Annotated in this window: 42 protein-coding genes (2 of these 42 cut by a window edge); 17 read left to right on the forward strand and 25 right to left on the reverse strand. The window is 51.4% G+C overall.

The window, feature by feature from the left end:
* From FH603_RS15465 to FH603_RS15550, 18 genes are all read right to left on the reverse strand, one after another.
* Window positions 1-982, reverse strand: the 5' portion of a protein-coding gene (locus FH603_RS15465) for a glycosyltransferase family 4 protein (protein ID WP_186738434.1). It extends 224 nt beyond the left edge of the window; 982 of the gene's 1,206 nt are visible here — the first part of the coding sequence; the start codon lies at window positions 980-982; its stop codon lies off the left edge, out of view.
* A 55-nt stretch (window positions 983-1,037) separates the two neighbouring features.
* The gene (locus FH603_RS15470; protein ID WP_186738435.1) at window positions 1,038-2,735 is read right to left on the reverse strand and encodes a GMC oxidoreductase; all 1,698 of its coding nucleotides are present in this window, start codon (window positions 2,733-2,735) and stop codon (window positions 1,038-1,040) included.
* Complete coding sequence (locus FH603_RS15475; protein ID WP_186738436.1) at window positions 2,732-3,619, reverse strand: aldo/keto reductase; 888 nt, start codon at window positions 3,617-3,619, stop codon at window positions 2,732-2,734. The genes FH603_RS15470 and FH603_RS15475 overlap by 4 nt, the downstream gene beginning before the upstream one ends.
* A gap of 23 nt (window positions 3,620-3,642) precedes the next feature.
* Window positions 3,643-4,932, reverse strand: a complete 1,290-nt coding sequence (locus FH603_RS15480; RefSeq protein ID WP_186738437.1) for a glycosyltransferase family 4 protein — start codon at window positions 4,930-4,932, stop codon at window positions 3,643-3,645.
* Window positions 4,933-4,993: 61 nt separating this feature from the next.
* Window positions 4,994-5,878, reverse strand: coding sequence for a glycosyltransferase family 2 protein (locus tag FH603_RS15485; protein ID WP_186738438.1), 885 nt, complete (start codon window positions 5,876-5,878; stop codon window positions 4,994-4,996).
* Window positions 5,875-7,137 (reverse strand): O-antigen ligase family protein, encoded by a 1,263-nt coding sequence (locus FH603_RS15490; RefSeq protein WP_186738439.1) that lies wholly within the window; start codon window positions 7,135-7,137, stop codon window positions 5,875-5,877. The genes FH603_RS15485 and FH603_RS15490 overlap by 4 nt, the downstream gene beginning before the upstream one ends.
* Before the next feature lie 11 nt (window positions 7,138-7,148).
* Window positions 7,149-8,315: a glycosyltransferase family 4 protein gene (locus tag FH603_RS15495; protein WP_186738440.1), complete on the reverse strand. Its 1,167-nt coding sequence runs from the start codon at window positions 8,313-8,315 to the stop codon at window positions 7,149-7,151.
* Window positions 8,316-8,348: 33 nt separating this feature from the next.
* Window positions 8,349-9,257: a glycosyltransferase family 2 protein gene (locus tag FH603_RS15500; RefSeq protein WP_186738441.1), complete on the reverse strand. Its 909-nt coding sequence runs from the start codon at window positions 9,255-9,257 to the stop codon at window positions 8,349-8,351.
* A gap of 5 nt (window positions 9,258-9,262) precedes the next feature.
* Complete coding sequence (locus FH603_RS15505) at window positions 9,263-10,618, reverse strand: flippase (protein ID WP_186738442.1); 1,356 nt, start codon at window positions 10,616-10,618, stop codon at window positions 9,263-9,265.
* 27 nt (window positions 10,619-10,645) lie between these two features.
* Window positions 10,646-10,993, reverse strand: coding sequence for a cupin domain-containing protein (locus tag FH603_RS15510; protein ID WP_208493142.1), 348 nt, complete (start codon window positions 10,991-10,993; stop codon window positions 10,646-10,648).
* Window positions 10,990-11,973, reverse strand: coding sequence for an NAD-dependent epimerase/dehydratase family protein (locus tag FH603_RS15515; RefSeq protein ID WP_186738443.1), 984 nt, complete (start codon window positions 11,971-11,973; stop codon window positions 10,990-10,992). Before FH603_RS15515 ends, FH603_RS15510 begins: the two co-directional genes overlap by 4 nt.
* A complete protein-coding gene (locus tag FH603_RS15520; protein ID WP_186738444.1) occupies window positions 11,970-12,752 on the reverse strand; it encodes a WecB/TagA/CpsF family glycosyltransferase in 783 nt (260 codons plus the stop codon). The genes FH603_RS15515 and FH603_RS15520 overlap by 4 nt, the downstream gene beginning before the upstream one ends.
* Window positions 12,753-12,784: 32 nt before the next feature.
* Window positions 12,785-13,372, reverse strand: a complete 588-nt coding sequence (locus FH603_RS15525) for a sugar transferase (protein ID WP_317171295.1) — start codon at window positions 13,370-13,372, stop codon at window positions 12,785-12,787.
* A 193-nt stretch (window positions 13,373-13,565) separates the two neighbouring features.
* The gene (locus tag FH603_RS15530) at window positions 13,566-15,866 is read right to left on the reverse strand and encodes a GumC family protein (protein WP_186738446.1); all 2,301 of its coding nucleotides are present in this window, start codon (window positions 15,864-15,866) and stop codon (window positions 13,566-13,568) included.
* 52 nt (window positions 15,867-15,918) lie between these two features.
* A complete protein-coding gene (locus FH603_RS15535; RefSeq protein WP_317171294.1) occupies window positions 15,919-16,617 on the reverse strand; it encodes a polysaccharide biosynthesis/export family protein in 699 nt (232 codons plus the stop codon).
* A gap of 790 nt (window positions 16,618-17,407) precedes the next feature.
* Window positions 17,408-18,865, reverse strand: a complete 1,458-nt coding sequence (locus FH603_RS15540) for a right-handed parallel beta-helix repeat-containing protein (RefSeq protein ID WP_186738448.1) — start codon at window positions 18,863-18,865, stop codon at window positions 17,408-17,410.
* A 15-nt stretch (window positions 18,866-18,880) separates the two neighbouring features.
* Window positions 18,881-19,777, reverse strand: a complete 897-nt coding sequence (locus FH603_RS15545) for a glycosyltransferase family protein (protein ID WP_186738449.1) — start codon at window positions 19,775-19,777, stop codon at window positions 18,881-18,883.
* Window positions 19,778-20,415: 638 nt separating this feature from the next.
* Complete coding sequence (locus FH603_RS15550; RefSeq protein ID WP_186738450.1) at window positions 20,416-20,790, reverse strand: LytR/AlgR family response regulator transcription factor; 375 nt, start codon at window positions 20,788-20,790, stop codon at window positions 20,416-20,418.
* A 275-nt stretch (window positions 20,791-21,065) separates the two neighbouring features.
* On the opposite strand from FH603_RS15550, the gene FH603_RS15555 reads away from it, so the two are divergent.
* The gene (locus tag FH603_RS15555; RefSeq protein ID WP_186738451.1) at window positions 21,066-22,091 is read left to right on the forward strand and encodes a hypothetical protein; all 1,026 of its coding nucleotides are present in this window, start codon (window positions 21,066-21,068) and stop codon (window positions 22,089-22,091) included.
* 35 nt (window positions 22,092-22,126) lie between these two features.
* Complete coding sequence (locus tag FH603_RS15560) at window positions 22,127-23,617, forward strand: tetratricopeptide repeat protein (protein WP_186738452.1); 1,491 nt, start codon at window positions 22,127-22,129, stop codon at window positions 23,615-23,617.
* A 91-nt stretch (window positions 23,618-23,708) separates the two neighbouring features.
* Here the strand turns inward: FH603_RS15560 and FH603_RS15565 are convergent, their stop codons facing one another.
* From FH603_RS15565 to FH603_RS15590, 6 genes are all read right to left on the reverse strand, one after another.
* A complete protein-coding gene (locus FH603_RS15565; RefSeq protein WP_186738453.1) occupies window positions 23,709-27,911 on the reverse strand; it encodes a PA14 domain-containing protein in 4,203 nt (1,400 codons plus the stop codon).
* 462 nt (window positions 27,912-28,373) lie between these two features.
* Window positions 28,374-29,159: an L-fucose dehydrogenase gene (locus FH603_RS15570; protein WP_186738454.1), complete on the reverse strand. Its 786-nt coding sequence runs from the start codon at window positions 29,157-29,159 to the stop codon at window positions 28,374-28,376.
* 254 nt (window positions 29,160-29,413) lie between these two features.
* The gene (locus FH603_RS15575) at window positions 29,414-30,238 is read right to left on the reverse strand and encodes an amidohydrolase family protein (RefSeq protein ID WP_186738455.1); all 825 of its coding nucleotides are present in this window, start codon (window positions 30,236-30,238) and stop codon (window positions 29,414-29,416) included.
* 72 nt (window positions 30,239-30,310) lie between these two features.
* Window positions 30,311-31,165 carry a fumarylacetoacetate hydrolase family protein gene (locus FH603_RS15580; protein WP_186738456.1) on the reverse strand — a complete coding sequence of 285 codons (855 nt, stop codon included), beginning with the start codon at window positions 31,163-31,165 and terminating at the stop codon, window positions 30,311-30,313.
* 111 nt (window positions 31,166-31,276) lie between these two features.
* Window positions 31,277-32,050 carry an SDR family NAD(P)-dependent oxidoreductase gene (locus FH603_RS15585; protein WP_186738457.1) on the reverse strand — a complete coding sequence of 258 codons (774 nt, stop codon included), beginning with the start codon at window positions 32,048-32,050 and terminating at the stop codon, window positions 31,277-31,279.
* A gap of 170 nt (window positions 32,051-32,220) precedes the next feature.
* Window positions 32,221-33,888: a UxaA family hydrolase gene (locus FH603_RS15590; RefSeq protein ID WP_186738458.1), complete on the reverse strand. Its 1,668-nt coding sequence runs from the start codon at window positions 33,886-33,888 to the stop codon at window positions 32,221-32,223.
* 222 nt (window positions 33,889-34,110) lie between these two features.
* Between FH603_RS15590 and FH603_RS15595 the strand changes: the two genes are divergently transcribed.
* The 8 genes from FH603_RS15595 to FH603_RS15630 all read left to right on the forward strand — a co-directional run bounded on the left by FH603_RS15595 (window position 34,111) and on the right by FH603_RS15630 (window position 42,597).
* Window positions 34,111-35,259, forward strand: a complete 1,149-nt coding sequence (locus FH603_RS15595; protein WP_186738493.1) for an acyltransferase family protein — start codon at window positions 34,111-34,113, stop codon at window positions 35,257-35,259.
* A gap of 61 nt (window positions 35,260-35,320) precedes the next feature.
* On the forward strand, window positions 35,321-37,012 hold the full coding sequence (ade, locus tag FH603_RS15600) for an adenine deaminase (RefSeq protein ID WP_186738459.1): 1,692 nt from the start codon (window positions 35,321-35,323) through the stop codon (window positions 37,010-37,012).
* 102 nt (window positions 37,013-37,114) lie between these two features.
* A complete protein-coding gene (locus FH603_RS15605; protein WP_186738460.1) occupies window positions 37,115-37,714 on the forward strand; it encodes an RNA polymerase sigma factor in 600 nt (199 codons plus the stop codon).
* A gap of 167 nt (window positions 37,715-37,881) precedes the next feature.
* Complete coding sequence (locus FH603_RS15610) at window positions 37,882-38,901, forward strand: GSCFA domain-containing protein (protein ID WP_186738461.1); 1,020 nt, start codon at window positions 37,882-37,884, stop codon at window positions 38,899-38,901.
* A 48-nt stretch (window positions 38,902-38,949) separates the two neighbouring features.
* Entirely contained in the window at window positions 38,950-40,053 is a 1,104-nt protein-coding gene (locus FH603_RS15615) for an Mrp/NBP35 family ATP-binding protein (RefSeq protein WP_186738462.1), read from the forward strand.
* Window positions 40,054-40,095: 42 nt separating this feature from the next.
* Complete coding sequence (locus FH603_RS15620; RefSeq protein WP_186738463.1) at window positions 40,096-40,362, forward strand: NifU family protein; 267 nt, start codon at window positions 40,096-40,098, stop codon at window positions 40,360-40,362.
* Between the two features lie 13 nt (window positions 40,363-40,375).
* Window positions 40,376-40,573 (forward strand): DUF433 domain-containing protein, encoded by a 198-nt coding sequence (locus FH603_RS15625; protein WP_186738464.1) that lies wholly within the window; start codon window positions 40,376-40,378, stop codon window positions 40,571-40,573.
* Window positions 40,574-40,947: 374 nt separating this feature from the next.
* Window positions 40,948-42,597 (forward strand): D-alanine--D-alanine ligase family protein, encoded by a 1,650-nt coding sequence (locus FH603_RS15630; protein ID WP_186738465.1) that lies wholly within the window; start codon window positions 40,948-40,950, stop codon window positions 42,595-42,597.
* Between the two features lie 88 nt (window positions 42,598-42,685).
* Here FH603_RS15630 and FH603_RS15635 read toward each other — a convergent pair whose 3' ends face one another.
* The gene (locus FH603_RS15635; RefSeq protein ID WP_186738466.1) at window positions 42,686-43,936 is read right to left on the reverse strand and encodes a hypothetical protein; all 1,251 of its coding nucleotides are present in this window, start codon (window positions 43,934-43,936) and stop codon (window positions 42,686-42,688) included.
* A gap of 146 nt (window positions 43,937-44,082) precedes the next feature.
* Between FH603_RS15635 and FH603_RS15640 the strand changes: the two genes are divergently transcribed.
* The 7 genes from FH603_RS15640 to tsaE all read left to right on the forward strand — a co-directional run.
* Entirely contained in the window at window positions 44,083-45,840 is a 1,758-nt protein-coding gene (locus FH603_RS15640) for a phospho-sugar mutase (RefSeq protein ID WP_186738467.1), read from the forward strand.
* A 215-nt stretch (window positions 45,841-46,055) separates the two neighbouring features.
* Entirely contained in the window at window positions 46,056-49,199 is a 3,144-nt protein-coding gene (locus FH603_RS15645; RefSeq protein WP_186738468.1) for a SusC/RagA family TonB-linked outer membrane protein, read from the forward strand.
* A 34-nt stretch (window positions 49,200-49,233) separates the two neighbouring features.
* Window positions 49,234-50,799: a RagB/SusD family nutrient uptake outer membrane protein gene (locus tag FH603_RS15650; RefSeq protein ID WP_186738469.1), complete on the forward strand. Its 1,566-nt coding sequence runs from the start codon at window positions 49,234-49,236 to the stop codon at window positions 50,797-50,799.
* Window positions 50,800-50,993: 194 nt separating this feature from the next.
* Complete coding sequence (locus FH603_RS15655; RefSeq protein ID WP_186738470.1) at window positions 50,994-54,242, forward strand: SusC/RagA family TonB-linked outer membrane protein; 3,249 nt, start codon at window positions 50,994-50,996, stop codon at window positions 54,240-54,242.
* 87 nt (window positions 54,243-54,329) lie between these two features.
* Window positions 54,330-56,057, forward strand: a complete 1,728-nt coding sequence (locus FH603_RS15660) for a RagB/SusD family nutrient uptake outer membrane protein (protein ID WP_186738471.1) — start codon at window positions 54,330-54,332, stop codon at window positions 56,055-56,057.
* Window positions 56,058-56,152: 95 nt separating this feature from the next.
* Window positions 56,153-57,448: a Gfo/Idh/MocA family protein gene (locus FH603_RS15665; protein WP_186738472.1), complete on the forward strand. Its 1,296-nt coding sequence runs from the start codon at window positions 56,153-56,155 to the stop codon at window positions 57,446-57,448.
* 37 nt (window positions 57,449-57,485) lie between these two features.
* Window positions 57,486-57,671, forward strand: the 5' portion of a protein-coding gene (gene tsaE / locus FH603_RS15670) for a tRNA (adenosine(37)-N6)-threonylcarbamoyltransferase complex ATPase subunit type 1 TsaE (RefSeq protein WP_186738473.1). It continues 237 nt past the right edge of the window; the window shows 186 of its 423 coding nt (coding positions 1-186); it begins with the start codon at window positions 57,486-57,488; its stop codon lies beyond the right edge, outside the window.

Here is a 57,671-nt window from a genome sequence, read left to right on the forward strand (position 1 = left end):
CTACAGCTCCACTATCTTTCCCGGCAACGACTGGAACGCCATAGCTCATAGCCTCAACCAAGACCATACCAAAGGATTCTTCCAGCGAAGCATGCAGCAACAGCGTGCTGGCGGCTATTTTACTCAGCACCTCGGTATGGCGCATCGATCCGTAAAACACCACATTCTGTATGTCGTGTTTTGTGCAGAAAGCAACCGCTTCCCCATTTGGCTCAAAGGCGGTACCCATTGCCCATAGCACGCAGGTCGGATGCCGTTTTTGTAGCTCTTTAAAGGCAAGCAACGCATTAGCGCTGTTCTTCCGGTCGTCCCATCCGTTTACGACTACACTGATAACTGGCTGGCTGGGCAGTGCTTGCTTAGGCGTTGCCGCTGGGATAGGCACAGGATTAGCTACTACAGCAATAGGCTTAGCTGTCATATTCTGAATCGACTCGGCCATATAGGGCGACACGGCGGTAAACCACTGCCCTTTTTTGAATACCTGCCGCGCCATGATAAGCATGAAAAGCCGCTCCAGGGTCCGTACGTATTTGGATATGATAAGGGCATTATCGTGAATCGTAATAAGCGCATTCGGGCTATAGGCCAGTGCAGCCAGTGCAAACTCATACGTCCAGTGGGCGTGTACGACATCGGGTTTATAACGCTCCAGAATGGCGAGCATCTGCTGACGCTCGAACCGGTAAAAGTCCGCTGTCCGGCCCATCCGCCAGCCATTAGGCCGAAAAATCCGTTGCCGGCTGGGTGCAATGACATAGGTCAGTAGATCGTCGGTATACACATACGGCTCCGCATCGTCGTCCATTTTAGGGTCGATCGTGACAGCTAGTACCTGATGGCCCCGCGCAATGTATTCCTTGATCAGGTTACTGACCAACGGAGCCCCTGCCCGGCCTTTCGGACAAGATTTATGCGCTTGCTGCGCGGCCTCAGTGAGCAAATCGCTGGTAGCAATAGGACCTACAATACCTATATACATACTTATTTATTTAATCTTCGTTTGTGGATCAGTCAGGTCGCTTCGTTGGGTTATTTCAGGCGAAACCCGACCCAGCGGGGGTTTTACTTCTGATCAATACGGTCTTCAGGTGGTCGGCCAGCATGAGGGTGTGAGCCACAATGGTAAGTGTTGGATTAGCATGGCCACCAGTTGGAAATACTGATGATCCGGCCATATACAGGTTTGTCAGCCCATATACGCGCGAGTCCCGGTCAACTACACCCGTTCGGGGATCGTCAGACATGCGGGTGGTTCCAATGTGGTGGGCTGAGGAATTGAACTCAAGTATCTGTTTCCGTAAAAACTGGCGCAGCCCTTCTTCCGAATAAATTACTTCGCCGAGCTTATTCTGCCTGAACGTGTTTATGAACAGCCGGTGGGCGGTAACGATCGACGTGATATCCTCTTCCGTAAAAGCAATGTGGACTTCAGCCCTGGGCATCCCGAATGCATCTTTCTCTGATGCGGACAGATACACCCGACTATCGCGGTTAGGACGCTGCTCGGCCTGAAAGAATAAACCCCAATACTGGCTTTTCTTAGATGGCAAGATGAAAGGAAGCCGACGTTTGGACAGCCGTTTTATGCCCAATTGAACCAGTTCGGGCACCTGCGACAAGCCGTTACTGGCAATGTTGGCAGCATGTTCCCGGATCGAAGGCGAGAGTTCCCGCAGTTTCTGTATGGCTCCCCTAACCGATTTCTGCCCCACAATAGATAGCATCGATTTAGCTACGTACCGGGACGAAAACAGGACATCTCTATGACCATTTTGACTATCGGAATGGTACAGAAAAAAGATAGTATTTAACAATTCCTTATCCTTTTGAGCTGACTCGGCAATCCACCATCGACGGCGGCAGTATACGCCATTGACATCACGCTCAAAATCGGCTTGTAGCCGATTCCGGTCAGTTGGATTTAGGGCAGCATAGGTTCCGTCGAGATGGGCCATATAATACCGGCCCACGTTATCGTACTGGTTACCCAAACCTGTTGGAAAATAGGTACTGGCCGACGATAGTAACAGTCTCGGATTTTCAATACCACCGGCAGCCAACACAAACTGGTCGGCCCGTATGGAGAACGTAATTCCTTCCATCGATACGGTTACCGCCGATATCCGGTCAGGCTCGTCGTTCATATCGAGCCGGAGCACATGGGCATCTATCAGCACCTGAATCGTCTCACTTTTCTCCAGCTCGGATTGGTAGGCTCTGGCAAAATTTACGGGCGGGCTCCAGCGCTCCATCGGGTATGAAACGATCTCTTCGGAGTCGAGTCCGGCAATAATTTCACGGGTATGGGGAAACGCTGTCTGGGCATTGAATTCGAATGCACCTATCTGACATAGCTCAGCCGCTTCGTGGTAAAAAGGCAACAGGTCATCGTATGTAAAGGGCCAGCCACTGTCGGGCACCCAGGATCGGCGCTCAAAGTCAATAGGGTCAAAGGGAATACAACGGCCACCCCACACGGCCGACGCACCCCCAAACTGACGACGGCGGTTTTCTTCCAGGGGCTCATGTGCGCTGGTTGGCGACACCACTCCCCGGTTCAGATCCTGATTGGTAACCGTTTCGGACCAGCCTCCTCCCGTCACAACAGTAATTGTCTGTCCCGATGAAGCCAGTCTCAGCGCCATAGAAATAGCTGCCGGTCCTCCACCAATGATGCACAGATCGGTACTCAGCGTCTGTCCCGGTTCAACCTTATTTTTCGTGACAATCATGTGAGTAGCTGATTAAGGGTGGGTAGACTGGCAGCTACCTTATCGGTATAGCGTAGTGCGTCGATGTTGTGAGCCAGGTGGGCCAGGTCGCTGGTTCCAAACAACACAGCGTCTACTTTTTTCCCCGTCAGCACAGCCGCAATCAGCAGTTGGACCAGCGAGATATCTGCCAATCCATCGAGTTGATGGATGGCCACTTCGTTGGCCTTGAACTGGTTCATCAGCGACTTGTATGGGCGCAGTACCTGATTAGCTATCACCGGAATACCGTGCGTCTGGCATAAGTCCAGGATAGTATTGGACCCGGTATCGTTCCAGGTCGCCGACGTTTGTACCAACTGTACCTGACCACTTCGAATTCCTTCCTCTACAACCCGGTAGTCATTAGTAGATACACCCGTATAGCGGGCCAGCCCTGTTTTCCTGATTTTAGCCAGCCCATCCCACGAGTCGCAGTCGGCGATATCATCCCAACCTGGTTCATGAAGCAGAAACGCGTCGGCCGCTTCCAGCCCCAGCCGCTTATTACTTTTTTGAAGGCTGTCAAGGAGGTAGCCAGCCGTGTAGTTCGTTCGGCCACCTGCTTTTTGCTTTACCTTCTTGCCCAGTTGGTTCAGGGGCGATAGCCAGCCAGGTGTGTGTACATAGGGTAGCCCGGCCTTTGTAATGATGAAGAACGATTGTCCACTAGCTTTCACGCTGGCACGGATGAGTCGTTCCGAATCGCCGGAGCCGTAAGCGTCGGCGGTATCGATGAGGTTGACCTTGCCGGCCGAAGCAACATCCAGAAAGGCACGAAACTGATCGGTAGACAGGCGGCTTCCCAGTGATGCGGCTCTACTGGTTCCGATACCCAACTGAGAGATTTGATCCAGAGCAATCATAATGAGAAGTCGTTTTAATTAAATTAAACCTTACCAATTTCAGTTATGGCGCTGAGCTGAGAGCGCCCGGGTATCGGTTGTAGGGTAGCAGGATATAACTCGTCGATAAATGTTCTGATCTTCAAATCCCACACCTGCGACTGAGCAAAACTATAACCGGTACGTCCCATGGTTTGTCGTTCAGTTGGATGATTATACATCCACTCAACCGCTCGGGCCAGGTCCGATACGACCTGCTCTTCTTCGCCAATTGCCACCCGGATGCCGGTCGTTTCATCGACCAGTTCAGCCTGACCATGCAGGTTCAGCGTAATAACTGGCAATGAGTAGGCCATAGCTTCCAGTAGTTGGTGCGGGCAGGAATCGCGCAGGCTCGTGAAAAAGAATACATCAGATTGAGCATAAAAGGCTTTGACTTCTTCATAAGTCACATGACCGGCCCAGTTCACCCGGTCGGCCACCCCATACTGCTCAATATAACGGGGTACATCGGCCGCCATCTCCCCCTTACCTCCCACTATAGTGAGCGTAACGGGTACATCGGGCGATACCTGACCCAAGGCCTGGATGGTTAGTTCCAGGGCCTTTCGGGGGAGCAGACGTCCTACCCAAAGAAGTTTTAGCGGACCAGCGCCAGTAGGTGTATGATCAATGGGCTGGTCAGGAATGAACGAAGCCCGAAGACCCGCATCCCAGATCCGGTCAATGGGCAGTTCGGGCCGCAACCGACGGGCCATGGCATAGGTGTCGAGATTGGTCACAATCACCCTATTAGCCAGCTTCACCGACTTATAGAAGCCAGGGTTAACGTATTGCAGCATGGTACCCACCACATCCCGCATCCATTCGCGCGACCAGTAGGCACCAAAATATCGTTTCAGGGCTTTGGGCGCACGCTGGCCTCCACCCACGGGGCCAAAAATGAACGGTTTCCGCAGTTTGTACATAAAACTGCCGAGTTGAATACTGCCGTAGGTAACGTGATGCACCAGATCGAAGTGGTGTATCCTGTCCAGTTGCCGACCCAGTTTATAGGCACTCCACTGCCAGTAGAGGTAGTGGAAATACATACCGATCAAGTTCGAATTGCAAAATTTGTCGACCCACGCTGGAAGCAAAACATAATGAACCGCGAGGTTTGGGAAAAAACCATCGTCCAGAATAGGCTCAATATCGGCTTTCCCATCCTTTTTGGTAAGGCAATGCACTTCCAGTCCGTTCTGGCTCAGGGTAGATGCATAGGTCCAGCCGGTACCTTCTTCAGATCCCAGGGTTGGAACGCAGGCATAGGCCGATAAGAGGACTTTTTTCATAACAACAGTTGAGAGTAATACGAACCGTTTTTAAGGATGGCTCAAGCCCGTCAGCCGGGTATTATAACGGCTTCATCAGACGAACCTTCCGCAATACAAAGCCCGCACAGATACGGCCGATGTCAAAGCAGAAGTAAAGCACTTTAGTCTTGGAATGGGCAATAGCAAAATTATAGCGCACAGTCAGGTTTGTAGGCGATTTGATGGAGGTGAACCCATCGATAAATTGCTTCAACGTGATCTTTTTTTCAACCTGGATACCCGTAGCTGCTACATATTCGTATACCAGACTGGCGGCATTGACAATCAGGCGATAACCTGCCTTCCGGGCCCGCACCGAGAACTCGATATCGGCCATGTAGTGTATGTAGTTTTTCGAATCGAACAAACCGATCCGGTTAAACACCTGCATGGGAATCAGCGTACCCCGGCCCGGCAAAGAATGTGACTCGACGTGGTCGGTCTGCCGAATAAGTTCGCGATAATCATACTTGTAATCTTCAGCGAGGTGCCGTCCACTGGCGGTATACAATTCAAAGGTGGTACCGGCATACTCCAGCTTGTTCGGGTTATCGCTATCGACGCTTATCGAACCAACAAGACAAGGCTGATACTGATCATAGGCATCGAGCATCGTTTGCAGGTAATTGGGATTTACCCGTGTATCGTCGTTGAGGGTCAGGATAAAGTTGACCTGTTGATGATCTTCATGCTGCTGTGCATACCGGATACCACAATTAGTTGCTTCTGTCCACCACAGGTTACCATCACCTTTCAACAAAACCACTTCCGGATATTCCTCCTGAATCATTGTGTCGGTTCCATCGGTCGAACCATCGTCCACGACTATGATCTGAAAATTGCGGTAGGTCTGGGCAGTCAAACACGCCAGGCACTGCCGGGTATATTCTTTTCGGTTGTGAACGGGTATAACGATGCTAATCATGACTGTGTGGTTTTGTAAACGGTTACTGACTCGGATTCTGACAATTCGAATTCTATAGGCTCATCCTGAGGTCCGTTTCCCTGTTGGCTGGCAGCTTGAGGGCGGAAGGCGTAACACATACCCATCCCGACAAAACCCCAGTAAAACACCGGCAACTGGTAGGAAACGGCATAGACCAGACCGCTGAAAATGAAGCCAAAGAGAACTGTCTGTTCCGTGGAGAACTGAGGATTTCGGCGGTAAATGACAAACAGAGTGCCAAGTATAATAAGTAGATTGAGGGCTAACCCGGCCGCGCCATAGTTATACAGCATATCGATGTACTGCGAGTGGATAATGGTGCCTTTCTCCGGAAAATCTTCATTTTCCATAATCTCGCCCCGGTCATACCCCTCGTAGCGCCAGCCTAAAACTGGTTTTTCAGGTATCTGGCTCAGGTAGTATTCTGATTGCTCCAGACGCCAGCTGCCGGTTTCGTCATCTTTAGGCGAGAGAATACCCCCGATGTTTTCCAGAAACGCGTCAACTTTATTACCGGGCAGCATACCCATCAGTGGAGTCAAGGCAACCAGCAACACGACGAGCGTTGCCACGGTACGGCCCATCGGCAATCCGCCGGTAGACAGCTTCCCCATCAATGACAACCCGGCCACAACGGCCATCACCACAACAGCGGCCGAAATCACGGACCGGTGTAACAGAAAGACGATAAAGGCAAAGGTGAACAGGGACAGTAGGAAATCGATGATCCGGCGTTCTTTAAGGTAAGTTACGGCGTAATACAGAAACGGAATAACCAGATACAGCGCTTCGTTCGAGGTGACAGTTCGACTTTCGGAAGTCAGATTATACTTGAAGATCTGGCCCAGAAATAGCTGATTGATAACGTAAAAAGCGAAAATCGCATAATTGATGTACTTGATTTTCAACGGGCCTCCCTGCATAGCCATGGCAAATGCCAGCAACGCCAGCCCACAGTAAGCAAAGCGTTTGATCACAAAATACGAGTAGACAAACTGCCCGTACTCGTACCGGGATTCGAGCAATAAACCCGTTACTCCCAGCAGCAACGCCCAGGCAGCTACTTTGTAGATGACCGGAAACCGGAAGAAAAAGACAAACAGACCAGCAATGCCAACCAGCGTAATGCCGTTGGTCACTTTGTCCAGTAGTGGATGCAGCGAATTTCCCCCATAGATCAGGGCGCTCACCCCAAACAACAGGATACATAGTACAATCCGATAGATCCAGTTTATCATAATACGTTATTTCAGGAAACTGCTACAGCTGGGTTATGTGCGTCTTCGGAGACGATCCGACGGCATAGACGCCGGTACACATACAGGTGCTTGTCGATCATGTTATCGATACTGAACCGGTCGCGGGCAAACATCAACTGTGTATGAGCCAGCGATCGTCGTTCTGTTTCTCCCCGGTAGCGGAGGATGGCGTCTGCCAGTTCCGACGCCGTTGTCGTCAGCGGGAGTAAGCCCGCCCGTTGCCAGTCGAACTGCTCGGGTATACCGCCTGTTTCCAGCGCCAGTACCGGTGTACCTGCTGCTATGGCCTCTGTGATACTATAGCCCCAGGATTCGTTTACGGCAGTATGTACATAAAGCGAAGCCCGCTGGAGATAAGCGGGTATATTCGTTTGGTACCCTTCAAACCGAACCTGCCCCTGAAGCCCTTTTTCGAGGGTTAGTGTTTCCAGTTCGGCGCGTTGATGACCATCCCCTACAAACAACACCTTCACATCGGTAATACCGCGCTGGCACAACACATGGGCCGTCTCGATCAGCAATCGCTGGTTCTTGCGCGCTTCGATCGTACCAATGTTCAGGACTGAAAACGCATCGTCTTCCTGCCGCGGTTGTTCAGACGGGAAGGGCACACCGTTGTGAATGACATCACAAACTACCCCCTCCGGCCGCAGAAAAGCCGATGTGCGCTTGATGTAGTCCGATACGGTTATAAATGAGTTAGGCTGTTTGAACAAAAATTGATACCACTTCAGCAGCTGCCGGTTCGTCCAGTCATTAAGGGAATAAACCGTTTTATATTCTGACAGCGGATCATCGTTGAAATGGCAGGTCACGGTTACCGGCACCTGTTTATTCAGCCCCAGAGCAGCCGCAGCGCCTGAAGTAACGTCCTGTGCATGTACCACATCGATAGCACCCCGATACCGTCGTACGGACGCCCAGATGCTAACGTAATTTTCTATTTCCATCCAGATCACCCGCCCGTTCACACCAAACAGGGGCGCCAGCCGACGCAACACTCCCAGCCCTTTTTTGAGCAGGGACGGAACATCCTCAGGCGTCACAAGCTGCACCGAATCAACCCGGCCAGCCAAATGGGCCAGTAGGCGATTATAGTGAGCCGTAACCCCCGTTTTAGAGGATGGTGTGGCTGATGCAACGAGTAATATCCGCATAGAGTCAGTATTCTATTATACCGGTCAATTCGTTTATTTATTCAATAATCGATAAAGACGAACAGTCAAAATATGGTTTGGCTTCTTCCGGAAGTTGTTAAACACACTGTCGATAGCCGCTTCGCTATAGATCAGGAAGTTGTACATGCGGTTAGCCCGTTTGGCTACCGCCTGTGCCATCGTTTCCCTTAGCGACCAGCTCATAAAGACCACCAGCCCATATTTGTTGCCATGGATATTCTGAAACACCCGGCGCTGATTTCGGACGGCATAGTACTGTTTCCAGGCACCAGGCCATGGAATACCATTTCGGTCGAAGGAGGGCGGGTGATAGAAAATGCTGGAAGGTACCGTAACGACGGGGAAACCCATTTTTTGAGCGCGGGTCATGTATTCGACCTCATCCCCCCAGATGAATAATTTCTTGTCGGGCAAGCCAATGGCTTTAACTACTTCCGAACTGATCAGTGTGCCATTGAAAAAGAAGGCTACGCCATACACCAGGTCGAACTGCGTCATATCAGCTACCTTCCGATACGAACGGTTAGGCCGATCAACGTAAAACGCGAGTTCACTGTGATCCTGGTTACTGACCGAAACCGAGTTTTTAATGCACGGACCAATATTAGGTGCGTTCATCAGTTTTTCCAGCGCGTCGGGCGCAGCCAGGCAATCATCATCCATACACCACAGCCAGTCGTAAGACCGCTTGTAGGCTTCGTCGATACCCGTAGCGAAGCCACCAGCTCCGCCCAGGTTGGCCTGACGAACAATAGACAAACCGGTCTGCTCAGCCAGCCAGGTGTCGGTTCCATCGGTGCTGCCGTTGTCGATGACAATAATGGCATCCAGCGCTCGCGACTGCTGACGCAAACTCTCGATGCATTTTTGCAAATCGGCAATCCGGTTATAGGTCACCACGACGGCGGCTACAGTTTCCATGTTTGTTATTTAAATAATGTGGTCAATCGGTCTCTGCTGAAAGCAATCGCTTCGTGGAGACGCTCTATATTTATGATCTGTATTCCCTTGTAGCGGAGGTAGCCATACATACTGAGGGTAATACATACCTCAGCAGCTACCCATGCGTAAGCGGCCCCTACATAGCCCATTTCTTTAATCATCAGAATGTTGAGGGCTAGCCCAACTACCGAACCGATAGCAGAAATGACAAAAAACGCCCGATCCATACGAAGGTTCAGCATCGTATGGATACCCAGCAGGTTACTGATACCGATGGTAATTGGTAATAGCGAAACAATGCGCAGCACCAGAATCGCATCCTGAAACTTGTTGCCGTAGAACAGGTTGATAAATACCGGAGCAATCACCCACAACCCCGCCGATACCATGACCATAAGGATAAACAACGGAAAAAACGTTGTTTGTACTACCCGAAGGCCAGACTCCCGGCCTTTCCCGAACGCGTTGGCTACGATCGGAAAAAAAGCCTGATTCAGCGCCAGCGCCACAAAAGCACGGGCAATTCCTTCAATCCGTGTTCCGGCCGAAAAAATACCCACGTTATATGGTGTACTGAAAAGACCCAGCACGAACGTGGCCGATCCCGCATATAACGTAATCATAACCGACGAAAAGAACAGCGTGCTGTCGGCCCGGAACCGCACGATCATTGCATCCATCGTAGGCAGGTTGAACTGTACGCCAAATCGGCGTAACGCTACCAGCAAAGCGATGATACTCACCAGAACCTGTGCAACGCTAATCGCCAGATTCTGGTAGATGTAGTCGTCAGGTTGACGGATCAGTAAGAAGACCGACAGGGTGAACAGTACTTTTACGATCAGGTTAAATAAGGCTACCCGGCTGAGATCCTCCATGGCCTGAAATAACCAGATTGGAAACAGGACAACCCCTATACAACTCAGGTATGTACTTATGTGTAGCCACATATGCTCCCGAAACTCAGGCGTGAAGTAGGTCACAAAGCCAAAAACAACTGTCGACAAACCAAACAAAAGTGCTTTGCCCGTCAACACCTCGCTAAAAACCTTACTCACCAACGCTTTATTCATGCGGTCGGCAGCAATGGCCCGTACAGCCGCCATCTCGAATCCATAGTTGATCAGCAGCGTGAAATACGCCACGTAGGCCATCGAGAAATTGAGTAACCCCAATCGCTCCGGTCCGATGATCCTGACCACGTAAGGCACCGTCAGCAACGGCAGTAACATGTTTGCCACGTGGACGCTGAACAGCGAGGCCACGTTGATAGCAAACCGCTTCAGCGTTGACTTTGACAGGGGTGCCTTCGATTCGGCAACAGGATTCTCACTAACCATGGTTGTTCTTTAACGTGTGTTTGGCACTTATTCGGTAGCCACACCAAAATAGACGTATTCCAGCGGCTCGTTGCCGGTTGCTTCGAGCCGGTGCGGTATTCCAGCCGGTATACGGACGAAAACACCATTACTCAATGCAATCTCAGTGCCATCGACGGTATACTTGCCTTCACCCTTCAGGAAGAAAAAGCATTCCTCCATCGTAGCATGAGCGTGCATCTCGCAGTAGTCGGTATTGGCAAACACGCCGTACGCAACCTGAGTTACGTTGGTCGGCGTGTCGCCATTCCGCAGAAATACTTGTTTGGCCCCCTGTGCATGCGCTGTCAGTTCTGGTGCCAGATCAGCCAGGGAAGCCGTTATTTTACTAATCATGCCTCAACAGGTTCTTCTACTTTCGACTTAACCTGATTGGTGATCCACTGGTAGGTTTTCTTAACACCTTCAGCTAATGGCGTCGATGGTGCCCAGCCTAGTTTCTCCTGAATCAGTTGGTTGTCAGAATTACGACCCCGAACACCCAGCGGACCAGGAATATTATTGATCGTCAAATCTTTGCCCGAAATCTTAATAACCATCTTGGCGAAATCATTGAGGGAGATCATCTCTTCCGAACCAATGTTTACCGGGCCGCTGAAGTCCGATTCCATTAGCCGACGAATACCTTCTACACACTCATCGACGATCAGGAACGAACGGGTTTGCTTACCATCACCCCATATTTCGATCGACTCACCATTCTCAGCCATCGCTACTTTACGGCAAACGGCAGCTGGTGCTTTTTCACGACCACCTTCCCACGTACCCTGTGGTCCGAAGATGTTGTGGAAACGGGCCACGCGAACGTCGATACCGTGGTTTTTCTGATACGTCAGGAACAAACGCTCCGAGAATAGTTTCTCCCAGCCATATTCGCTGTCGGGAGCCGCCGGATAGGCCGACGCTTCTGAACAGGTCGGGTTGTTGGCATCCATCTGGTTGTATTCCGGATAAATACAGGCCGACGACGAATAAAATATCTTTTTGACACCCTTGTTCTTAGCCGCGTCGAGCACGTTCAGATTACACAATACCGAGTTGTGCATGATCGCAGCATCATTGGTACCAGTAAAGACGAAACCAGCTCCGCCCATGTCGGCCGCCAGCTGATAGATTTCATCCAGATCGGACGTTACTACTTCATTGGCAACGATTGGATCACGCAGGTCACCGATCACAAACTCATCGGCATTGTCGTTACCGTATTCGTTCGATTTAACATCGACACCACGTACCCAATACCCTTCCGACTTCAGTCGGTTAACCAGGTGGCCGCCGATAAAGCCACCAGCACCACAGACAAGCGCTTTTTTCATAATTGTTGATCCGCCGTAGCGGTAGTTTGTTTAACAGGTGAAAAGACTTCTTTCAAATTGAGGTATATAAATAGCGGCACGATTTCCAGGTAGCGCTTATAGAGCCGTTTAGGCTCGGTCATCAGCCGGAAAAACCACTCCAGCGAATTTCGTTGCATCCAGCCAGGGGCCTGCACCACGCGATCTGTGTGAAAATCGAATGCAGCACCGACGGTAACGATAAAGTTGACCGAAACCCACTGAGCCAGCCTGCGGGCAAAGCGTTCCTGCTTTGGCGTACTCAGGCCGATCCAGACAATGTTGGCACCGGAACTGTTGATGGTATGAGCCAGGTCTTTAAACTCCTGATCCGACATTTCCCGAAAAGGCGGGCAGAACGTACCGACAACCCCGTGGTTAGCAAACTTGGCACCGACGCTTTTCTTCAACTCGTCGGCAACTCCCTCCTGCCCCCCGCACAGAAAATGACGAACTGGCTTGCTGGCACTATCGGTCATCACCTGTTTGAAAAAATCGGGACCGTAGCAGCGCGTCATTTGACTGGCTCCTTTCCGGCGACCAACCCACACCCCCGGCATACCATCGGGCAGATTCCAGTAGAAAGAATCCAGCACCGATTTAAACTCCGGCTCTTTGAACGCCGTCACAAGACCATGCGCACCGGTAGCACTGATGCACCGATTCTGGCGGGGCATGGCAGAACCACACTGCCTGATCGTTTCTGATACCGCTGAATCCAGCCCGGCATCGTACAATTCGACATCTAAAACCTTTATCATTTGTTGGCTGGATTAATTGCGCCTTAATTGGATTACCAGGCTCCTTTGTTGCCTTTCAGGGCAGCCTGAACAGTCCACAAGCATATCTGGGTATCGAGCCGGAGCGATTTCCGGCGGATGTACAAATGATCGTAGCGAACCCGGTGCACCATTTTGTAGAACTCATCGGTTTCGCCCCGTGCTCCCCGCGACTGTGCCAGTCCGGTTATACCCGGCTTTACCTGGTAGCGCTCTTTGTAGCCAGGCAGGGACACCCAGTATTGCTCATCGAGCGGCAGTGGATGTGGACGGGGTCCAACAACACTCATATGGCCTGCCAGCACATTCAAAAACTGAGGTAGCTCATCCAGATTGGTTTTGCGCAGGAACCGGCCAATGCGGGTAACGCGCATGTCATTGCTGGTTGCCTGACGAAACTCAGCCGATGGGCTGTAAGACATCGTCCTGAACTTCAGGCATTTGAACACCCGCCCATTCCGACCCGAACGCATCTGAACAAAAATGACAGGTCCTTTAGATGTCATCTTAATCAACAGTCCAAGTAGAGGAATTAGCCAAATGAGGACTGTGCTTGTCACCAAGGTGGCTACTGTAACATCGAAAGCTCGTTTCTTCAACACACTGAAGCTTAGCTTCGAGGTATACGAAATAGGCTCAACATCTCGGCCAAGGGCTTTGTAGGCCCTAACAGTTTCGGGATTAGAGAAAGCCTGCATATGGTTACTAATTAATGCTTGTTGAGTATAAAGTACCTGTGAATCAGACACACAATTCCTATAGGCAACTAATCGATTATCGCCTGCTCAATGCCGTTTACCGGTAGGAATAGCTGTTTTTGTAGCGGCTGCTGAAGTGATAAGCATCGCTGCTGCCACCTACTGAATTCAGGATGATATTCAGGTTCTGGAAACGTTGCTCCCGGTGGAGAGTATCCAGGATTTTGAGGCTGTGTTTCGGCGTTACACCATGGCGAATGACGAACAGGGTAGCATCGGCAAAAGGCGCAATGATCTGTGCATCGGTAACGATACCAATTGGTGGCGCATCGATGATAATCGTTTTAAATCGCTCACGAAGCTGGGCCAGTAGCTGCTTCAGTTGCGGACCGCTCAACAGTTCCGACGGATCCGGCGGTAAAGGCCCACTTGGGATAATGAAGTAGTTAGGATAGCCGGGTACGGGTTTCAGAATATCGTCCAGCGTAGCTTCGTCGTTCAGGTAGTCACTCAACCCAATGTTATTATTGACATCGAACACCTGGTGTAGACGGGGCATCCGCATGTCCATTTCCAGAATAACGGTAGGCTGCTTCAGCATGGCCAGGCTGGCACCAAGATTCAGCGAAATGAATGACTTGCCCTCACCGCTCATACTGGAGGTAAAGAGTAACACGCGGCTGCTGGCATCTTCACTCTGGCCAATGTGCAGGTTGGTGCGGATCGTTCTGATCTGCTCAGCAATGACCGACCGGTTATTTGGCGCTACAACCAGTGCTTCGCGCTGGCGTTTGTGCATCACCTCGCCTAGGATCGGGACGTTCGTTACCTCTTCGACATCACCCCGACGCATAACCCGTGTGTTCAGGGCACCTTTGCTGGCAATAGCCGCCGTTGGCACCAGCAAACCTACCAGCCCGAACAAAGCATAGAAAACGATACCAACAGGTTTGATAGGTGAGTCACTGCTCTGAGCAGCATCAATAGTACGGCTGTCAGAGATTGCAGCAGCAAATGATACGGCCAGTTCTTCCCTTTTCTGAAGCAGGTACGTGTACAGGTTGTTCTTGATACCTTGCTGACGTGTGATATCCAGTAACGTACGCTCCTGCTGCGGGATAGACCGGATAACACCTTCCATCGATTCGTTCTTGGCCTGGTACTGCTGCTGCGAACTTTCCAGCATCGTCTTCATCGACTCGATGTTCTGTCCGACGTTTTCCTTGGTTGCCTTGATCTGCTTCTCCAACGTCTGCAGCATAGGGTTTTCTTCCGACGTGGTCTCGGTCAAATTGTCCCGCTGTAACTGTAACGTTGACAGCTTCTCGATCTGTCCGAGCAAGACGGGGTCGTTCAACCCTACCGTTGCCGGTGTGCCGCCCCGCTTGCCTGATTGATTGCTGATGAATTTCTGTAGGTCGTTAAGCGTCGCCAGCTGAATATTTACCTGGTTGAGCTGAGCATCATTTTGCTGTGTCTTCTGTAAAAGCGACTGCGCCTGTTCGCTCAGGTTCGTTATACCCTGCGACGACTTGTAGGTCTCGACCCGTTTTTCAACCGACGATAACTCGCCCGAAACCATCTGAAGCCGGTCTTCAACGAAACGGAGTGTATTGGAAGCCACTTTGTTCTTGTCGACAATAGCGGCATGGTTGTATTCCTTGATGAGGCTGTTCAGAATCGCTTCACCTTTCTGCGGAACGGCATCTTCAATTGTCAGGTGGATAACCGTTGAGGTTTTACTCGTTGGTTCCGCTTTCAGGCTGCTCAGGTAAGTCCCAATGGCAGCCGTCCGGGGCATAGCCTGCACAATGATTGGCGCTGTAGTGTCGCTCACTGCCCGGCGGGTAAGCACACGCAGTTTACCGTAAGGCGTTTGGACGCTCTGGTTGAGCGGATACGTTTTTTCGTTAATCCGTACCGACTGGCTATTAACGAACGACAAGGAAAGCGGCTTTTTGTACAGCTCCTGATTGGGCGCTTCGGTAAGCAGCAGAACCGGCGATTCGTTGTAGATCTCCCGCTTGCCGAACGATGTACTGTGGAAGTATTTGTTTTCGAGATGCAGATCCGCCACAACACGCTCCATAAGCGTATTGGAACGTAACACTTCGAGTTCGTTCTCAACCACTTTCTTAGGGTTGTAAACGTCCAGCTCCTTTAGTGGGCTGGCTTGTGCGTTCCCTTTCTTTTCGTCCTGAAGCAAAAGGCTCGCCTGGATCCGGTAGATAGGCTGCTTGTACAACAGGTAAACATAAGCACCGGCCAACGCCAGGCCAATAGTAAGCACATACCAAGGCCAGTTCCGCACATAGGGCGCCAGATGCGTCCGAACGTTCGATTCAGACGAATCGACTACCTGGTAAGGCACATATGAGTAGTTTGACTTTGCACTCATGGTTGTAATATTGAGATTGTTGAGTAGGGTGATGGTTGGGCGAAATGGCTGACTAATTACGCGTCACGATAATGGCGATAAGCGATAGAATACCGATGAAAACAGGAGCCAGCTGGTAGGTCCGGTCTACGCTCGTTACACGAGCTTTGCCTGGTTCTATATAGACGACATCATTTGGATGCAGTGAATAATAAGGCGACCGAAAGGCATCCCGGTTCGTCAGGTCGATGCGGGTGAAGATGCGTTTATTACCTTCTTCCCGAATGACCAGTACGTTATCACGACGACCATAGATCGTTAGATCACCAGCTAATCCCAGCGCTTCCGGTATGGTTATTCGTTCGTTCGGAATGGTGAACAAGGCTGGCCGGGCCACCTCCCCCAATACCGAAATCCGAAAGTTCAAGTTGCGGACATTGACCGTTGGCTCTTTTAGATAGGGCTTCAGTTTTGTGGTAATTAAATCGGCAATCTGGGTCGTATTCAAATCGGCAACAGGCAGTTGACCAACCAGCGGCAGTTTAATTGTACCGTCATTGGCAACCAGGTAACCAGGGGTATTGACCAATGGGTTGGCACCGTTATTCGTGATGTTTGTAGAAGCCGAAGCAGACGGGTTAAAATAAACAGTTGCCTCCGAATTCAGACTGCTCACCTGTATCGACAAAACATCACCTTTTTTGACAGTAGGAATGAATGGTTCGGCAATTGAGACAGTATCTTCGCCCTTCGTCAGACCTTGGAAATACACTAATTTCTTAGCGGATGAACATCCGGCTAAAACTCCTATCCAGAGGCAGATTACCATTGGACTTATCCAGGCTTTCACCCACACGCGCAATTCATTTTTTATCATTTTCACCAATCTTAATTTAAAGCCTGATTTGGATTTATCTGGTATACACAACGGCGTTGGTAACTGATAGGTAAATTATACAGGCCTCGTTCAATAAATACAACTTAATAACAGCTGGACCCAAGTGGGTGCTCTGTTTATCAATAAGATAGGCGTTCGGTGGGAGAGAAAGCACGCGAGTAAAGCGTGCTTTCCTAAAAGTTCTTACCTCAAAAGTACCAGAATCTATTGAGGGAATAATGGAATAGGGCACATAGCTACCTACGCTCCTCTTTAATTATATTGGTATTTATATTTACTGATTGGCAACTTCAGTAATATTGACATTATCTTTAGAGATTATATAGCATACTAAAAATTAGATATTTCAAATAATTTTCAAGAGATAATGAGGCAATACCCACTCATACAGTAACTGTGAGAAAAGTTATATTTCTATCCTTTGGTTAGTGTAACTGATTTCTAAAATCGTATTATCGTTTTCCTCAGCTACATGCCACGTAAAAACAGCTACTTTGCAAGTGGATAATTGGAGCAAGTCAATCACCGAATAGTACTACCAGCGCATCTTTAGCCTAAAAAAAATGTCCACTTGATCAAGCCACTAATTGCTCAGGACCTGATCAAACGGACGGTCTATACGAAACTGGTATGATACAGCTTCTCCTACTGATTCTATTTTCAGTTATGGTACTGGATTGCCTTTCGTATCAACGTTTGCCGATGCATTGACAGTGCCACCCTGTACCCCTTCGTAATACTTACCACCGGGTCCCTTGCCCATTCGGTTGTTGGTTAGCAGATTATCGATGGCCTTGCTGCCATATGACATAAAAGTTGCCTGATTGCCGGGACTGGTCTCATTCGAAATCTGGTTGCCGCTAAATGTGTTGTTGGGCGAATTGTCGCAAATCACAGCCTTGTTGGCAGTACTTTCCAGCACGTTATCTGTGAAGTTACCTCCTTTTGTAGAGTGCCCGATTTCCAGCATACCCGTCATGTTAAACTTGTTTTTGGTAAAGTTGACAGCCCCACCGTTGAACAGTTGAACTCCGCCTACACACTGGCCAACGGTTGTATTACCAGAGATAAGCATCCCTCCTGTTACAGACCCGTTGCCATTACCATCGTTTGATCCTTCTAGGAACTTGTCGAACACTCCTTCGAACTTATTATCGGTAATAGTGACACTACGGGCAGCCCCGGCAATTTCAATACCGAACAGGCTACAATCCTTGACATGGTTAGCCGCTACGGTAAGGCCTTCCAGGGGGCCAGACAGAGAAATCCCAAAATGACAATCGTGAAAATAGTTATTGCTCACTTCAATCGATTTACCCGCATAGATGCTGGGATTATCATGGTTGAAGATCTCACACCCCATCCGCTTGGCTTCTACAGAATTGTTCCTGACCAGAATGTTGCTGGCTATCCTGTTGGTCTGGATTTTTAGTGTCATCCAGTTAGTACTGTCCTTTGCTGCCGCATCGGTGCTGGTACAGTTCTGTACAGTCAGATTCGTTACTGAAGGACCGTCGATATAAATGACACCATACGTTCCTTTCTCCTGTGAAGTGACCGTCCATGATAATCCATCGATAACTACATTATCTAGCGGGATAGATGGATCAGTAGCGTTGGCAAATGAAACGTAGGTTTTAGGCAGCGTAATCGTCACCTTACCCGGATTGCTTCGAACACTCATCCCACTACGTAAGTGAACAGTTGTGAGCTGCGTATACGTGCCATCTGGAATAATAAGGTCATCGACGGCACTAACTGCTGTCTGGAGTTCAGGACCAATGTCGGAGTCGGTGGGTTCGATACCAAACCAGAACGCACTGGCAGGTCCCGTGTATTCCCGTATATAACGTCTGCCATTTGCCATCACTAACACAGTGCCCATATTATCGGCACTTACCAGATCGCTGAATACGAGGTTAAACGTACCCTCCCGACCAGCATCGGTGATGCGGATGCTACTGGGAACTGTATGGGTCTGAAACATTCTCAGACTGGCAATCGTCATTGTATCCTGCCGTTGCACAACCTGGTCGGGAATCGGTTCGGATTCTTTACAGGCAGCCAGCACGAGCAGAAAAATGAATAAAAAAGTCAATTGAACAGCTAGTAGATGCCTCATAGGTTTTTGCGAAAATCACCGCAGACCCGCGTAGGTCTTTAGCTTGTTATAAACCCGGGTAGCAACGCTGTAGCGTTGTAACGTCCGGCGATGGTAATAGTCGGTAATCTGTGGACTTTCGGCCAGGTCAAAAACACGCTTGGTACCGGTATCCAATGGCGTTTTATATCGATTGTAGATGTTGGTGTGTGTAGCTTCCTCACCAAAACCTATATTCTGCACCTTCGACACAGTGGGATAAACAGATAAACCGTTTGCCTTGAATCGATTGTAGCAGAACCGGATATCCCAGGCATCGGCCCGGCCCTCCATTTGGTCGCGCAACATACCAACCAGATCTGATCCACCCTGCATAAACGCTTTCTGCTGCGTGCGATCCTTTTCAAACTCCGGATAATCTGTCATGTTCCAGTCGACCGATTGCCAGCGGTCGGCCCAGGTAGCCCAGCCCCAGGGACTGTGACGAGGTACGAAGTAGGTCTCGAATGGATAATCGTCCGGATGGCCGAGCGGCATGGTATACCCGGAAATGGAGTACACGTTTTTATCGGTTTCGTACTGACGCAGGCACTGATTCATATAGTCCAGAAAATTCGGGGCTGTGATCAGATCGTCTTCTACGATAATAGCCGACGGGAATCGATCCAGCACATAGGAGATACCCCGAATGATTGAGTCGGCACACCCGATATTGGTCTTGGCGTAATCGCGGTGGATGGTTCGGAAACCCGTTGCCCCATCCAGTACTTCATGAACCTCAGCAACCTTCGCTGCATCCTGCGCCCGTTTAGGTGCATCAACAAAGATGTACAGATCACTCTCTGGCGCCAGATGGTTGGCCTGAAGAGCCTCAAGCGTTGCTTTTAATTCAGTCGGGCGTTTGTAGGCAAACAGCAGAACTGGTGCGTTCATAGTTGAGTAAGAATTCGTAACAAATGAGTAGACTGTGGGGTAACCGGCGCTGTCACAACGGTTCAGGAAAACCTTTTTAATCAATAGAAATACTTCCTTGACAAAAATCAGTGAACCGGCTATACATTGGTTTCAATGGGTTGTTGACCAATCTTAGTTTGCCAGTTTATAGCGCTTGCTGGCTATACTAATGTTAACGATCAGTAATCGTACGGCGAAGAGGAGGTGCTTAGGAACTTTAGTACTTCACTGTGTAGAAGTACAACCCAAAATTACCGGATCAATTCAAAGAAATAATCGATTCAATGTTAGACTGTTGAATTGCGATTTTAATTATAAGGACACATAGCGTAACGAATCATACGTTTTGGTAATATTGACATTATCTCTAGCGACTATATAGCATACTAAAAATTAGATATTTCAAATAATTTTCAAGAGATAATAAGGCAATACCCACTCATACAGTAACTGACAGAAGGAGTACATACTTATTTTCTGGACTATGTATGTTGCATTCAGTATCGTTTCAATTACGTAAATCAGCCGGTCCAGCTTCAACGATCGTCGTACAGATGACCTTCGAAACGGGACCGGCTGATTGATGTTATCGTTGAAGAAAACATCGTTGAAGACCACTAAAGGCCATTACTGATGTTTCCTTCCGTATGTGATTCAGGTGTGCCCAAGGTGTCCTCTACCTGTTTTAGTTGGTTGGCCGTATACTCCAGCCGGTTACGGGCCACCGATAGCAATGTACCATCAGATAGTTGAATCCAGCCGGTTCTACCCCTCTTCTGTTTAAACTCCTGTACATAAATCGGGTTTACTATAGCTGAGCGATGAACGCGAATGAAATTGAGTTTGTCCTCGAACCAGCCAAGCGGTTGCGAAACTATTAACGAGTGTCCATCAAGTTGATGTACCCATGTGTAGTTAGCTTCGCCTTTAAGCCAGACAATTGACTGGACTGAAACGGGTTGGCGCTGTCCTGGAAGATTAATAGTTAACATATAAGGTATATATAGATGTCACTACACATTTACGCTATCAACTCGATCCTGGATGTTTATGTCACACGTTATGTCGTTAGCGACCATATACCTACTCACCCATTGAGCTATTGACACGCTAAAAAATGCCTTCATTTCTACCCGTTGAGCCTATAGTCCTTTGCCTAACTTTATGAGTACCTACAAATATTATTAAAGTTCATAAAACCTATGGTCATAGTAACCAGATAAAATTTTAGTTACTGTGCAAGTAGTTTTCCATAACCCTATTCTCTATGGGTACCAACAAACCTGCTCACCCGTCAGAACGAACTGACGGCTCACACAAGGCAGCGGATACGACCCCAGCATCGTCCAGTCCATCCAACCCTGCTCAATCGCTTTCTCTCCAGACGCCTACCTTACAGGTTAGCACCTATGCCCTGGCGTTTCCAACAACGTCAGTGGGTAAACCTCATTTCCTGACCTTTACCCTGGCTCAGCACTATGCCGATACACCCGTAACCATCTCTACCGATGCGCCCGATCTTTTCCAGCTGGCCAGCGACAGCCGCCCTGCTTTTGCTTCCAGCCTGACCATTGCGCCCCCTCAGAAAGGGACCTATATCCACGTTCGTTACGCTTCGGCAAAAGCGGGCAAACATAAGGCTCAGTTGGTCATAGAGGCCCCATACGGTAGCGAAATCGTCCATCTATCAGCACGCAGTGCCGGTCTCCTACCCGCCATCATACCTGGTGTGGTCATGGCCGGGCGGCAGCAACCTGCCCAGACCAACAGATGGCGGGGTGTTTTAGCCTTATTCGTAGCTGGGTGTTTACTGGTTGCGGGCTATAGATACCGCTGCGAGTTAGCCCCCAGTTTATGCCGGGAGCCCGCTTCTACCGCTAGCCAGCCACAAGCCATGCGTCCCGCAAACACTCCGTTAAGTACCAGGCAACGAGCCAAACTATCGGCGTCTAAAACCACGTCTAGGTCCAGATCGGCAGGACGATCCAACCGAAGAAAAGCGCGGGAATCGGAACGGAAAAAAAGAGTTGAATCCACAACGGAGGCTACCAATAGAGAGGCTCAGACCAAGACAGAAAGTCAGCCAGCGAGCGTACAGCAGGAGGCTTCCCGGGATAATACGCAGCCCGCCGGCCGCCGTTCTGGCCGACCCCGCTCAACAACCCAGCCTACTGACCCGCAATCCGCTCAACGGCCTAAAAGCCCCTTGGGACGACGGACCAACACCCCCTCAACCACTGAAGAAAGTGAACTCGAACACGAATTGAATAAAAATCCAGACAGGCCCTTTTGAATCAATATACAGTTTAACTCTCTCTACCTTAACAGATGAAACGCTTTTATATCTCCCTGATCTTACTCGGGTGCTGGGTCAACACTGGCCTTGCCCAACCAGCCCGCAACACCATGCAGGCCATTCAATTTGTTAAATTAGCCAACACACTCCGGGAGGTCGATAAATCCCAGGAATCAATTAGTCTGCTCACGCGGGCCATGCCTGCCGTTAAGGCAAAAAATCTGTATATGGAGGCTGTCATCAATGAAATGATGGGACTTTCATACAAGGATTTGACCGACCGTGCCAAAGCGGTGTACTATCTGGAGCAGGCACGTACTCAGTATGCCAAACTCAAGTATGTTGCCAGCGCCTGGGCGGTCAATGAAGTGATCCGGGATATTTCCGGAAAGAATGTATATGCCGGCATCCAGCTTGGCGCATCCGATATAACGCTTGTCATACTCAAAACGAAATACGAGAGTGACTTCTACGAGAAGAACGTTCAGTCATACGTCAATATCCCTAATTCCAACGGGGCACTTTTGGCTGACGCGTCGGGATCGTTCAAGGCGGAACAGGACGGGCTCAGACAGTGCCTGGACTCCATTCAGCGGTACAATATTCCCAACGAACGCATCTTTGTCGTACTCAGCAGTGAAGCCCGTGAAAACCTGCAAAAGACGCCGATCAGCAAACAAAGCTTCTATAATCAATTATCCCAGGCGCTCCCTAACGGGACAATCCGTATTGACACAACCATAACCCCCGATCGGCAGGCCGAACTGTTCACGATTGGGTCGATACCCCGTAAAGTCTGGCCAACGACATCGGCTCTGGAGATAGGGAGTTCGAGTACAACCGGTGGTTATTTCGATCAAACCCCCGACCGGCAACCGGTTGGGAAACGACAAACAACAAGCGAGATCGGTGGGCTTGCCAACCGAAGCTTTCATGGTATAAGCATTCCCGTAGGCATCGGTACGCTGGTCAACCAGATTGAGAACGGTCGCTCGCTAAATATGGATGCCTACCGCCGGGAAGCACAGCGTGTGGTAAAGTCCGTTGCCGATACCGCCATTACCCGACAGATCAACGAACTGGGACGTGGCCTTCAGGAACGTCGGACGGTTGGTGTCGGTGGCGACCTGGCGCTGGCACTCGTTACCTACCTGCACCCAGAAAAAGCAGGTACGGCAGCCGTACCCATTACGGCAGACGATGTTGAGCGGTTTAAGCGGTTGGCGTTGACAAGCTACAAAACCCTGGCCCAGCCCGACCTGACGGCTATAACCGACCCAGCCATTCGAAGTCAGGCGGAGAATGACCGCAATCAGGTGGGTAAACAGTTGACCGAAAAGCAACTCATTGCCGGTGCTTTATGGCTTGAGTCCATCATGAAAACGTATAACTCGGCCGTTACTCCCAAGCGATTTGTCTTTATCAGAAACGCCGATATTGGCTGGATAACCGGCAAATTCCTTGAAACGATCAACTACGAATACGAATCGACAATTGCCAAAGGTGCGTTGTACACGCGGTAATCAAAAGCCGACCGGAACGCAAACCCCTTTCAAGCTAAAAAGGCCACCCTACTATTTGGGTGGCTTTTTAGCTTGACATAAAATAACCTGTTTATTCTGACAGAATCACTTTGCGAGTGAACCGCTGGCGATCCTGGGTTAAGGAGAGGATATAGAAACCTCGGGTTAGATCCCTTACCGGCATCCGGATGGTATTTTCGCCGGACACTACCGGATACGTTATCCGCCTTACCGGCAACGCTGCCGTGTTGACCAGTTCCAGGGCAACGTCGCCCGCTACCTCGGCATAATAGCGCACCTGAACTTCGTCCTGCGCCGGGATCGGATACACCTGTACGGTAAGTGCCGACGCGTCCTCGCCACCAGTCATAGCGGCTAACCGTCCTCCGCTAGTGCCAATCACCCGCGCGCCCGCCCAGTCGGCATGGTCGCAGTATGGATTATCCCCCGCCGACGTAATCACCAGACGGAGTGTTTGTTTGCCGGACACGTTCAGGTTAATGGTTTTGGTAGCCGTGGCAGCTGTTACGACCCCGCTGCTATAAATGGCCACATTGTCGGCATACACCTGAAACTCCACCGTACCGCAGCCTTCGCCAACTTCATCGTCGATGCCGATATCGGAGATGAATGTGGCATACTTCCCGCCGAGATTATACGTAATTTCGGAAGGGCTGTGCAAACCAAGACCCTTGGCATAAGTTTTACCGTTGAGCGTGATCGTACGCCCATCGCCCGCTCCTGACTCACCGTTGCTCTTATCCCGCTCAGCTGGTCCGTGCCCGTTTGTCATGTTCGTCCAGGTCATATCTGACAGGTACGTAGTTCCGCCACCGGTTGTTGGCGCTGGCGCGGCCACCGAAGCAGGATACAACTGAGCTTTCGGAATGATCTGCTGGCCCTGGCCGGGGTAAGCCCATTGTAAACGGGCTATGGCACCAGCCACATTGTCATAATATTCCAGTCTGATAGTGTATTTCTGACCGGCAGTCAACGCGATGGATTGACTATTGTCGGTGGTAGAACCGTGGTCCGACCAGTTATCGATGACCTGTGCCCCGTTGACCCAAAGCCGGATACCATCATCGGAGGTAGTGCTGAACGTATATGAACCCGTTACAGGTGCCTGTACCTGTCCGCTCCAGCGGGCAGAGAAGTTATCGTTGGGCACTGTTCCTGCGGCTGGACTGCTGGTGCCCCAATCAAAATCGACGGTAGCATCGGTACGGGTAAGTACGCTGGAACCCGAAAGCGTTTTATTGGCAAAGTACTCGGCCGCCAGACCCGTGCCTGCACCAGCAACCGGATTGCCGCTGCCCGTAGAAACCCGGAAGAATGCCGAAGCGGGAATGGCCTGTTTGTTGATACCCGGACCACTATAGCTGACGGTTAATGTCTGCCCGCCCGATCCCTGAAAAAAGGGAACCGTCAAGGCATGCTTACCGGCTTTCAGGCCAATGGTACCCGACTTCTCCTGTGGCCCGTGGCCCCCGTCGTTATTGACAACCTCTGTGGTGCCGATGAGCAGCTTACTGCCATCATCAGAATTTACATAAAACGTATAGTCCCCATCAGTTGGCACGTTGACATAGCCCCTGAAACGTACCCCGTAATCATTATCGCGGTTTCGAATGCTCAGGTCGGGCGTACCAACGTTACCCGTCTTGCTGGCCGTCAGCGAATTGAAATCCGGCAGATTTCCCCAGCTACCTTCATAGTACCCAAAATCCAGCCCGTTGACGGCATTGGCCGGATTCTCAGGATTGCGCAGGGAGGCAACCGGTGCCGTAGGTGTGGCAGGAGTCCCTACCTCTTTCATCAGGATTACCGACGAGAAGGGCGATACAGTCACGGAGCCGTTGTACTGGGTATTTTTAACATCCCGGTAGCTTCCATCCAGCGAGACCGTTGTATTCTGACCCGTTGCGTTGTAAACCAGTTTAATGAAATTATCGGGATTCTGGTTGCTGAGCGTTGCTTCCCGCAAACGCAGGTTGTCAATCCAGGCCGTCTGTCCATCCTCCTGCACCTGAATGACAAGAATAGCGTTCGACTCATCGCTCGTAGCCGTGAACGTGGCCTCGTATTGCTGCCGACTCGAACTCATCGACAGCGAAGCCCTGACGGCCAGATCCTGGTAATTTCCCGATAATCGGCGAGGATATACCTCCAGTCGTTTGTTAGACCCCGACGCAACCCCATCGAACAGCAGTTGGTAGGTCTTTCCTTTGGTAACCGACCCAATGTTCACCGTTGCCAGCAGGTAGGAGTTAGCCTGGTTGGAGGCCGATGCAAAACCCAGCCGCAGCGAACCGCCATCGAGCCGGTTGGCGTTGTCCCAGTCGGCCCGGCCGTTCCCATAGGGCGACCACACGCTCCAGCCTTCACTGCCGCCCGAGAACGAACTGTTAAGCACGCTGGCCCCCGTCTGACTAACTACCTGTGTTTTGTAGGTTATAGGGCTGTTGAAGGAGTTTGCATCCTTGCCATAGCGCCCCTGCCATTCGGTCAACGAATAGTCCGCCCCGGTCAGACCCGACCCAGGGTTGTAAACGGCCCTGATCTTGTACAGATCAGCAAAGGGCCGAACGTAATAGTTATAGTTGAAATCTCCGTAGCTGCCTAAATCATTTGCGTTCGACTCATAAGCGACCACGACCTGATCAGGCTGTTTGCTGAACAGGATGTTATTCTGAACAACGTTATTGCGCAGGGCGCAGTTACCGTTGTAAGCCAGTTTAAGCTGTTCTTCGGCATTGTTGTAGCTGGTATTGCCTTTGACGGTAATATTGGTCACACCACGCAGGAAAATGCCCATACCGCGCGAGTTGAACGAGGTATTATTAACCACCTCTACGTTTCGGGAGCAATCGTCCATAAAAATACCGTTGGCACCCGAATAGGCCCCACCCGGCGTTCCCTCCGGAGCCCCAATACCGTTAAACACGATGTTCGACAGGATATGCATGTCTTCGACGTTGGCCCGGCCCCCATTCCAGCTATAGATACCGCCCCCGTCGCTCTTGGTCAGACAGAAATTAGAGACCTGGTTATTCCGAACGGTAGCTCTGGTAACGATAGCGATGCCGTTATACCCAACATTATCGATGACGTTATTCTCGATGAGCGTATTGCTGGTACAAAGCGATTGCAGGGCCGAATAGCTGCCATCGCCACTCTTGCCCCGGCCTGGTATCATACCCACGCGCCGGATGGTGTTTCCCCGAAACGTAAAGTTCTGGTAAGGCTGAATGAAGAACCCGTTGCTGTTAGTGTCTTCGATCAAGTTGTTCTCGGCCAGTACATTACTACCCGAACCATTGACATAGACGGCATCTTCGCCCGAATTGGTAATGTCGTTACCGGAAAAAACCAGATTGGATCCCCCGTTGACCAGCAGGCCCGTAGCTATGGTTTGGGTGATCTGTAGATTCCGGATTGTAATGTTCGATACGTTGGGCAGACTTATGCCTTCGCTGAAAGCAGTAGCCGTGATCAGCTGACTGTTGGGGTTCGACTGGCTGTCGAACAGCCGGATCGTCTTGTTGGCCGGATTGTAGTACCACTCCCCCGTTTGATCCAGTGTAGCCGAATGGTTTTGGATAAAATAGCCCCAGCCGTCGGCCAGGTTATAACTATTTGTGTTGTTGAGCGTCAGCGTATTGCCGTTTTGCTGCGTAATAGGTGCGCGATCCAGAATCCACTGCACAGGCCGAACAACCACTTCGCCCCCTGTCCAGTTTGTCGATAACGATTGCTGGCTGGTCAGTTGCGATTTACCATTGTGCGACTGCACGGTCAGGTAGCCTTTGTTGCTATCACTCAGGTTTGGGTAACGGCCTAACGGTAATGAGCTTCCGTTGCGATAAACCCCCGTTACGCGGCTACCACAGCTGGGACAGTCGGCCTGCCAGACGTTGTTACCCGTATTTGTCCAGTTGCCAACAGGAACCGAGCCAGCGATACTGGGCTTGTTACCACTGCCGTAAGCATCGACGACGATGGGATTTCCCGACGAGCCCGACTGGCGGATAACCAGACTACCCCGAAACGTGTCGCCACGCCGGAAAAGTATATTGTCGCCTGCTTGGAGCGTCAAGCTGTTTACCTTATTCAGCGTCTGAAAAGGCGAGTCGGCCGAGCGACCACTGTTGTTGTCGCTTCCCGAGCTGGCGACATAGTAAGTAGTCTGTCCAAAACTACTTGCCAGACTACCACAGATGAGTAGAGAGACGAAGCCGGAACGGCATAGGGAGCGTGTCTGTAAGTACAGGTATTTTTTCAGATCAGGCACAAGAAGAGGAGTAAATAGTAAGAGATAGGCACGACTTAACGTGTGCAAATTAACGCAGACCTACCGTTTAATCAATATTTTTTTGACATACGAACGCTATCAAACATGCACTCTTTAGAGCTAATTATCTGAATAACAGTATTTTATACAATATTATATTTTCATGAACGAAACCTACAAATATATAATCGACAGGATAAATGCACTTTTTAAGGAATAATTTATACGCTATACCAATTATAATTTGGGAAAATAGTAACTTGTAGTTATTATATTTTGCTGATAGCCTGATCTCAACGATTCAGCCAATCGCAGGCAGGTTTGGATTTCATAGATCTATACCGATTGATCAGGACACTGAGGGTGGCAAAAGCAAAGACTAGAAGCCACGAAAAAAGGGTGGGTTAAACACGGTTTGTGAACCATGTTTAACCCACCCTGACGGGTAGTCAATGGTAGCGATCAGTTCGTAATAGACCGATCCAGATGAGTATAGCCCCCGTCGACGTGAATTAGCTGGCCGGTCGTGTGACTCGATTTGTCCGACAGTAAAAAAGCCACGGTGTTGGCAATTTCTTCGGTTGTTGTCATGCGCTGCTCCAACGGGATTTTCGAGACGATCTGCTGAAGTTTCCTTTCGGGCTCGGGCAGAGTTTTGATCCAGTTCGCGTAAAGGGGTGTCCAGCACTCGGCAACGATCACACAGTTGACCCGAATACCATAGGGCAGCAGCTCAACGGCCCACTCGCGGGTCAGGGCGTTGCGCCCACCATTGGAAGCCGCATAGGCAGAGGTTCCACCCTGCCCCGTTTCGGCCACCTTCGATCCAATGTTGACAATATGACCTTTGGCTGCTTTCAGGGCTGGCAGCGCATAGTGCGCCATCAGATAGTAGTGGACCAGATTCTTCTGCAACGATGCCATAAACCCTTCGTAACTCCCATTCTCCAGCCCGACACCGTCATTTACGCCAGCGTTGTTGACCAAACCTTCGATGCGGCCAAACTGCGTCATGGTTTGCGAAACGGCCCGTTTACACTGATCCAGATCGGTCAATTCGGCCACAAACTGGTGTGCCTGCCCGCCGGCGTCACGAATGGCTTCGACCGTTTTGAGGTTGTCCTCTTCGCTGCGGCCAATGATGACCGGTATAGCCCCTTCGGCGGCTAAAACCGTTGCAATGCCTTCGCCAATACCCTTTGCTCCACCAGTAACGAGGATTATTTTATCGCGCAGATTCAGATTCATATACGTATAGTTAACGTGAACTATGGGTGATTTAAAAAGTAAACTAGGCGCGTTTCTGTCATGGCTCCGGCCACCCGGCCCGACGGAAGGAGGGATCTCCGGTAAGTCAGAGCACTTCGTCTTGTTTGAAGATCCCTCCTTCCGTCGGGCCGGGTGGCCGGAGCCATGACAAAAGCAACAAATTGAACTTCAGATACTTAAAGATAAATCTATCCATAATTCATGTTATAGTTAGTGCAGGTACCCCTGGTAACTTATAATCCATAAAATTTTATTGCGTTTTCACCAAACACCTTTTCCCGCACTTCACTGCCCCAGGGCGCTACATACTCTTCGACAAGCGTTTTGACCTGGGTGTAATTGGCGGCCACGAGACATACAGGCCAGTCGGAACCAAACAGCAGCCGGTCAGGTCCGAAATGATCGAACATAACATCCAGATACGGAAAGAAATCTTTCTTACTCCACGCCTGCCAGTCGGCTTCGGTAACCAGGCCCGACACTTTACAGGACACATTTTTGCATTTCGCGATCTCGGCCATGAAGTTCGACCAGCGGCTGATATCCTTCGTTCGGATAGAAGGCTTGGCCAGGTGGTCGATGACAAAGTTCACTTCAGGCACAGCCCGCACCAGGTGAAGAGCCGCTTTGAGCTGGGCCGGGTAGATCAGGATATCGTAGGTCATGCCGAACTCAGCCAGCCGACGGATGCCCTGCACAACGCCGGGTCTGGTAAGGAAATCAACGGGTTCAGACTGAGCTATGTGCCGGTAGCCTTTCAGTTCCGGGTGTTGAGCTAAAGCGGTCAGACGGTCGGGTAGCGTTCCGGACTGCAGATCGACCCATCCAACCACTCCCTTGACGATATCATACACTTGTGCCATTCGGACCAGAAACAGTGTCTCGTCTTCAGACTGAGCAGCCTGAACCGCCACACAACCGTCAACCCCGTTCTGAACCAGCACCGGTTCGAGATCAGCGGGTAAAAAGTCGCGCCGGAGCACGGCCATATCGTCCGTTATCCAGGTGTCGCGCGCGGCATCAAAATGCCAGAAATGTTGATGTGCGTCGATGGTCATAAAGAAGGGAAAGTAAGGAAGACAAAGACTACCTAGTGGTCATGATCCTGCCGTTTTTCCTGCAAATGAAAACTATTGAAAGGAAACGGCCGTCTGTTGCTGCTCGCCCAGGCCTTCGATACCCAGTTTGACCACGTCACCAGGCTTTAGGTAACGGGGTGGTTTCAGGCCCAGCCCTACACCCGCCGGGGTACCCGTTGAGATAACATCGCCAGGGAGCAGCGTCATGAACTGGCTGATGTAACTCACCAGCGTCGGCACATTGAAAATCATATCGTCGGTATTGGAATCCTGCAACGGCTCATCGTTGACGCTGAGCCAGAGGTGCAGGGCGTTCGGGTCAGGGATCTCGTCCTTCGTAACGAGATAGGGCCCCAGTGGCGCAAATGTATCAGCACTTTTGCCCTTTACCCATTGACCGCCCCGTTCCAATTGCCAGGCCCGTTCCGAATAGTCGTTATGCAGCGCATACCCGGCCACATAATCCATGGCGTCGTCCAGCTCGACATAGCTGGCCTGTTTGCCGATGATGATAGCAAGCTCAACTTCCCAGTCGGTTTTTTCCGATCGCTTGGGAATAATAACGTCATCATTGGGACCGCAGAGCGCCGTTGTCGCTTTGAAGAACAGGATTGGTTCGGCTGGCGTTGGCGCACCCGTTTCGGCCGCGTGTTTGGCGTAGTTCAGCCCCACGCAAATAAGCTTGGAAGGCCGTTTGATGCACGGCCCAAAGCGCACGTCGTTCGCCACTTCAGGGCATGTAGGTGCATGCGCTGTCAGCCAGTGGGCTAATCGGTCGGGACCGTTGGTGGCGAAGAACGATTCGTCATAGTCTTCGCCAAAATGCGTGACGTCGATGTGCTGACCGGTGGCGAGTACAACGCCGGGATGTTCGTGGTTACTGGTGCCGAAGCGGAAGAGTTTCATGCAAACAAATGTGATACAAAATGAAAAGCAGTCAAGAGAGCAAGTTTAACCATGTTCAGGGTCAGTGGAGGTTGGTGTCCTCAACCCGGCCTTCACCCCAAACGATAGTTATCAGGTATTCAGTCGCGTGAAGCCTCCATCCAGCGGGTAATCACAACCAGTTACGAAACCTGCTTCGTCGGAACAGAGGTAAAGCGCCAGCGCACCCACCTCCGATGGCTCGGCCATCCGGCCAATAGGCTGTGTTTTAGACAACTTCTCGAACATCTCCGCTTCCTGACCGGGGTAACTCTTGGCCAGAAAACCGTCGACGAAGGGCGTATGCACCCGCGCCGGCGAAATGCAGTTGCAGCGAATCTTGTCGGCCAGGTAATCTTTCGCTACTGATAAGGTCATTGTCAGCACGGCCCCTTTACTCATGGAATAAGCAAAACGTTCCGAAAGGCCCAGCGACGCAGCCACGGAAGCCATGTTAAGAATAACCCCCCCACCATTTGCCTTCAGGTGCGGAATGACGGCATAAAGGCAATTATAAACACCTTTGACGTTGATTCGGAAGATTCGGTCGAAGTCGGCTTCGGTGGTGGTTTCAACCGTCCCGATGTGCGATACACCCGCGTTGTTGACCAGAATATGGATCGGTTCCTGAGCCGCAATCCGTCCGATGACTTCCACCGCCTGCTGCTGGTTCGATACATCTACGGCGTGACCGGTGGCCTTATTGCCCAGTCGGCGAATGTCGCTGGCTACCTGTTCCGCCTGTCCGCCGTTAAGATCGAGAATGTGAACATGCGCACCCGCCTGGGCAAAACCCTGCGCAATAGCCAGCCCGATACCACTGGCTCCGCCAGTGATCAGGGCAGTTTTGTATTGAAGTGAAAACATCGTTTTTAGTTATACGTAGAGACGCAACCCTTTGCGTCTGTATATGCGTCAGCAACCCTTTATATCTGTATATGCGTCAGCAACGCACGCTCATCCATAGCAACCAGGCGACGCAACGGACTGACACAAAAAGGTTGCTGACGCATATGCAGACGCAAAGGGTTGCATCTCTACAGTGAAACGCCCCGTTTCCAGGGAATGAAATCGTCCTGACCCAGCCCTTCGGCCTTCGTTGTTTCTTCGCCCGATGCCAGCCGAATGACATATTCCAGCAAGGCGTCGGCATTCTCGTCAATGCGCTGTTCACCGTCAATGATCGGGCCACTGTCGAAGTCGATGACATCGGGCATCCGGTTTTTAAGGGCGGTGTTGGTAGCCACCTTTACCACCGGGCAAATGGGGTTGCCGGTTGGTGTGCCAAGGCCCGTTGTAAACAAAATCAGGTTCGTGCCCGACCCGGCCATTCCGGTTGTAGCCTCCACATCGTTGCCGGGTGTGCAAAGCAGGTTCAACCCAGGCCTGGTAGCGGGTTCAGCGTAGTCGAGTACGTCGGTAACGGGAGCCGTTCCCCCTTTTTTGGCGGCCCCTGCCGATTTGATAGCGTCGGTGATGAGACCATCTTTGATATTGCCCGGCGACGGATTCATATCGAAACCTGACCCGGCAGCTTCAGCCTGGGCTGAGTAGCTACTCATCAGGTCGATAAACTTCTGTGCTTTGGTCGTATCGTCGGTCCGGTTGATGAGTTCCTGTTCTACGCCGTTGAGTTCCGGAAATTCGGCCAATACGGTTTTCCCACCCAGGGCTACCAGAATATCAGACAATTGACCCAGGGCGGGGTTGGCTGAAATCCCCGAGAACCCATCCGACCCACCACATTTCAGTCCAACTGTCAGGGCGCTTAGCGGGGCAGGCTGCCGTTTCAGTTTATTAACTTCGGTCAGGCCCATGAACGTTTGGGTAACGGCCTGCGACATCAAGGCGTATTCGGTACCCGCCTGTTGTTCGAAAAGCAGCAGTGGCTTATCGAACTTCGGGTTCTGGCGCTTTATTTCCTCGCCGATCATATTGGCCTGCAGGTGCTGGCATCCCAGGCTCAGAACGGTCGCCCCCGCTACGTTGGGGTTGTTGATGAACCCGGCCAGCAACGAACACAGGTAAGCCGAATCCTGGCGCGTGCCACCACAGCCCATCTCGTGGGTCAAAAACTTGATTCCGTCGATATGCTCAAACGGTCGGCGGGCGGGCTCGTGGGCAAGCGTCCGATTCTGGTCAGGGTCAACGAACGGCTGCATCTTTTTAATGACATCGACCTGGCCAGACCGGTACAGACTAACTAACTCATGCACCTGCTGGCGATAGGTTTCTGGCTGGGAATAGCCAAGTTCGCGCTCAAAAGCATCTTTAAGAATCAGCACATTGCGATTTTCGCAGAAAACCAGCGGCACCACCAGCCAATAGTTACGCGTACCAACACTACCATCGGCGCGGTGGTAACCCATGAACGTGCGGTCCTGCCAGCGCGAAACATCAGGCGGCTGCCAGGCGTAAGGCTGTTTTTTGTCAAGGCCATAGCCCTCCGCGTCGTGTTTGAGATTGAAGGTCGTAATGGATTCCCCCCGGCGGATTGGCTGGGTAGCTTTGCCCACCAGCACACCATACATGTAAATAGGGTCGCCGGGATGGCGGTCTTCCGTTACAAACTTATGCTTGGCACCCACGGCATAGGGCAAGTCGTACACAGCATTATCAAATTCTATTCGCTCCCCGGCCGACAGATTGCGCAGGGCAACAATGACGTTATCAGCGGGGTGAACTTTCAGCACTCGGGCAAGCATCGAATACGTTGTTTTTTTAGATAGAGAGACGAATTAGCCTAAAATATACCAGTCTTTGCCAAAAAGTTTACCCCCTACTGTTGCGATTCTGACCGGCTTTACCAAGTTTTGGTTCCCCGACTTCCAGCCCTTGCCATGTCTGAACCACTCTCCAACGCCACCAATGTGCTGTCTGCCAGCCCTGTACCGGCCCACTTGCCGGTAGGCGGCCGGCTGATATCGATGGATGCCTATCGGGGCTTCGTGATGATCCTGATGGCCGCCGAGCTACTAAATTTTCAGCACCTCCATGAATCATTTCCCAACAGTTCCTTGTGGGCTCTGCTGGCGTATCACCAAAGCCACGTCGAGTGGGCCGGCTGTTCGCTGCACGACCTGATCCAGCCATCATTTTCGTTTCTGGTTGGCGTTGCCCTCCCTTACTCCGTCGCCAGTCGGACCGCGCTGGGGCAATCATTTCGCACGCAGTTTGGTCACGTACTCCGTCGGTCGTTTATTCTCATTCTACTCGGCATTTTTCTTCGATCTGTTCACGCCACACAAACGTACTTTACGTTTGAAGATACCCTCTCACAGATTGGCCTGGGTTATCCGTTCCTGTTCCTGATTGGTAGCAGTCCCCGGCCCCGGCTGGTCTGGAGCGCGCTGGGCACTATCCTGATCGGCTACTGGCTGGCGTTCATACTGTATCCGGCCAGTCCGGGCTTTACCTACAGCGCCGTTGGGGTACCGGTCGACTGGCCCGAGCACTATACCGGCCTATCGGCTCATTTCAATAAAAACAGCAACCTCGCCTGGGCCTTCGATACCTGGTTTCTGAACCTGTTTCCGCGCGAAAAGCCATTTCTGTTCAATGGTGGCGGGTATGCAACGCTGAGCTTTATCCCTACCCTCGGCACTATGTTGCTGGGCCTGATTGCCGGGCGTACCCTCCGGGCGGGTCTGCCTCAGGGCGACATACTAAAACGCTTCCTTATCCTTGGGGTAGCTGGCATAAGCCTTGGTATACTCCTGCACGTAACAGGAATCTGCCCCGTTGTGAAGCGCATCTGGACACCTGCCTGGGTTTTGTTCAGCGGAGGTCTATGCTTCGGTCTGTTAACTTTTTTCTACTACGTTATCGATGTTAGCGGGCATAAGAAATGGGCGTTCCCGTTGATAGTTGTTGGCATGAACTCCATTGCTATTTATTGCCTTGTTCACCTGATCGACCGATTTATTATCAGTTCATTTTACATCCACCTGGGTCATGGCCCCTTTCTGCTGGCAGGTCAGGCTTATGAACCGCTGTTGATCGGTATGGCTACGCTGGCCGTTTTTTACCTTATACTCCGGTGGATGTACCGCCGGAAACTCTTCATTCGTATCTGATCCCTTGTCGTTGCGGGTTAACTCTGTGTTTAGTCAACCCGCAACGACAGTATTATTCCTTATGACAACCGCCAACATCCTGAATCTCTTCGATCAGACAATTTCCTACGGTACCCTTATCATTGAAAATGGTCATATCGCCCGTATCGAACTCCTCGGCCCCGAGCGTCCCGGCGAACCGTATATACTCCCCGGTTTTGTCGATGCTCATGTTCATGTCGAAAGCTCATTGCTCACCCCCCCGCAGTTTGCCCGGCTGGCCGTCGTTCACGGCACGGTAGCCACCGTATCTGACCCGCATGAGATTGGTAATGTGCTGGGCGTACCCGGTGTTACCTATATGATTACGGAAGGATCGAAAGTGCCGTTTAAATTTATGTTCGGGGCTCCCTCCTGCGTGCCCGCCACCACCTTCGAAACAGCTGGTGCCACCATCGATGTCGACGGCGTCCGTGAACTGCTGTCCCGCAGTGAGATCGGTTACCTGGCCGAAGTAATGAACTTCCCGGGCGTGCTAATGAACGACCCTGACCTTATTGCCAAGATCGAACTGGCCAAAGCAGCTAACAAACCCGTTGATGGTCACGCACCGGGGCTGGTCGGTCCGGATGCGCAGCGTTACATTGACGCAGGCATCACCACCGACCACGAATGTTTTACGTACGATGAAGGTCTCGACAAAGCCCGGCGCGGCATGAACATCCTTATTCGTGAGGGCAGCGCAGCCCGCAACTTCGACGCGCTGATTCCGTTGCTGGCTGAGTTTCCGGCCCAGATCATGTTCTGCTCCGACGATAAACACCCCGATACGCTCGTTGACGGGCATATCAATCAGCTGGTGCTGCGGGCGCTGGCGGCAGGGCATTCTCTTTGGAACGTCCTGCGCGCGGCTTGCCTCAATCCGGTCATGCATTACAGGATGCGCGTAGGTTTGCTGCAGCAGGGCGACCCCGCCGATTATATCGTCGTCGACAATCTGACCAATTTTCGTTTGCAGCAAACCGTCATCGATGGCCAGACCGTGGCTCGGGACGGGAAGTCAATGATTCCTGATTTGCGGAGTGAGGCTGTCAACCAGTTCAACTGCTCGCTAAAAACAGCGGCCGATTTTGCCGTGGCGGCTTCGGGTAGTTACCCACTTCGGGTTATTGAAGCCCTCGATGGACAGCTTATCACGAATGAACTTCTGGTCGAACCCCGCATTGAAAACGGTCAGCTTGTGCCTGATGTCGATCGCGGCATTCTGAAGCTGGTTGTAGTCAATCGGTACCAGGACACCCCCCCGGCGATTGCCTTTATCAAGAACGTTGGCCTGACCCACGGTGCCATTGCATCGTCGGTTGGTCACGACTCGCATAATATCACGGCCGTTGGCTGTGACGACGAAAGTATATGCCGGGCCGTTAACCTGGTGATTGCGGCAAGGGGGGGCTTATCGGCAGTAGGACAGACAACAAACACCCACCGCTCAACTAGTGGCACTAATAGCACAGCAAGTGACTTATTTGTAAACGAAAAGTTACTACCGCTACCTGTTGCAGGGCTTATGAGCGACGCAGATGGGTATGAAGTAGCCAGGGAGTATATTTTACTTGACCAGTTTGCGAAAAAAGACTTAAAAAGCACGCTATCAGCTCCTTATATGACACTTTCATTCATGGCTTTACTGGTTATTCCGGCGCTGAAACTCAGTAATATGGGCTTATTTGATGGAAATGTGTTCGATTTTACCACTCTTCAAAAAATGCCATAGTTCCACAAAAAAACTTTATTCGCTCACCTTTTTAAATTCAATTTAATATCAATATGTTTACACAGTTCAAGACCCAACCTAATCATACCCCCCTAACCGCTTATGGCCCGCTCCCGTACGCAAACTGGTCCCGACGACGAAACATTATGGAATATGTTTCGTAATGGTGACGAAAATGCTTTCGCCCGCCTATATCAAAATTATGTACAAACCCTCTACCACTATTGCGCTCACTTTGCCACTGATCGGGCACTGATCAAGGACTGTATTCACGACCTGTTCGTTGAACTGTGGAAACACCGTACCACTATTGGCCCTACGACATCGGTACGGTTTTACCTGATGGCTTCCATCAAACGTAAACTCGTTCGGCACCTTACCGCTGAACAGAAATTCGTAAGTCAGGATGAAATGCTGAACGGCCGACGCATTGGCGACACGCTGCCCGGCGCTGATCCTTCCCACGAAAATCAGCTCATTTCTCACGAAGAGGATTCGTTCATGAATGACTGCCTGCACCAGGCACTCGACAAGCTGCCCCGCCGTCAGCGCGAAGCGGTTCACCTGCGTTACTTTCAAAACATGAGCAACGAAGAAATTTCCTCGCTTATGCAGATCAATATTCAATCCGTTTATAACCTGATCTTTGGCGCTATGAGTAACCTCAAGCGTTACGTCACTCCCGAAAGTGTTTCTTTTTAATCCTGACTACTCCTAAACCTGAACATTGCCTGATAGCCATTAACCCGGCTATCAGGCATTTTTTTTAACAGACAAGGTACTTATTAACAGTCACTTACATATATTTTTAGCGTGTATATTTTATACCCTAAACGGACCTTAACAGCCCGTTTTTTTGTTGATATGGTATGCAGTTTCACACCGATTTTTCCTTCGAACCACTCTCTGGTCGCATCGGCCTTAACAGCCATATTGTGACGGTTGGGTCGTGCTTTGCCGAGGTCATGGGACACCGGCTGGCCAATCATAAGCTATCCGTTCTGAACAATCCGTTTGGTACAGTCTTCAACCCGGTTTCGATAGCGAAACTGCTGACCTCCGCCCTGCACGGAACTATCCCTGATGAGAACCTCTATCTTGAGCGGGATGGTATCTGGTTTCACTACGACTTTCATTCCTCGCTTTGGGCGTCAACCCAGGACGACCTGCGCGAGAAGCTCATTGATCGGCTGCAACAGACAGCTGACGCGCTCCGGAAAGCTGACTTCCTGATGCTTACCCTTGGCTCGGCAGTAGTTTACCGACACATACAGACAGGTAGCGTGGTGGCTAACTGTCACAAAATGCCGCCTTCTCTTTTCGAGAAATACCTGTATGCCTACGAATACCTACAGGAAGACCTGAAACGACTGATGAAGACGCTCAACAGGGCCAATCCATCACTTACGGTACTACTAACCGTAAGCCCCGTTCGGCATACGCGCGATACGTTGACGATCAACCAGGTGAGTAAATCGACCTTGCGGGTGGTAGCACACGAACTAACGGTCTGGAATAAGTGGATTCAGTATGTACCGGCTTATGAGTTGATGATGGACGACCTGCGCGATTATCGGTTTTACGAAGCCGATCTGATTCATCCGACTAAACAGGCCCACGACTATATTTTCGGGAAGTTTGCCGATAGCGCTTTTGATGCCGAACTTCGCACCTTCGTCACGGAATGGACGCAGGTGAGCCGGTCACTGGCCCACCGCCCGCTCTATGGCGAACAGTCTCCCGCGCACCAACAGTTTCTGACTAAACTGGAAACGCAGCTGGAAACGCTTTCAGCGCGTGTGGACGTATCTGCGGAACTGGCTGATGTGCGTAGTCGTTTACAACAGGGAGAAAAGGAGCGGCTTAACGGACTGGGAGAAATTGCTTAGTGAAGCGGCCTTCCCTTCCCCTCTTTTTTTTCCTTTCTTCCTTTTACTATGTCTGATTATCGTTTGAGTAAAGAAGCCGTCTTACAGGCGCTGAGCACCGTTGAAGAACCAGATTTGAAGCGCGACCTGGTATCGCTCAACATGGTCAAAGATATTGTACTTGGCATCGGCTCGGTTCGGTTTACAGTTGTCTTGACCACCCCCGCCTGTCCGCTGAAAGAAGTGATTCGCAAGCGGTGTGAGGATGCCATACACACACACATTGGGGCCGACATTCAGATTACGATCGATATGACGTCGGACGTAACCTCGACCCGGATGAATGCCCCAACGCTGCCGGGCGTAAAAAACATCATTGCCGTATCGTCGGGCAAAGGTGGTGTTGGCAAATCGACCGTAACGGCTAACCTGGCCATTGCCCTGCATAAGTCCGGTGCTAAAGTAGGCATCATCGATGCTGACATCTATGGTCCTTCTATCCCAACCATGTTTGGTGCAGAAGACATGCAGCCCCGTATCTTTCAGGTCGACGGCCAGACCCGGATGGAGCCGATTCAGCAATTCGGCATCAAACTGCTGTCGATGGGTTTCCTGGTAGCACCGGGGCAGGCTATCATCTGGCGGGGTACCATGGCCGGTCGGGCGTTGCAGCAGTTTTTCTCCGACGCGGATTGGGGCGAACTGGATTACCTGCTCATCGACCTGCCTCCCGGCACGGGCGATATTCACCTGACGCTGGTACAGACCGTACCCGTTACGGGAGCTATTATCGTGACAACGCCCCAGAAAGTGGCCTTGGCCGACGCCACCAAGGGGCTGGCTATGTTCCGACAGCCGCAGATTAACGTTCCGGTGCTGGGTGTGATCGAAAATATGTCGTACTTCACCCCGGCCGAACTCCCCGACCATCAGTATTATATTTTTGGCAAAGGGGGCGGACGGCAACTGGCCGATCAGTTCGACGTACCGCTGCTGGGCCAGATACCGCTTGTTCAGAGTATTCGTGAGGCTGGCGACGCCGGGCGACCTGCTATCAGTATCGGCGAACCCGTGGCAAGTGAGGCATTCTCGACTACTGCCGAAGCACTGGCTCAACAGATTGCTATTCGTAATGCAACTGTTGACCGAACGAAGCGTGTAGAAGTTGCATAAAACCGCGTTACCTTTTAAATTTACCGTAAATCAAAGAACGGAATGGAAACGGCAGTTCAAAACGATCAGTTAATTGAAAAAATCGAGCGGGCCCTCGACAGCATGAGACCGTATCTGGCTACAGACGGCGGCAACGTGCGTGTAGTCGAAGTAACGGACGACAAAACGGTCCGGCTCGAACTGATGGGGTCGTGTGGCTCGTGCCCCATGTCGGCGATGACGTTCAAGGGCGGTCTGGAAGAAGCGATTCTGAAAGCGGTGCCCGAAATAGTAAGGGTAGAAGCGGTGAACATTACACCCGCCTTTTAACTGTGATTTGGTTGTGACTAATCTGCCTGATGTTATTCAGATAAGTAGCAACATAATGGGCGGTATTCCTGTCTTCAAAGGGACTCGCGTACCGGTGCAATCCTTGTTTGATCATTTGGAACTGGGAATATCGGTAGACGATTTTCTGGACGATTTCCCGACCGTAAGTAAGGATCAGGTTATGTACCTAGAAAACTCAAGCACGATTTAACAGGTCATGATGTATACACGGTCCGGGAGCTGCGCCAAGATGGTAATGAAGATCAGGATGTTCTCCAATTTCTGATAGACTTTAATATCGATGCCCTTATCACCTGCGATAAGAATTTACGCTTCCAGCTAAATCTCGCTATCCAACACCAATTTTTGTGCTGGATACCTACACGAATGCCTACATTTATTAAAAGCTGTAGTGCCTAAATTACTAACCCTGCTTAATAAACCGTTAATGCCGGGAGCAACGATCATTAACTAGTTCGTGTAATCTCAGAAATCACATTGTTTACATTGGATTAACCAAAGCCACTTGCCTGAAACGAGTGGCTTTTTCGTTTCTTTGCGATCCGTATTATACTCCCTGATGCAGTGAAAATAGGCATTTTTTTCGGTGGCCCGGCGCGTGAGCGTGAGGTGTCCTATGCAGGCGGGCGCACAGCCCTTGCCAACTTAGACAAAGGTTTGTTTGAGCCGGTACTCGTATTTGTGGATGGACGGGGTCGTTTCCGGCTCGTTACGCCCGACTTTTTGCAGGCCCCTTCCCTGCGTGACGTCCTGCCCCAGGGAGATTCCGGCTTCTCTGTCTACGACGAATCCCTCCCAATCGACCTTCTCGACGCTGCCCTGCCTGAACTAAGGCCCGAGCAGTTTCGCGACCATTTCGATCTGGCTTTCCTGGCCATGCACGGTCCCGATTGCGAGGATGGTGCTATCCAGGGACTGCTGGAATGGCATAAAATGCCCTATACAGGTCCTGGCCTGCTGGGATCAGCGGTGGGAATAAACAAAATTCTGCAAAACGAACTGATTGCGCTGGCCAATGGCCAACAGAAAAAAACAGCAACCATCAGCCGCGACGCCTACGAGCGTACAGACAAGGCCGAGTTTTTTCAGTCACTACAGGCGCACCTGGGGTTACCCATCGTCATCAAAGCGCCCCATCAGGGATCGAGCATCGGCGTAGTCATCGTCCGTGAGGCCGACCTTACAGCCTTTTGCCGGGGTGTAGAGCAGTGCTTTTTCACGATGAGCATTCAGCCCGATGGTTGGAGTCAACTGAGTCAATGGGGAAGTCTGTCGGCCACCCAAAAACATGAGCTGGCCCAGAAGATGGTAAGTCTGGACTCAGGAATCAGCTTCCCGATCGTTATCGAACAAACTGGCGAACTGATCAGGCATCCTCATGAATTTGTTCAGAAACTCGATGCCCTCTCGGGTAGCGGATCGATTACACTGGCATCGGTCAATGCGGAAGATGAGGTATTGTTTGAGGAGTTCATTAGTGGGCAGGAGTTTTCGTGTGGGGTCATTCAGGACGATGACCAAACGGCAATTGCCCTTCCCCCTACCGAAATATACAATACGACAGCCTTCGATTTTGAGACGAAGTATAAGTCGAACGTAGCCAAGAAGCGGATTCCGGTCGAAACGAGTCTGGAAAACAACCGCAAAATTCAGCTGGCCGTATCTGACGTATTCAAACGCCTGGGCATTAACGTGTACTCGCGGATTGACGGATTCCTGACACCCGCTGGCGATGTTCTGCTTCACGACCCGAACACCATTCCGGGTATGTCACCTTCCTCGCTTATTTTCAAGCAGATGGCCGAGATAGGACTCAACCTCTCGAACTCGCTCACCTACCTGATCCGCCAGTCCCTGCGCGAACGAATCCGAACCGGAAAAAACACCTACGAGCTAAAGCAACTCCTGGCCCAACTCGATGGACAGCTTGCCCATCGCAAAGCCAATCCCCTACCCGAACGGGTTGTTTCGTTTGGCCCAACGGATGAACAGTTCATAGCCGCCAAGCAGCAATACAACGAACTGGCAGCTTCGGGTACGGTACGGCCATCGCTGATGTACATAAAGAACAAGACCGAGAGTCACGAAATCCCGGTTTACCTGCTGTTCAGAGATACGATCGAGGAGTTAGAAACGGCCCTGAGCCAGCCCCGCCATCCCCTATTAATAGAAACGACCGAGCAGACGAAACACATAACGGACCGGTACCTGTAGAAACGCAACCCCTTGCGTCTACGTATGCGTCAGCAATACCGTCCGGGCAAACAGACGCAAGGGGTTGCGTCTCTACAGGTAACACATATTACCTATTCATCGGATATTCGTTGATCCAGTGAAAGCCCCGGTTTATGAGCAGAAACTGGTTTAGGTTTTGCCGCTTCAGCCGGGCATAAATGGAATCACGCCCAAATACCCCCCGGATGATGACGGAACTGGTATCAGGCTGTACATACGTTATCCGATATTTAGTAGTCGTATCAGCATAGGTGTACAGGATAGCTTCTGATTTGATACTATCTGGCTTAAAGACATATTGGTGCAGAGAGTCACTCATCAATCGAACCGTCAGATGCGGGTAGCGTTTGTAACCGTCTACTATTACCTGCCGCCAACGTATCGAATCTGTTAACATGGGCGCCAGCGTATCGCTGTTAAGAGCAAATGTTTCTACCTGATATATGCCGTATAAAGGAGTTTTGGGAGCGTGCTCTCCCCACTCTTTACCACTGTTGAAACCGTCTACGCTTCGCTGATAGAATAGCACAACCAGTAAAACGGTTTTGAATACAAGTCGTCCGGTTCGCCAGCGACGGGATGTACGAAACGGAGTAAGATCAAGCGCAGGAGCAGGGCGGTTTAGTAGCAGTACATTGATCAATCGTTTCCCTTCAGCAGCCAATATAAATACCGTCATCAGAAGCAGGTTCGACGAGAATAGCTTTACTGGAATGTCAAAACAGAAATTGATTGCGACAATGTTGCTCAACACGACGAGCAACGTAATAGACCCCAGCGCTGTAGTTCTGCGGAACAGCAATAAACCCCCACCAACGATCTCCCCTAAGCCGGTAAACCAGTTGTAAGCTCCAGAATACCCCATAAAAGTCCAGGCCAGCCCCATCGGTGATGACTGACCGTAGGGTTGTAGCAGCCGGAGTAAGTCAGGAGACGGGAACTGCGTCTTAAATACTTTGGCAAATCCGTAGGTAAGCATGGTAAAAGCCAGATAATAGCGCAGCAGTACCACCAGCCAGTATAACAGCGTATTATAATTGGAACGCGACCGATCTACCACTAGCCATATACCTGTAACAACCATGGCGATACCGGCGAAACACAGAAGCTGAACATAATTGAACGTCGTATCACCACTGCCATTGGGAAAAACAGTTATAGGGTATGGTAAGTGTAAAATGGCCTCCCCTACCCATGGTATGATGCCGTTCCAGCCATCGAAGGGAACTACGTAGAGCAAAAAATAAACGAAGAAAAAGCGGAAGGCAATCTTCTGCGCGGCATTCCACCGCAGCGGGTAAACGAAAAGCTGATCCATATCCAGCACTGAGAAGCATTCAAAACATTCGAGTCTGCAAATGCCTCAAGGGTGTTTCGTTACTGAATCTACTATGCGGATTTGTTGGGTAGACAGGGAGTTGTACTTTTGGCGAATCATGACTAATGAACCGTTCTTTTCTAAACATGACAACCACATTAGATACCCCTACCCAGCAACGCGTTGACCAATGGCTCTCTGGTAATTACGACGCCGACACCAAAGCCTCCATTCAGCAACTTATTACCGATGGCAATAATGCCGAACTGACCGACGCTTTTTACCGCGAACTAGAATTCGGGACGGGTGGGTTACGGGGTGTGCTGGGCGTTGGCTCCAACCGTATGAACCGTTATACGGTGGGTGCGGCTACTCAGGGACTTTCCAATTACATCAATGCCGCCTTCCCGGATCAGGATATCAGCGTGGCCATTGCGCACGACAGCCGCCGGATGAGTCCGGAGTTTGCACGCCTGGTCGCCGATATTTTTACCGCCAACGGTATCAAGGTGTATCTGTTCAGCAGCCTTCGCCCTACTCCCGAACTTTCATTTGCCATCCGGCAGCTGGGTTGCCAGAGTGGTATCGTTGTAACCGCTTCGCACAACCCACCCGAGTATAACGGCTACAAAGTGTACTGGGACGATGGCGGTCAGGTCGTCTCCCCACACGACAAAGCGATCATCGCCGAGGTAAACAAAATTACGTCGGTCGATATGATCAAATTCGACGGCATACCAGAGCGCATCCACCTGATCGATGAAGAAATCGACGCGCCTTATGTAGAGCGGCTTAAAACCAATGCCGTCAATCCGGATGTGATCAGGCGGCAGGCCAACCTGAACATAGTCTATACCCCCATTCACGGCACGGGCATTACGCTGGTTCCCCGCACGTTGGCCGCACTGGGTTTCACCAATGTACACATCGTAGAAGAGCAGGCCACACCCGACGGAAACTTCCCGACGGTGAAATCGCCAAACCCTGAGGAGCGGGCGGCTATGCAACTGGCCCTCGATCTGGCCAACAAAATCAACGCCGACCTGATCATGGCTACTGACCCCGACGCTGACCGCGTGGGTGCCGGTGCCCGGAACCACCACGGCGAATTTGAGCTGCTGAATGGCAACCAGATGGCCAGCCTCATTATCTATTACCTGCTCAATGCCTGGAAAGAGGCCGGCAAGCTGACCGGTAAAGAGTTTGTGGCTAAAACCATCGTCACCACCGACCTCATCGATAAGATGTGCGAACGGTACGGAGTCAACTGTTACAACACGCTGACAGGCTTCAAATACATCGCCGAAGTGATCCGCGAACTCGAAGGCAAAGAGCAGTTCATTGGCGGGGGCGAAGAAAGCTACGGCTACCTCATCGGTGACTTCGTGCGCGACAAAGATGCTATTGCCTCCTGCGCCATGATCGCCGAACTGACCGCGTCGGCTAAAGACCGCGGCCTGAGCCTGTTCGACCTGCTGATGGCCATGTACCAGGAAAACGGATTCTACTACGAAGCGCTGGTATCGCTGACGAAGAAAGGCCGGGAAGGTGCCGAAGCCATTCAGCAGATGATGGCCGACTTCCGCGCCAATCCGCCCAAGTCGATTGCCGGCTCACCCGTGGTTCGGGTTGATGACTACAAAAGCCTGATGCGGCTGGATGCCCAAACGGGACAGTCGACGGCCATGAAATCGGGCAGCATGGGAATTGAATCGTCGAACGTTCTCCAATTCTTTACTGCCGACGGGACCAAGGTATCGGCCCGGCCAAGCGGCACCGAACCGAAGATCAAGTTCTATGTCAGTGTGGTAGAGCCGCTGGAAAGCAAAGAAGCCTTCGACGATACCTATGCCCAGCTGAAAGCCAAAGTGCAGCGCGTAGTCGATGAACTAGATCTGAAATAAAGCACGTTTTCTCGGGTCAGCCAGACGCTGACAAGTACCAGAGCCCGGCCATTTCGATGAGCCGGGCTTTTCTATGATTAAGCGAATAAGATCCTGTGAGAGAAGAATTAAAAAAAAATTAAAAACTAATGTAATTAGATATGTATAGTCTATAGCTTTAAAGTACAATAGTTCAATAATTCCCCCATATTTTCTAAAACCTAAACTATTGTTTTATGAAAAACAGTCTACAGCGCAGTTATCGCGTCGTACCGTTACTTTTACTCAGCTGGCTTCTCTGCGTTGGAGCTATAGCTCAGGATCGTCGGGTAACCGGCCGTGTAAAAGACGAGACCGGATCAGGCCTGCCGGGCGTTAGTGTCGTACTGAAGGGTAGCCAGCAAGGTACTACCACCGACTCAGAGGGTCAGTATAATCTGGCGGTTTCCGGCAGCAACCCAACCCTGGTATTTTCCTACGTTGGTTTTATTTCTCAGGAGGTAGCCATTGGTAACCGGACATCGATCGATCTGGCGCTGAAGGCAGACGACAAAGTACTGGATGAAATTGTCGTTATCGGATACGGTACAACTCGTAAGTCTGACCTAACGGGGTCTGTAGCGACAGTAAAGCAGTCACAACTCCAGGAGCGTCCGGCTCCTTCTCTGGCACAGGCTCTTTCAGGCCGTATGCCGGGCGTGCAGGTAAACACCAACTCGGGACGACCAGGCGGACGGACGACCATTCGGGTGCGTGGATTCAGTTCGATCAACTCATCGAACAATCCGCTGTATGTCGTTGATGGCGTGATGTTGCCACAGGGTACACAAGCCCAGTATGGCTCAGCCATCGATTATATCAATCCCAATGACATCGTATCCGTTGAAGTACTCAAAGATGCCTCGTCAACGGCTATCTATGGGGCACGGGGTGCCAATGGCGTTGTGCTGGTTACAACGAAAAAAGGGAAAGCAGGTGAAGGTCAAGTAACTTATAATGCAGACTTCAGCGTTAACACCATCGGACCTAACCGCCCACAGGTGCTGAACGCGCGTGAGTATCTGGCAACAGAAGACCTCGCCTACGCAAACATTGCCAAATACGACCCGGCTGGCTGGGCATCGGGAAAGTACGCCAACCTAAACCCGACACTGCGCCGGACCGATCCCCGCATTTTCGACAGCGCTGGCAACCCGCTCTACGATACCGACTGGTTCAAGGAGTCGACACAGAACAAGCTTTCTCAGAACCACCAGCTTGGATTTAGCGGTGGCAATGAGCGTACCCAGTACTCGCTTTCACTTGGCTACCGGAACGACGAAGGGCTCATCAAAACGTCGTACCTAAAGCGCTACTCCGGTCGGTTCACTATTGACGATCAGGTGAAGAAATGGCTGAAAATCGGCGGTACACTGAGCTATAACAACCAATCAGAAAACATTGTCGATCAAAATGATGCCGTTGCCCGGCAGATTGTAGAAGATTTCCCGTTTCTGCCCGTTCAATACGCTGATGGTACCTATGCTAACAACCGGGACTATCCATCAGCCGAAGGTAGCTTCAGTTCGGTACACCGGCTGATGGGCCGCCGGTATATTCTTAACAGCCAGACCACCCTGGGTAGCCTGTTTACGAATATCAATCTGGCTAAAGGTCTGGAAATGCGTACCGTATTGGGTGCCAACATCCTGACCCAGGAGCAGAACGAGTCACAAACCCGGACGCTGGCAATCGGCGATCAGGGAAATGCCTCGGCCCGCAACCGGAAAGAGAGTTTCTGGTCGCTGGAAAATTACCTGACTTATAACAAACAGTTCAATGAGAAGCATTCGCTGACAGCCTTGTTGGGTATCTCGTGGCAGGAAACGAACTTCTTCCGGATTGCGTCTATCGTTCGTGGTTTCTCGACCGACTACTTTGGGTTCAATAACCTGGGGGCTGGTAGCACAAATCCGCAGGTGGAATCGGATGCTAACCGCTTTGCTTTTAACTCCTACTTCGGACGGGTCAACTACGGTCTTCTCGACAAGTACCTGCTGACAATAACGGGCCGGGCGGATGGTTCCTCCAAATTTGGCGACAACCATAAATTCGCCTTCTTCCCATCGGCAGCTTTAGCCTGGCGGGTTTCGGAAGAAAGTTTCCTGAAAGGCAACCCGGTTGTCTCGAACCTGAAAGTGCGAACCAGCTACGGTCTGACCGGTAACTCTGAGATTCCACCTTACTCATCGCTGGCTCTGTTGCGTTCAAATTACTCCACGGTCTACAACGATATTCGCTTTAGCGGAACAGGAATCGACCGGCTGGCTAACCCGGATCTGCGCTGGGAAAAGACCGCCCAAGCCGATGTGGGTGTCGAACTAGGTCTATTCAAAGGCCGAATCTCGATCGAAGCTGATTACTATTACCGGAAAACAACCGATATGCTCCTCGATGCCCCTGTTCCCCGCACGAGCGGTTATGGCACCATTCGCCGGAATGTTGGGTCTATGCAGAACCAGGGTATCGAATTGGGCATTAATACGGTAAACATCGATGCTGATGGCTTCCAGTGGAATACCGCCTTCAACATTTCAATGAACCGTAATAAAGTGCTTTCGCTGGCTACTCCGTCCGATATATTCGGTGTGGGTGGACCAAGTTTCACCAACCAGACGAATATCATTCGGGTTGGTGAACCTGTTGGCTCGTTCTGGGGGCTTACCCGCCTTGGCGTATGGAGCGAAGCCGAACGGGAAGAAGCGGCCAAGTTCACCAGCTACCGTAGCGGCCTGACCCTACTGCCCGGTGATATCAAATACCTGGACGTAAACGGTGATAAAGCTATTACGGACGCTGACCGCAGCATTATTGGCAATGGCAGTCCTAAAGCGTGGGGCGCTCTGACGAACACCTTCCGATACAAGAATCTAGACCTGACGTTTGAGCTCCAGTATTCATACGGTAACGACGTTATGCTTATGAACCTGCACTCCAGCGAAGATCGCCAGGCCCTGGCTAACAGTTACACGACCGTACTGAATGCCTGGACGCCCCAAAACCAGAATACCCCTATTGCTGAAATACGGGAAACCAGAGCGGGTTATGTAACGAACGTAGACAGCCACTGGATTAAAGATGGATCATTTCTGCGTGGCCGGAACCTGCTCGTGGGCTATACCTTCCCGGCTACCTTCACCAACCGGATCAAGCTAAACCGCCTGCGGGTGTATGCTACAGGACAGAACCTTTTCCTGCTCGTTCGCGACAAAGTCATTGGCGATCCTGAAGTTACGCCCACAAACCAAGGCGACAACAGCAGCGCCTTCACCCAGGGCATGATCTGGCACAACTACCCCAAACCTACAATCTACATGGTTGGCCTACAGGTTGGTTTCTAATTCTTTCATACGATCTTTTAACAGACATCTGATAATGAAACGTACACTACTAACCCGTGCTGGCAAGATAGCTCTTCTGAGCGCCGTCCTGCTTGGCCCGGTCGGCTGCTCTGACTTTCTGGATGAAAAAGCACCGTCGAACCTGACCCCAGACAATTTCTATACCATCCCTGACCATGCCGAAGCAGCTCTGGCAGCCGTTTATACCGATATGCGGTTCATGGGCGACGGATCGGGCATTTTTTCGTCAAACTGGCAATTGCTGGAAGCCCCTACCGGTACCTCCACAACAGAAACGGCGCAGAATTCCGACCTGAACAACCTGTACGGGCTGGTTTACGATGGCAACACCCAGCATGTGGTCAACTACTGGAATGGCCTTTATAAAGTCATTGCTCAGGCTAACCAGCTCCTTGCCAAGGTGCCAGCCATTACACCGATGCCCGAAGCGCAGAAGGCTAAAGTCCTGGGCGAAGCCCGGTTCCTGCGGGCCACAGCTTATTTCATGGCGGTTCGCCTTTGGGGTGACATACCTCTGATCACCGAACCTCAAACGGTGGAGTCGACAAACTTCCTGCCCGACCGCGCTCCACAGGAAGAAGTATATAAGCTCATCGTTGAGGATCTAATTGCGGCCGAAGCGGCTGGTTTACCCTGGACAGATGTAACTGGACGGGTGAACCTGGCAGCAGCCAAGTCGCAACTGGCCCGCGTGTATCTAACCATGGCCGGGTTCCCGCTCAGCAAAGGGGCGTCTTATTACAAACTGGCCGCCGACAAGGCCTTTGAAGTAATTACCTACGCCAATGCCAATCCCACAGCGATCAATCTCTTCAGCACATACGAAGATCTACACAGGGAAAGTACAGAAAACCGGCTGGAGCATATATTCATGCTTCAGTATAATACCCTGGTTGCCGCCAATCCGATGGATAACATGTATCCGAACTTTAAACCGGTGACGTTTAACGGTCCGTCAGGCACGGGCAGCACGGTACCGACGACGGCGTTCTATGCATCGTATGAACCCGGTGATCTGCGCGCTAAAAATCAGGAAGGTTTTTTCTACACCAGTTATTTTACAAATGGCAATGGTGTGCCGTTTGAGTTAGGCGCTCCCTATATTTTCAAGCACTTTAACCGAACAGCTAACGGTACGTCAGGAACAGCAGGTAATCGGTTAAATAATCTCAATGTGCCCCAGATCCGGTATGCTGAAGTACTGTTGATGTATGCCGAAGCTCAGAATGAACTGGGTGCCCCAACTCAAGCAGCTTACGACGCCTTCAAGCGAATTCGGGACCGCGCTAAACTAACGACCCCCGCTCTAGGTACGTATACACAGGCTAGCTTCCGGGAGGCCGTCTGGCGCGAGCGGTGGCATGAACTAGCCTACGAGCAGATTACCTGGTTCGACATGGTGCGCTTACGAAAAGCGTATAATGAAACCACCAATGGGTTCGATAATTTTGTTGGCCATATCAACAAAAGTTCTAACCAGGCCCTCCAGGAGAAACACCTCCTGTTTCCTCTGGGCAAACAGGAAATGCTTAACAACCCGAACTTGAAACCACAGAATCCGGGCTATCCGGGCATTTAATTGATTTTTAATTTCCAACAAAGGCCCCTAATCAAGCTCAGGCATGATTAGGGGCCTTTTGTTTTGAACAGTGATTTATTTGTTCGTCTAATCAGCAAACTACCTAGTTAGAATCGAAACTTAGCTTCCTTTAAGCATTTATACCTAATTATCTATACTCGTTTACCACCTCACCCAAGTTAACAATTATTTTTATGAAACATATTTTACGACGGGCGTACCGCGTCTTGCCGCTCTTTTTACTTTGCTGGCTGTTAGCCGCGGGTGCCTTCGCGCAGGATCGAAAAATTACCGGCCGCATCACCGATGGCAGCGACAACAGCGGACTACCGGGTGCAAACGTAGTCATCAAGGGTACCCAGATCGGGATGGTCACAGATGCTCAAGGTCGCTTCTCGCTCAACGTAGCACCCGGCCGGGATGTACTGACCGTGTCGGCGATTGGTTATGTAGCCCAGGAAATCGCTATTGGCAACCGCACAGAAATCAACGTGGTACTGGCGGCCGATATCAAGACACTAAGTGAAGTAATCGTGACGGGCTACGGTGCCCAGGCGAAACGCGATATTACCGGAGCCGTGGCTACGGTCGACACCAAGCAGCTGCTGTCGATTCCGGCTACCAACGTCGGGCAGGCCTTACAGGGCCGCGTGGCTGGTGTTACGGTGGGTAACGAAAACGCACCGGGTGGTGGCGTCATGGTTCGTATCCGTGGGTTCGGCACCATCAACGATAACTCCCCCCTGTATGTGATCGACGGTGTACCTACCAAGGGGAACCTAAATACCCTGAACCTGGGAGACATCGAGAGCCTGCAGGTGCTGAAAGATGCGTCGGCCGCTTCCATTTATGGTTCGCGGGCGGGTAATGGCGTTGTCATCATCACAACGAAAAAAGGCAAAGCGGGTAAACCTAAGTTCACCTACGACACCTACTACGGTAGCCAGGGCCACGGCAAACTGCTGGATATGCTCAACACCAACGAGTACGCTCAGCTTATTTGGGAATCCCGCAAGAACTCGGGTGTCGTATCGGCCAATGGTAACCCCAACCACTCCCAGTTTGGCAACGGTGCCACACCAACGATTCCCGATTTCATTCTGCCCAGTGGTGTATCGGCCAGCGATCCGCGCGTAGCCCAGGACGCCAACGGCAATTACATAAACTACAACAACGACATCAGCTCCCCGAAGTTTCTGCTCATTACCAAAGCAAACAAAGAGGGTACGAACTGGATGGAAGAAATTTTCCAGACGGCTCCCATGCAAAACCACCAGCTGGGTGTATCGGGCGGCAATGAAGGCGGGCGTTATGCGCTGTCGCTCAACTATTTCGACCAGCAGGGTATCATGAAACACACGGGATACAAGCGTTATTCGCTGCGCTCGAACACGGAGTTCAACGTGACGAAGAAGATCCGTGTAGGCCAGAATTTCCAGGCTGCTTATGGTGAGCGTATCGGGCAACCCAGCGGAAATGGCACCGAGAGCAATCCCATCTCCTTTGCTTACCGGATTCAGCCTATCATTCCGGTCTACGACGTAGCCGGCAACTTCGCAGGAACGCGCGGGGGCGATCTGGACAATGCGTTCAACCCTATGGCCGACCTTTACCGCAATAAAGACAACGTACAGAAAGAAGTCCGACTGTTCGGTAATGCTTTTGCTGAGGTAGACGTTCTGCCCAACCTGACGGCCCGCACCAGTTTTGGTATCGACTACAACCTGTCTAATTACCGCAACTATTCTATCCGTAACATCGAAGCATCTGAAGCACGGGGATCGAACAGCCTCCAGACCAACAACAGCTACGACTGGACCTGGACCTGGTATAACACGCTGACCTACAACATAAACCTGGGTGAGCGCCACCGTTTCAATGTCATTGCGGGTACGGAGTCGATCAAAAGTTACTTCGAATTTTTCGATGCCAGCCGTACGTCCTTTGCCGTGGATGATATCGAGAACCGCTACCTGAGTGCCGGTACGGGGGTTCAAACCAACAACGGAGGGGCGTCGAACTGGCGGCTGGCTTCGGAGTTTGCCAAACTCAATTACGGCCTCGACGACAAATATTTGATCGATCTGACCGTTCGCCGTGACCGTTCGTCGCGTTTTGCCAAGGAGTTCCGCTCGGCGGTATTTCCGGCAGCCAGCGTAGGCTGGCGTCTGTCGAAAGAAGCCTTCATGCGGCCCCTTACGTTTATCGATGATTTCAAAATACGGGCAGGCTACGGACAGACCGGCAACCAGGAAATTGGCAACTACAACTCCTTCACGCAGTTCAGCACCAATCCGATTACGTCGTTCTACGACATCAACGGGACCCGCACATCGGCTGTGCCAGGCTATGAGCTGACCCAGTTCGGTAATGCCAAAGCCAAATGGGAAACCACAACCAGCCTGAACATCGGCTTCGACGCCAGCCTGCTCAAAAACCGGCTGAGCGTAGCCTTCGACTGGTATACCCGCACCACCTCCGACATGCTGTTCCCCGTATCGGCACCACTGACGCAGGGTGTAGCAGTAAACCCGTTCCAGAACATCGGTACGATGCGCAACCGGGGTGTCGATCTGATGATCAACTATGGCGACAAGATTGGCAGCAGCGGCCTGACGTATAATGTAGGTGCCAACTTCAGCACATACCGCAACGTCGTGACCAAAACCACCGGCGACCCGAACACGCAGTACTTTGGCATTAACGATGAGCGGATTCAGAACTTCGTGGTTACCCAGCAGGGCTTCCCCATCTCGTCGTTCTACGGCTATACCATCGATGGTATTTTCCAGACTAACGAAGAAGCAAAGGCCTATCCCGTTCAATTTGGTAATGCCACCAGTGAAAACGTGGCCGGCCGGTTCAAATTCCGGGACATCAACGGCGATGGTGTGATCAACTCCAAGGACCAGAGCATCATCGGCAACCCGCATCCCAGCTTCAACTACGGGGTGAACCTGAGCCTGAACTACAAAGGCTTCGGCCTGACCGTATTCGGACAGGGCGTTCAGGGCAACCAGATTTTCAACTACACCAAATACTGGACCGACTTCCCAACATTTGCCGGCAACCGCAGCACCCGGATGCTGTACCAGTCGTGGCGGCCGGGCAGTATCGATGCTATCCTGCCCCAACTCCGGTCGAGCGATCAGGTCAGCATTCAGCCATCGACTTATTACCTCGAAAGCGGTTCGTACTTCCGTTTGAAAAATGTCCAGTTGACCTACCAGCTCCCACAGGCGCTACTGTCGCGGTTACGCATGGGCGCTACGTCGGTGTACGTACAGGGCCAGAATCTGCTTACGTCCACCAAGTACTCAGGACTTGATCCGGAAATTAACCTGCGTAACTACTCAGCGGGTAACGACCGCCAGATTGGCGTCGACGGTGGTTCGTATCCGGTAGCCAAAACCATTCTGGTCGGTCTGAATCTGTCATTTTAATCCATAAGGTGTAGGGTATAACCAGCTTGCGAGCTTACCAGATTCGCACTGCCGAAGTACCGCTCCAATCCTTCATAAACGGTAACCATGAAAAAACCAACCATACTCATAACCACACTTTGTCTGGCTGTAGCTTCTGCCTGCTCCGACAAATTTCTGGATGTACAGCCCAAAGCTGCGCTGGCCGTGACAACGCTGCAAAACAAGACAGGCGTCAACTCCCTGCTCATTGGTGCCTACGCTCTTCTCGATGGCTGGGCCACTCCCGAAGGTGCCTATCGCTCCTATCAGGCCGGGGCCGATAACTGGGTCTATGGCAGTGTAGCGTCCGATGATGCGTATAAAGGCACCAATGCGGGCGACCAACCCCCTATTTCCCTCATCGAGCAGGGCCTTATCCAGTCCGACAATATCTACTTCCGGGGCAAATGGCGGGGCATGTACGATGGCATTGCCCGCACGAACGATGTATTGCAGACGTTGGCAGTGGTCAAAGATGCATCAGAAGCGGAACAGGCGCAGATTACAGCTGAAGCGCGGTTTCTGCGGGGTCATTTCCATTTTGAACTCAAAAAAATGTTCAATATGGTCCCGTATATCGATGAAAAGATCTACAACCCCAATGATCTGGAAAGTACCAAGCTGCCTAACAACGAAGACATCTGGCCAAAGATCGTAGCCGATCTGAAAGCCGCCTATGATGTGTTGCCGCTGAAACAAACACAGGTGGGCCGACCTACTAAATGGGCCGCTGCCGCTACGCTGGCGAAAGCCTACCTGTTTCAGAAAAAATACGCTGAAGCCAAGACATTGCTCGAAGCCATTGTAGCCAGTGGGCAGTACCAGCTGATGCCTAACTACCACGATAACTTCCGGGCCGTAACGAACAACAATGCCGAGTCTATTTTTGAAGTGCAGTACTCCGTCAACGACGGTGCTTCGGGCGGTGAAAATGGCAATGCTGGTTCTACCCTGAATTACCCCTATGGTGGCGGGGGCGTAACGACCTGCTGCGGTTTCTTCCAGCCTTCGCAGAATCTGGTGAACGCTTTCAAAACCGACGCCACCGGACTGCCTCTGCTCGACACCTTCAATGCTTCGGACGTAACCAGCGACCAGGGTATCGAGTCGGATAAGGCCTTCACACCGTATGCCGGCCCGGTCGATCCGCGTCTGGACTGGACGGTAGGCCGCCGGGGCGTTCAATTCCTGGACTGGGGCGTCCATGCGGGCAAGAGTTACGTTCGTGACCAGGCCTATGGCGGCCCTTATTCGCCCAAGAAACACGTTATGTACCGGTCCGATGTTGGTACTAACACCTTTGCCGGTAACCCCCGTTTGAATGCCAATAACTACCGCATGATCCGCTACGACCACGTGTTGCTGTGGCTGGCCGAAATCGAAGTAGAGATCGGTGATTTGGAAAAAGCACGCGCCTACGTCAATCAGGTCCGGAAACGGGCTGCCAACCCCGACGGTTTTGTTAAGAATCCGGATGGGAAAGCCGCTGCCAATTATGTCATCAGCGAGTATACAGCGGCCTGGAGCAGCAAAGAGGTAGCCCGTAAGGCCGTACAGTTCGAGCAGCGGTTAGAGTTCGCCATGGAAGGCCACCGCCGGTTCGATCTGGTACGCTGGGGTATTGCAGCGCCTACGCTGAACGCTTACTATGCTGCTGAAGGCAAAAAGCGTTCTTATCTGAACGGTGTTCAATTTGTCGAGAAGAAGCATGAGTACTTCCCTATTCCCATTCAGGAAATTCTGAACAGCAAGAAGGGATCGACCATAACTCTGACACAAAATCCGGGCTATTAAGTCATCTGGTTTAGTCTGGATCAGTACGTAAGTGGGCAATGGGTAAGTATAGCTTACCCGTTGCCCACTTTTGTTTTCTGTAAACCCATGCGCCCATGCTCCGTTCTTCTGCCTCCTCCAATCGTCGGCTGTTTCTCAAACAGGCGGCCGGATTAGCTGTCTTTTCTATCGTGCCGCGCCACGTGCTCGGGCGCGGCTTTCTGGCTCCCAGCGACCAGATTGCAGTAGGTTTTATTGGCTTGGGCAAGCAGAGTGGCGGGCTGCGCAAACAATTCCTGCAAAACAACGCCCGTGTTATGGCTGCGTGCGATGTTGATACCCGAAAAGTAACGGCCTTCTCAGCAGCCGTAAACGAACACTACGCTAGCCAGGCCAACGCCAGTTCATACAAAGGCTGTCTCCTGTATGACGACTACCGGAAACTCCTCGATAACAAGAGCATTGACGCGGTTGTCATTGCCACCCCCGACCACTGGCATAGTGTAATAGCCATTCAGGCGGCTAAAGCCGGGAAAGATATTTACTGCGAGAAACCCCTGGCGCTCACCATTACCGAGGGGCGCGACATGGTCAAAGCCACCCGGCGTTACAAGCGCATTTTCCAGACGGGCAGTATGCAGCGGTCATGGCCCGAGTTCCGGCAGGCGGTCGAACTGGTACGCAACGGCTTTATCGGTGAGGTGAAAACGGTCAACGTCAACGTAGGTGGGCCACCCCGCCCCTGGGATCTGGAAGCTCAGACCCTGCCCGCCGGCCTGAACTGGGATGCCTGGCTCGGCCCAAATACTGTTACCCGGCCTTATAATAACGTCTTATTGCCTACCCCAGTAGACAAGTTCTGGGGCCAGTGGCGCGACATCGACGAGTTTGGCGGGGGCGGCATGACCGACTGGGGCGCACACATGTTCGATATTGCGCAGTGGGGATTAGGAATGGATGAGTCCGGGCCCGTCGACCTGACCGTGCCGACGGATGGCAGCGGCAAAGGCCTTGTTTACCGTTACGCAAACGGGGTTGTTATGAATCATCTGCCGGTAGAGGGTAAGCAATTTTGCGAGTTTATCGGCAGCGAAGGCGAAGTAAAAGTGGCACGGGGCGAACTCACGACCACGCCGGTTGGCCTGAAAGATAGATCCATTGGCGAAAGCGAGCGTAAAGTCTATTTCAGCGACAACCATTACAAAGACTTCCTGGATGCCATCCGTAGCCGCAAAAACCCCATCTGCGACGTCGAAGTGGGTCACCGTACCGCCAGCGTCTGCACGATCGGTAATATTGCTTACCGACTCAAACGACCCCTCCGCTGGAACCCGGCTACCGAGAAATTCCAAAACGACCCCGAAGCAAACCAACTCCTCAGTCGGCCCATGCGAAAGGAGTGGTCAGTCTAAAAATCGCTATCTTTGCGGCTTCATTGACTGAAACCGAATGACGCTGCACGTTCTCCATCTCGACGAACTCGACACTGTAGCCCACCAGCTGCTGGCAGAAGGGCGCCGAAAAACGGTGTGGCTATTCGAAGGTGGCATGGGTGCGGGCAAAACCACACTCATCAAAGCACTATGCCGGGCACTGGGTGTGGTCAGTATGGTCCAGAGCCCTACCTTTTCCATT

This window comes from Spirosoma utsteinense, from assembly GCF_014282275.1.
In the GTDB taxonomy this organism is placed as follows: Bacteria; Bacteroidota; Bacteroidia; order Cytophagales; family Spirosomataceae; genus Spirosoma; species Spirosoma utsteinense.

What these genes read in the sequence shown, in the direction of transcription:
- FH603_RS15520 (WP_186738444.1), bottom strand. Translation starts at nt 12,752, where the DNA reads ATGATAAAGGTTTTAGATGTCGAATTGTACGATGCCGGGCTGGATTCA.
- FH603_RS15605 (WP_186738460.1), top strand. Translation starts at nt 37,115, where the DNA reads ATGGCCCGCTCCCGTACGCAAACTGGTCCCGACGACGAAACATTATGG.
- FH603_RS15635 (WP_186738466.1), bottom strand. Translation starts at nt 43,936, where the DNA reads ATGGATCAGCTTTTCGTTTACCCGCTGCGGTGGAATGCCGCGCAGAAG.
- FH603_RS15485 (WP_186738438.1), bottom strand. Translation starts at nt 5,878, where the DNA reads ATGATTAGCATCGTTATACCCGTTCACAACCGAAAAGAATATACCCGG.
- FH603_RS15590 (WP_186738458.1), bottom strand. Translation starts at nt 33,888, where the DNA reads ATGCTTGCCCGAGTGCTGAAAGTTCACCCCGCTGATAACGTCATTGTT.
- FH603_RS15515 (WP_186738443.1), bottom strand. Translation starts at nt 11,973, where the DNA reads ATGAAAAAAGCGCTTGTCTGTGGTGCTGGTGGCTTTATCGGCGGCCAC.
- FH603_RS15555 (WP_186738451.1), top strand. Translation starts at nt 21,066, where the DNA reads ATGGGTACCAACAAACCTGCTCACCCGTCAGAACGAACTGACGGCTCA.
- FH603_RS15665 (WP_186738472.1), top strand. Translation starts at nt 56,153, where the DNA reads ATGCTCCGTTCTTCTGCCTCCTCCAATCGTCGGCTGTTTCTCAAACAG.
- FH603_RS15510 (WP_208493142.1), bottom strand. Translation starts at nt 10,993, where the DNA reads ATGATTAGTAAAATAACGGCTTCCCTGGCTGATCTGGCACCAGAACTG.
- FH603_RS15550 (WP_186738450.1), bottom strand. Translation starts at nt 20,790, where the DNA reads ATGTTAACTATTAATCTTCCAGGACAGCGCCAACCCGTTTCAGTCCAG.
- FH603_RS15490 (WP_186738439.1), bottom strand. Translation starts at nt 7,137, where the DNA reads ATGATAAACTGGATCTATCGGATTGTACTATGTATCCTGTTGTTTGGG.
- FH603_RS15560 (WP_186738452.1), top strand. Translation starts at nt 22,127, where the DNA reads ATGAAACGCTTTTATATCTCCCTGATCTTACTCGGGTGCTGGGTCAAC.
- FH603_RS15595 (WP_186738493.1), top strand. Translation starts at nt 34,111, where the DNA reads ATGGATGCCTATCGGGGCTTCGTGATGATCCTGATGGCCGCCGAGCTA.
- FH603_RS15495 (WP_186738440.1), bottom strand. Translation starts at nt 8,315, where the DNA reads ATGCGGATATTACTCGTTGCATCAGCCACACCATCCTCTAAAACGGGG.
- FH603_RS15655 (WP_186738470.1), top strand. Translation starts at nt 50,994, where the DNA reads ATGAAACATATTTTACGACGGGCGTACCGCGTCTTGCCGCTCTTTTTA.
- FH603_RS15480 (WP_186738437.1), bottom strand. Translation starts at nt 4,932, where the DNA reads ATGAAAAAAGTCCTCTTATCGGCCTATGCCTGCGTTCCAACCCTGGGA.
- FH603_RS15615 (WP_186738462.1), top strand. Translation starts at nt 38,950, where the DNA reads ATGTCTGATTATCGTTTGAGTAAAGAAGCCGTCTTACAGGCGCTGAGC.
- FH603_RS15575 (WP_186738455.1), bottom strand. Translation starts at nt 30,238, where the DNA reads ATGACCATCGACGCACATCAACATTTCTGGCATTTTGATGCCGCGCGC.
- FH603_RS15580 (WP_186738456.1), bottom strand. Translation starts at nt 31,165, where the DNA reads ATGAAACTCTTCCGCTTCGGCACCAGTAACCACGAACATCCCGGCGTT.
- FH603_RS15530 (WP_186738446.1), bottom strand. Translation starts at nt 15,866, where the DNA reads ATGAGTGCAAAGTCAAACTACTCATATGTGCCTTACCAGGTAGTCGAT.
- FH603_RS15660 (WP_186738471.1), top strand. Translation starts at nt 54,330, where the DNA reads ATGAAAAAACCAACCATACTCATAACCACACTTTGTCTGGCTGTAGCT.
- ade (WP_186738459.1), top strand. Translation starts at nt 35,321, where the DNA reads ATGACAACCGCCAACATCCTGAATCTCTTCGATCAGACAATTTCCTAC.
- FH603_RS15640 (WP_186738467.1), top strand. Translation starts at nt 44,083, where the DNA reads ATGACAACCACATTAGATACCCCTACCCAGCAACGCGTTGACCAATGG.
- FH603_RS15505 (WP_186738442.1), bottom strand. Translation starts at nt 10,618, where the DNA reads ATGGTTAGTGAGAATCCTGTTGCCGAATCGAAGGCACCCCTGTCAAAG.
- FH603_RS15545 (WP_186738449.1), bottom strand. Translation starts at nt 19,777, where the DNA reads ATGAACGCACCAGTTCTGCTGTTTGCCTACAAACGCCCGACTGAATTA.
- FH603_RS15650 (WP_186738469.1), top strand. Translation starts at nt 49,234, where the DNA reads ATGAAACGTACACTACTAACCCGTGCTGGCAAGATAGCTCTTCTGAGC.
- FH603_RS15585 (WP_186738457.1), bottom strand. Translation starts at nt 32,050, where the DNA reads ATGTTTTCACTTCAATACAAAACTGCCCTGATCACTGGCGGAGCCAGT.
- FH603_RS15500 (WP_186738441.1), bottom strand. Translation starts at nt 9,257, where the DNA reads ATGGAAACTGTAGCCGCCGTCGTGGTGACCTATAACCGGATTGCCGAT.
- FH603_RS15620 (WP_186738463.1), top strand. Translation starts at nt 40,096, where the DNA reads ATGGAAACGGCAGTTCAAAACGATCAGTTAATTGAAAAAATCGAGCGG.
- FH603_RS15470 (WP_186738435.1), bottom strand. Translation starts at nt 2,735, where the DNA reads ATGATTGTCACGAAAAATAAGGTTGAACCGGGACAGACGCTGAGTACC.
- FH603_RS15610 (WP_186738461.1), top strand. Translation starts at nt 37,882, where the DNA reads ATGCAGTTTCACACCGATTTTTCCTTCGAACCACTCTCTGGTCGCATC.
- FH603_RS15540 (WP_186738448.1), bottom strand. Translation starts at nt 18,865, where the DNA reads ATGAGGCATCTACTAGCTGTTCAATTGACTTTTTTATTCATTTTTCTG.
- FH603_RS15570 (WP_186738454.1), bottom strand. Translation starts at nt 29,159, where the DNA reads ATGAATCTGAATCTGCGCGATAAAATAATCCTCGTTACTGGTGGAGCA.
- FH603_RS15475 (WP_186738436.1), bottom strand. Translation starts at nt 3,619, where the DNA reads ATGATTGCTCTGGATCAAATCTCTCAGTTGGGTATCGGAACCAGTAGA.
- FH603_RS15645 (WP_186738468.1), top strand. Translation starts at nt 46,056, where the DNA reads ATGAAAAACAGTCTACAGCGCAGTTATCGCGTCGTACCGTTACTTTTA.